Annotated in this window: 71 protein-coding genes and 1 other annotated feature (1 of these 72 only partly in view); of the genes, 69 read left to right on the top strand and 2 right to left on the bottom strand. The window is 52.4% G+C overall.

Annotated features, from left to right (window positions below):
* The 57 genes from cysS to AC4ED1_RS12220 all read left to right on the top strand — a co-directional run.
* Positions 1-1210, top strand: the 3' portion of a protein-coding gene (gene cysS, locus AC4ED1_RS12500; RefSeq protein ID WP_490939086.1) for a cysteine--tRNA ligase. The gene continues 185 nt to the left of window position 1, outside the view; only the last 1210 of its 1395 coding nucleotides appear in the window; its start codon lies off the left edge, out of view; it ends in the stop codon at positions 1208-1210.
* Positions 1211-1215: 5 nt separating this feature from the next.
* The gene (locus AC4ED1_RS12495; RefSeq protein ID WP_490939085.1) at positions 1216-1635 is read left to right on the top strand and encodes a Mini-ribonuclease 3; all 420 of its coding nucleotides are present in this window, start codon (positions 1216-1218) and stop codon (positions 1633-1635) included.
* 6 nt (positions 1636-1641) lie between these two features.
* Complete coding sequence (rlmB, locus tag AC4ED1_RS12490; protein ID WP_490939084.1) at positions 1642-2520, top strand: 23S rRNA (guanosine(2251)-2'-O)-methyltransferase RlmB; 879 nt, start codon at positions 1642-1644, stop codon at positions 2518-2520.
* Between the two features lie 21 nt (positions 2521-2541).
* Positions 2542-3057, top strand: a complete 516-nt coding sequence (locus tag AC4ED1_RS12485; RefSeq protein WP_490939083.1) for an NYN domain-containing protein — start codon at positions 2542-2544, stop codon at positions 3055-3057.
* Positions 3058-3132: 75 nt separating this feature from the next.
* A complete protein-coding gene (gene sigH, locus AC4ED1_RS12480; RefSeq protein ID WP_490939081.1) occupies positions 3133-3789 on the top strand; it encodes an RNA polymerase sporulation sigma factor SigH in 657 nt (218 codons plus the stop codon).
* A 159-nt stretch (positions 3790-3948) separates the two neighbouring features.
* A complete protein-coding gene (gene rpmG / locus AC4ED1_RS12475; protein ID WP_490939079.1) occupies positions 3949-4098 on the top strand; it encodes a 50S ribosomal protein L33 in 150 nt (49 codons plus the stop codon).
* A gap of 33 nt (positions 4099-4131) precedes the next feature.
* Positions 4132-4329 (top strand): preprotein translocase subunit SecE, encoded by a 198-nt coding sequence (secE, locus tag AC4ED1_RS12470; RefSeq protein WP_490939077.1) that lies wholly within the window; start codon positions 4132-4134, stop codon positions 4327-4329.
* Positions 4330-4381: 52 nt separating this feature from the next.
* Positions 4382-4915 carry a transcription termination/antitermination protein NusG gene (gene nusG / locus AC4ED1_RS12465; protein WP_490939075.1) on the top strand — a complete coding sequence of 178 codons (534 nt, stop codon included), beginning with the start codon at positions 4382-4384 and terminating at the stop codon, positions 4913-4915.
* A gap of 124 nt (positions 4916-5039) precedes the next feature.
* Entirely contained in the window at positions 5040-5465 is a 426-nt protein-coding gene (rplK, locus tag AC4ED1_RS12460) for a 50S ribosomal protein L11 (RefSeq protein ID WP_490939073.1), read from the top strand.
* A gap of 100 nt (positions 5466-5565) precedes the next feature.
* Complete coding sequence (rplA, locus tag AC4ED1_RS12455; protein ID WP_490939071.1) at positions 5566-6273, top strand: 50S ribosomal protein L1; 708 nt, start codon at positions 5566-5568, stop codon at positions 6271-6273.
* 65 nt (positions 6274-6338) lie between these two features.
* Positions 6339-6478 (top strand) — a sequence feature (ribosomal protein L10 leader region).
* A 28-nt stretch (positions 6479-6506) separates the two neighbouring features.
* Positions 6507-7001, top strand: a complete 495-nt coding sequence (rplJ, locus tag AC4ED1_RS12450) for a 50S ribosomal protein L10 (RefSeq protein ID WP_490939069.1) — start codon at positions 6507-6509, stop codon at positions 6999-7001.
* A gap of 39 nt (positions 7002-7040) precedes the next feature.
* Positions 7041-7409: a 50S ribosomal protein L7/L12 gene (gene rplL, locus AC4ED1_RS12445; protein WP_490939067.1), complete on the top strand. Its 369-nt coding sequence runs from the start codon at positions 7041-7043 to the stop codon at positions 7407-7409.
* Between the two features lie 144 nt (positions 7410-7553).
* Positions 7554-8156: a class I SAM-dependent methyltransferase gene (locus AC4ED1_RS12440; RefSeq protein ID WP_490939065.1), complete on the top strand. Its 603-nt coding sequence runs from the start codon at positions 7554-7556 to the stop codon at positions 8154-8156.
* A gap of 263 nt (positions 8157-8419) precedes the next feature.
* Positions 8420-11953 carry a DNA-directed RNA polymerase subunit beta gene (rpoB, locus tag AC4ED1_RS12435; RefSeq protein WP_490939063.1) on the top strand — a complete coding sequence of 1178 codons (3534 nt, stop codon included), beginning with the start codon at positions 8420-8422 and terminating at the stop codon, positions 11951-11953.
* A 15-nt stretch (positions 11954-11968) separates the two neighbouring features.
* Positions 11969-15610 carry a DNA-directed RNA polymerase subunit beta' gene (gene rpoC / locus AC4ED1_RS12430; protein ID WP_490939061.1) on the top strand — a complete coding sequence of 1214 codons (3642 nt, stop codon included), beginning with the start codon at positions 11969-11971 and terminating at the stop codon, positions 15608-15610.
* A 154-nt stretch (positions 15611-15764) separates the two neighbouring features.
* Positions 15765-16016 carry a ribosomal L7Ae/L30e/S12e/Gadd45 family protein gene (locus AC4ED1_RS12425; RefSeq protein WP_490939059.1) on the top strand — a complete coding sequence of 84 codons (252 nt, stop codon included), beginning with the start codon at positions 15765-15767 and terminating at the stop codon, positions 16014-16016.
* A gap of 116 nt (positions 16017-16132) precedes the next feature.
* Complete coding sequence (gene rpsL, locus AC4ED1_RS12420) at positions 16133-16552, top strand: 30S ribosomal protein S12 (RefSeq protein WP_490939057.1); 420 nt, start codon at positions 16133-16135, stop codon at positions 16550-16552.
* Between the two features lie 50 nt (positions 16553-16602).
* Entirely contained in the window at positions 16603-17073 is a 471-nt protein-coding gene (gene rpsG, locus AC4ED1_RS12415) for a 30S ribosomal protein S7 (protein WP_490939055.1), read from the top strand.
* 57 nt (positions 17074-17130) lie between these two features.
* The gene (fusA, locus tag AC4ED1_RS12410) at positions 17131-19203 is read left to right on the top strand and encodes an elongation factor G (protein ID WP_490939053.1); all 2073 of its coding nucleotides are present in this window, start codon (positions 17131-17133) and stop codon (positions 19201-19203) included.
* Between the two features lie 33 nt (positions 19204-19236).
* Complete coding sequence (tuf, locus tag AC4ED1_RS12405) at positions 19237-20427, top strand: elongation factor Tu (protein WP_490939051.1); 1191 nt, start codon at positions 19237-19239, stop codon at positions 20425-20427.
* A gap of 234 nt (positions 20428-20661) precedes the next feature.
* A complete protein-coding gene (rpsJ, locus tag AC4ED1_RS12400; RefSeq protein ID WP_490939049.1) occupies positions 20662-20970 on the top strand; it encodes a 30S ribosomal protein S10 in 309 nt (102 codons plus the stop codon).
* Positions 20971-21067: 97 nt separating this feature from the next.
* Positions 21068-21691 (top strand): 50S ribosomal protein L3, encoded by a 624-nt coding sequence (gene rplC, locus AC4ED1_RS12395; RefSeq protein WP_490939047.1) that lies wholly within the window; start codon positions 21068-21070, stop codon positions 21689-21691.
* Between the two features lie 26 nt (positions 21692-21717).
* A complete protein-coding gene (rplD, locus tag AC4ED1_RS12390; RefSeq protein ID WP_490939045.1) occupies positions 21718-22341 on the top strand; it encodes a 50S ribosomal protein L4 in 624 nt (207 codons plus the stop codon).
* Positions 22341-22622 (top strand): 50S ribosomal protein L23, encoded by a 282-nt coding sequence (gene rplW, locus AC4ED1_RS12385; RefSeq protein ID WP_490939043.1) that lies wholly within the window; start codon positions 22341-22343, stop codon positions 22620-22622. The genes rplD and rplW overlap by 1 nt, the downstream gene beginning before the upstream one ends.
* Before the next feature lie 162 nt (positions 22623-22784).
* Positions 22785-23615 (top strand): 50S ribosomal protein L2, encoded by an 831-nt coding sequence (gene rplB / locus AC4ED1_RS12380; protein ID WP_490939041.1) that lies wholly within the window; start codon positions 22785-22787, stop codon positions 23613-23615.
* Positions 23616-23639: 24 nt separating this feature from the next.
* On the top strand, positions 23640-23918 hold the full coding sequence (gene rpsS / locus AC4ED1_RS12375; RefSeq protein ID WP_490939039.1) for a 30S ribosomal protein S19: 279 nt from the start codon (positions 23640-23642) through the stop codon (positions 23916-23918).
* Positions 23919-23948: 30 nt separating this feature from the next.
* Positions 23949-24281 (top strand): 50S ribosomal protein L22, encoded by a 333-nt coding sequence (gene rplV, locus AC4ED1_RS12370; RefSeq protein WP_490939037.1) that lies wholly within the window; start codon positions 23949-23951, stop codon positions 24279-24281.
* Between the two features lie 13 nt (positions 24282-24294).
* Positions 24295-24966, top strand: a complete 672-nt coding sequence (rpsC, locus tag AC4ED1_RS12365) for a 30S ribosomal protein S3 (RefSeq protein ID WP_490939035.1) — start codon at positions 24295-24297, stop codon at positions 24964-24966.
* A gap of 3 nt (positions 24967-24969) precedes the next feature.
* Positions 24970-25404 (top strand): 50S ribosomal protein L16, encoded by a 435-nt coding sequence (rplP, locus tag AC4ED1_RS12360; RefSeq protein ID WP_490939033.1) that lies wholly within the window; start codon positions 24970-24972, stop codon positions 25402-25404.
* Positions 25394-25591 carry a 50S ribosomal protein L29 gene (rpmC, locus tag AC4ED1_RS12355; protein ID WP_490939031.1) on the top strand — a complete coding sequence of 66 codons (198 nt, stop codon included), beginning with the start codon at positions 25394-25396 and terminating at the stop codon, positions 25589-25591. Before rplP ends, rpmC begins: the two co-directional genes overlap by 11 nt.
* A 24-nt stretch (positions 25592-25615) precedes the next feature.
* Positions 25616-25882, top strand: coding sequence for a 30S ribosomal protein S17 (rpsQ, locus tag AC4ED1_RS12350; protein WP_490939029.1), 267 nt, complete (start codon positions 25616-25618; stop codon positions 25880-25882).
* A gap of 18 nt (positions 25883-25900) precedes the next feature.
* Positions 25901-26269: a 50S ribosomal protein L14 gene (gene rplN, locus AC4ED1_RS12345; protein ID WP_490939027.1), complete on the top strand. Its 369-nt coding sequence runs from the start codon at positions 25901-25903 to the stop codon at positions 26267-26269.
* A gap of 53 nt (positions 26270-26322) precedes the next feature.
* Entirely contained in the window at positions 26323-26637 is a 315-nt protein-coding gene (gene rplX, locus AC4ED1_RS12340) for a 50S ribosomal protein L24 (protein ID WP_490939108.1), read from the top strand.
* A 26-nt stretch (positions 26638-26663) separates the two neighbouring features.
* Positions 26664-27206, top strand: coding sequence for a 50S ribosomal protein L5 (gene rplE, locus AC4ED1_RS12335; RefSeq protein WP_490939025.1), 543 nt, complete (start codon positions 26664-26666; stop codon positions 27204-27206).
* Between the two features lie 57 nt (positions 27207-27263).
* Positions 27264-27449, top strand: coding sequence for a type Z 30S ribosomal protein S14 (locus tag AC4ED1_RS12330; RefSeq protein WP_490939023.1), 186 nt, complete (start codon positions 27264-27266; stop codon positions 27447-27449).
* Positions 27450-27477: 28 nt separating this feature from the next.
* A complete protein-coding gene (gene rpsH, locus AC4ED1_RS12325; protein ID WP_490939021.1) occupies positions 27478-27876 on the top strand; it encodes a 30S ribosomal protein S8 in 399 nt (132 codons plus the stop codon).
* A 27-nt stretch (positions 27877-27903) separates the two neighbouring features.
* The gene (gene rplF, locus AC4ED1_RS12320; protein ID WP_490939019.1) at positions 27904-28443 is read left to right on the top strand and encodes a 50S ribosomal protein L6; all 540 of its coding nucleotides are present in this window, start codon (positions 27904-27906) and stop codon (positions 28441-28443) included.
* Between the two features lie 31 nt (positions 28444-28474).
* Positions 28475-28843: a 50S ribosomal protein L18 gene (rplR, locus tag AC4ED1_RS12315; RefSeq protein ID WP_490939017.1), complete on the top strand. Its 369-nt coding sequence runs from the start codon at positions 28475-28477 to the stop codon at positions 28841-28843.
* 19 nt (positions 28844-28862) lie between these two features.
* Positions 28863-29360 carry a 30S ribosomal protein S5 gene (gene rpsE, locus AC4ED1_RS12310; RefSeq protein ID WP_490939015.1) on the top strand — a complete coding sequence of 166 codons (498 nt, stop codon included), beginning with the start codon at positions 28863-28865 and terminating at the stop codon, positions 29358-29360.
* Positions 29361-29373: 13 nt separating this feature from the next.
* On the top strand, positions 29374-29562 hold the full coding sequence (gene rpmD, locus AC4ED1_RS12305) for a 50S ribosomal protein L30 (RefSeq protein ID WP_490939013.1): 189 nt from the start codon (positions 29374-29376) through the stop codon (positions 29560-29562).
* Positions 29563-29592: 30 nt separating this feature from the next.
* Positions 29593-30036: a 50S ribosomal protein L15 gene (gene rplO / locus AC4ED1_RS12300; protein WP_490939011.1), complete on the top strand. Its 444-nt coding sequence runs from the start codon at positions 29593-29595 to the stop codon at positions 30034-30036.
* Entirely contained in the window at positions 30037-31326 is a 1290-nt protein-coding gene (secY, locus tag AC4ED1_RS12295; protein ID WP_490939009.1) for a preprotein translocase subunit SecY, read from the top strand. It begins immediately after the preceding gene.
* 56 nt (positions 31327-31382) lie between these two features.
* On the top strand, positions 31383-32033 hold the full coding sequence (locus AC4ED1_RS12290) for an adenylate kinase (RefSeq protein ID WP_490939007.1): 651 nt from the start codon (positions 31383-31385) through the stop codon (positions 32031-32033).
* Entirely contained in the window at positions 32030-32776 is a 747-nt protein-coding gene (map, locus tag AC4ED1_RS12285) for a type I methionyl aminopeptidase (RefSeq protein ID WP_490939005.1), read from the top strand. The genes AC4ED1_RS12290 and map overlap by 4 nt, the downstream gene beginning before the upstream one ends.
* 11 nt (positions 32777-32787) lie before the next feature.
* Entirely contained in the window at positions 32788-33120 is a 333-nt protein-coding gene (locus tag AC4ED1_RS12280) for a KOW motif-containing protein (RefSeq protein WP_490939003.1), read from the top strand.
* Positions 33107-33325: a translation initiation factor IF-1 gene (gene infA / locus AC4ED1_RS12275; RefSeq protein ID WP_018131304.1), complete on the top strand. Its 219-nt coding sequence runs from the start codon at positions 33107-33109 to the stop codon at positions 33323-33325. The genes AC4ED1_RS12280 and infA overlap by 14 nt, the downstream gene beginning before the upstream one ends.
* 31 nt (positions 33326-33356) lie before the next feature.
* Positions 33357-33470, top strand: a complete 114-nt coding sequence (gene rpmJ, locus AC4ED1_RS12270; protein ID WP_018131305.1) for a 50S ribosomal protein L36 — start codon at positions 33357-33359, stop codon at positions 33468-33470.
* A gap of 157 nt (positions 33471-33627) precedes the next feature.
* Positions 33628-33996, top strand: coding sequence for a 30S ribosomal protein S13 (rpsM, locus tag AC4ED1_RS12265; RefSeq protein WP_490939000.1), 369 nt, complete (start codon positions 33628-33630; stop codon positions 33994-33996).
* A 19-nt stretch (positions 33997-34015) separates the two neighbouring features.
* Positions 34016-34426: a 30S ribosomal protein S11 gene (gene rpsK / locus AC4ED1_RS12260; RefSeq protein ID WP_490938998.1), complete on the top strand. Its 411-nt coding sequence runs from the start codon at positions 34016-34018 to the stop codon at positions 34424-34426.
* Positions 34427-34523: 97 nt separating this feature from the next.
* Entirely contained in the window at positions 34524-35150 is a 627-nt protein-coding gene (rpsD, locus tag AC4ED1_RS12255) for a 30S ribosomal protein S4 (RefSeq protein ID WP_490938996.1), read from the top strand.
* A gap of 80 nt (positions 35151-35230) precedes the next feature.
* Complete coding sequence (locus AC4ED1_RS12250) at positions 35231-36175, top strand: DNA-directed RNA polymerase subunit alpha (RefSeq protein ID WP_490938994.1); 945 nt, start codon at positions 35231-35233, stop codon at positions 36173-36175.
* 120 nt (positions 36176-36295) lie between these two features.
* Positions 36296-36661 (top strand): 50S ribosomal protein L17, encoded by a 366-nt coding sequence (rplQ, locus tag AC4ED1_RS12245; protein WP_490938992.1) that lies wholly within the window; start codon positions 36296-36298, stop codon positions 36659-36661.
* Positions 36662-36728: 67 nt separating this feature from the next.
* Positions 36729-37472, top strand: coding sequence for a tRNA pseudouridine(38-40) synthase TruA (gene truA, locus AC4ED1_RS12240; RefSeq protein WP_490938990.1), 744 nt, complete (start codon positions 36729-36731; stop codon positions 37470-37472).
* 117 nt (positions 37473-37589) lie between these two features.
* A complete protein-coding gene (gene rplM, locus AC4ED1_RS12235; protein ID WP_490938988.1) occupies positions 37590-38027 on the top strand; it encodes a 50S ribosomal protein L13 in 438 nt (145 codons plus the stop codon).
* 20 nt (positions 38028-38047) lie between these two features.
* Positions 38048-38440 carry a 30S ribosomal protein S9 gene (gene rpsI / locus AC4ED1_RS12230; protein WP_490938986.1) on the top strand — a complete coding sequence of 131 codons (393 nt, stop codon included), beginning with the start codon at positions 38048-38050 and terminating at the stop codon, positions 38438-38440.
* 98 nt (positions 38441-38538) lie between these two features.
* Complete coding sequence (cwlD, locus tag AC4ED1_RS12225) at positions 38539-39261, top strand: N-acetylmuramoyl-L-alanine amidase CwlD (protein WP_490938984.1); 723 nt, start codon at positions 38539-38541, stop codon at positions 39259-39261.
* A gap of 65 nt (positions 39262-39326) precedes the next feature.
* Positions 39327-40418, top strand: coding sequence for an Mrp/NBP35 family ATP-binding protein (locus AC4ED1_RS12220; RefSeq protein WP_490938982.1), 1092 nt, complete (start codon positions 39327-39329; stop codon positions 40416-40418).
* An 85-nt stretch (positions 40419-40503) separates the two neighbouring features.
* Here the strand turns inward: AC4ED1_RS12220 and gerD are convergent, their stop codons facing one another.
* Positions 40504-41265, bottom strand: coding sequence for a spore germination lipoprotein GerD (gerD, locus tag AC4ED1_RS12215; RefSeq protein ID WP_490938980.1), 762 nt, complete (start codon positions 41263-41265; stop codon positions 40504-40506).
* Positions 41266-41421: 156 nt separating this feature from the next.
* Between gerD and AC4ED1_RS12210 the strand changes: the two genes are divergently transcribed.
* The gene (locus AC4ED1_RS12210; protein WP_490938978.1) at positions 41422-41973 is read left to right on the top strand and encodes a KinB-signaling pathway activation protein; all 552 of its coding nucleotides are present in this window, start codon (positions 41422-41424) and stop codon (positions 41971-41973) included.
* A gap of 46 nt (positions 41974-42019) precedes the next feature.
* On the opposite strand, the gene pdaB is transcribed toward AC4ED1_RS12210, so the two are convergent.
* Entirely contained in the window at positions 42020-42790 is a 771-nt protein-coding gene (pdaB, locus tag AC4ED1_RS12205) for a polysaccharide deacetylase family sporulation protein PdaB (protein ID WP_490938976.1), read from the bottom strand.
* Positions 42791-42886: 96 nt separating this feature from the next.
* Here pdaB and AC4ED1_RS12200 point away from each other — a divergent pair, with 96 nt between their 5' ends.
* The 11 genes from AC4ED1_RS12200 to merR all read left to right on the top strand — a co-directional run.
* Positions 42887-43480, top strand: a complete 594-nt coding sequence (locus tag AC4ED1_RS12200; RefSeq protein ID WP_490938974.1) for a stage II sporulation protein M — start codon at positions 42887-42889, stop codon at positions 43478-43480.
* Between the two features lie 36 nt (positions 43481-43516).
* Complete coding sequence (gene rmuC / locus AC4ED1_RS12195) at positions 43517-44860, top strand: DNA recombination protein RmuC (RefSeq protein WP_490938972.1); 1344 nt, start codon at positions 43517-43519, stop codon at positions 44858-44860.
* 42 nt (positions 44861-44902) lie between these two features.
* On the top strand, positions 44903-45802 hold the full coding sequence (rocF, locus tag AC4ED1_RS12190; protein ID WP_490938970.1) for an arginase: 900 nt from the start codon (positions 44903-44905) through the stop codon (positions 45800-45802).
* Between the two features lie 318 nt (positions 45803-46120).
* Complete coding sequence (locus AC4ED1_RS12185) at positions 46121-46825, top strand: phosphoadenylyl-sulfate reductase (protein ID WP_490938968.1); 705 nt, start codon at positions 46121-46123, stop codon at positions 46823-46825.
* 74 nt (positions 46826-46899) lie between these two features.
* Positions 46900-47670, top strand: a complete 771-nt coding sequence (locus AC4ED1_RS12180; protein WP_490938966.1) for a sulfite exporter TauE/SafE family protein — start codon at positions 46900-46902, stop codon at positions 47668-47670.
* A 12-nt stretch (positions 47671-47682) separates the two neighbouring features.
* Entirely contained in the window at positions 47683-48852 is a 1170-nt protein-coding gene (sat, locus tag AC4ED1_RS12175) for a sulfate adenylyltransferase (protein ID WP_490938964.1), read from the top strand.
* Positions 48853-49035: 183 nt separating this feature from the next.
* Complete coding sequence (gene cdaA / locus AC4ED1_RS12170; protein ID WP_490938962.1) at positions 49036-49869, top strand: diadenylate cyclase CdaA; 834 nt, start codon at positions 49036-49038, stop codon at positions 49867-49869.
* Positions 49869-50804, top strand: a complete 936-nt coding sequence (locus tag AC4ED1_RS12165) for a CdaR family protein (RefSeq protein ID WP_490938960.1) — start codon at positions 49869-49871, stop codon at positions 50802-50804. Before cdaA ends, AC4ED1_RS12165 begins: the two co-directional genes overlap by 1 nt.
* 77 nt (positions 50805-50881) lie before the next feature.
* A complete protein-coding gene (gene glmM, locus AC4ED1_RS12160) occupies positions 50882-52228 on the top strand; it encodes a phosphoglucosamine mutase (RefSeq protein ID WP_490938958.1) in 1347 nt (448 codons plus the stop codon).
* 447 nt (positions 52229-52675) lie between these two features.
* Entirely contained in the window at positions 52676-54508 is a 1833-nt protein-coding gene (gene glmS, locus AC4ED1_RS12155; protein WP_490938956.1) for a glutamine--fructose-6-phosphate transaminase (isomerizing), read from the top strand.
* A 673-nt stretch (positions 54509-55181) separates the two neighbouring features.
* On the top strand, positions 55182-55569 hold a 388-nt coding region (gene merR, locus AC4ED1_RS12150), incomplete at its 3' end, for a mercury resistance transcriptional regulator MerR (RefSeq protein ID WP_490938954.1).

The raw sequence follows: 55569 nt of genomic DNA, 5'->3' as shown, positions 1-55569 counted from the left end.
TACGTATGTGCAGAATTTCACCGACGTTGATGACAAAATCATCCGGGTTGCCAACGAAGAGAAGGTTCATCCGCAAACGGTGGCCGACCGGTTCGTGGAAGCCTATTTTCACGATGCGGAGTTATTGGGCATCCGCAGGGCGGATGTGCACCCCCGCGTCACGGAACATATACGGGATATTCTCGGGATGATTGAACAATTGATTGAAAAAGGGTATGCGTATGTGATGGATGGCGACGTGTATTACAGCACGGCTCAATTCCCGCCTTACGGAAAACTTTCGAAACAATCGATCGACGATCTGATGGCGGGGGCGCGTATCGAAATATCGGAGAAAAAGCGGAACCCGCTGGACTTCACATTGTGGAAAGCCGCCAAACCCGGCGAAGTGAGCTGGCCTTCCCCCTGGGGAGAGGGGCGGCCCGGGTGGCACATCGAATGCTCCGCGATGAGCAAAAAATATCTGGGGGAGACGCTGGACATTCACGCGGGCGGACATGACCTGATTTTTCCGCACCACGAAAACGAGATTGCGCAGTCGGAAGCGGCGAACGGAAAGCCTTTCGCGCGTTACTGGATGCATAACGGCTATGTCAACATCAATAACGAGAAGATGTCAAAGTCCCTCGGCAATTTTGTATTGGTGCACGACCTGCTGAAGCGGTACGAGCCGCGGGTGATCCGCTTTTTCCTGTTGTCGGCCCATTACCGGAATCCGATCGATTTTTCAAACGAATTGATGGAGCAATCCGCGTTGGGGCTGGAGCGGATCGACACGGCGCTGGCGAATTTGAATCATTGGTTGACAAACCCGGGAAAAGGGGATTCAGACAGCGGGAAGGTCGATGCGGACACCCTGCGTGCAAAATTCATCGCGGCGATGGATGACGACTTCAATACGGCGGATGCGATTAGCGCCATCTTTGAACTGGTGCGGGAAGCGAATTCGTATCTGCATGACGGCGGCGCGAACGCTGCTGGCGTTGCAACCTACCGTGACGTGCTTACCGAATTGGTCGGGCTTTTGGGGTTGTTGCCGGATCGGCGGCAGGACGAGCTGACGGAAGAAGTGCAAAGGCTAATTGAAGAACGTACGATGGCCCGGAAGAACCGGGATTTTCAGCGGGCGGACGAAATTCGCAACCGGTTGTTGGAGATGGGAATCATCCTGGAAGATACGCCGCAAGGCGTGCGTTGGAAACGGAAGTGAGCCGAATGGAAGAATTGAGGACGGAAGCCGTTGGCCGGCCGCGGGAAATGCCTGCGCTGGCGCTCGCTTATCTCGGGGACGCTGTCTGGGAACTGTTCGTTCGCCAGCATCTGCTCGCTTTGGGCGAAATGCGGCCGCACCGGTTGCAGCGAGCGTCGGTCAGATATGTGAAGGCAAAGGCTCAAGCCGAGATTTTGCATTTTTTGGCGAAGGGATTGTCGGAAGAAGAGGCGGATGTCGTTCGCAGGGGAAGAAACGCCAAGTCGGGCACGGTTCCCAAACATGCCGATGTGATTGATTATCGTTACAGCACGGGATTTGAGAGTCTGTTCGGATATTTGTACCTGCAAGGAAATTATGAAAGGCTGCGGGAACTGGCGGCTAAAGCGATCGAATATGTGGATTCGACTTTACGAAAGGGTTGATCGAACATGGCAAGAACAACACGTTCCAAGGCGAAAACGGCGGCGAAAATCCGGGGCGGTGGCCGTACCGTTCCAAACAAACCGGCTGTCGCGAAACCGGTTGGCAAGCGGGAAAGCCACGTTGAACCGCGGGCTTTTGCCGGCGACACGGAACAACTGGAAGGGCGCCGCCCGGTGCTGGAAGCTCTGAAAAGCGGTCGGGAACTGAACAAGATTCTGCTGGCGGAAGGCGTGGAGGGAGGTTCCGCGAACGAAATTCTGGCGCGGGCAAAAGCACGGGGAATCGTTGTGCAGCGAGTTCCGAAAGCAAAGATGGACGCGATCGCGGTGACCCGGAATCACCAGGGGATCATTGCGTATTTGGCAGCCAAAGAATACGCGGAACTCGATGGGATCTTGGAGGCGGCTGACCAGTCTCCGCGACCCGGCCTGATCGTGGTGCTTGACGAGATTGAGGACCCGCACAATCTGGGTTCCGTTTTGCGAACGGCAGACGGAGCGGGAGCGCACGGCGTCGTGATTCCGAAACGCCGCGCCGTTCCATTGACCGCTGCGGTGGCAAAAGCTTCGGCGGGTGCGATCGAACATATACCGGTGGCACGCGTGACAAACATCCCACAGGCTCTCGAAACGCTGAAAAAAGCGGGATACTGGGTGATCGGTACGGATGTCGACGCCAAACAGATGTATTACCAGGCGGACATGACCGGACCGATCGCTGTGGTGATCGGGAATGAAGGCAGGGGGCTCGGCGAAGTCGTGAAGAAAAGGTGCGATTATCTGGTGCGTCTTCCCATGATCGGCCAAGTGCAGTCTTTAAATGCGGGTGTTGCGGCGGGCATCTTGTTGTATGAAGCGGTTCGCCAGCGGGGCGCCAGATCGTAACTTGCCGAGCGGTTGCCTGACATGAAAGAGGTATTGATCGTTGACGGGTACAACATTATAGGGGCTTGGCCGTTGTTGGCCGAACTGAAGAAAGAGAGTCTTGAACTCGCAAGGGAACGGCTTTTGGGGATTCTCAGGGAATTTCAAGTTTTTACCGGCATGCGTGTGATTGTTGTGTTTGACGGTCACATGTCGCCGGGGAGCCGCAAAAAATACGAATCCGATCAGCTTCAGGTGCTTTTTTCCAAGGAAAATGAAACTGCCGACGAACTGATCGAGCGGATCGTGTATGAGATGGAAAAAGAGGCTTTGCATATCTATGTGGCAACTTCCGACCGGGTGGAGCAGCAAGTCACTTTTGGCGAAGGAGCGCTCCGCATTTCGGCGGGGGAGTTGGGAAAACGGGTCGGGGAAGCCCGCAAATCAATCCGCCGGCAGATCAAAAAGTTGGACAACAAAAGGAATACACTGGCGGATCAATTGGATGAGGAAATGGCGGAAATTTTCGAAAAATGGAGGAGAAAAGACATGGATTAACAATTGACCGTGGAAGATTACATAAAGTATAATTGGCTTATCTCTTGAGTTGCTGTCGGTCCGGAGGGATAAGCATTGCCGTCGAATGTCCATGTACGAGAGGCTGAAGAAGTCAAATCGTTTGAAGAATTATCGGATGAAGATCTGGTTGAAGCGGTTCGGGCAGGTGACGATGAAGCGCTTGAGCATCTGATTCACAGATACAAAAATTTTGTGAGGGCGAAGGCGCGTTCCTATTTTTTGATCGGTGCGGATCGGGAAGACATCGTGCAAGAGGGCATGATCGGCCTTTACAAATCGATCCGCGATTACCGGGACGACAAGCTCACTTCGTTTAAGGCTTTTGCCGAACTTTGCATCACCCGTCAAATCATTACCGCGATTAAAACAGCCACCAGACAGAAACATATCCCCCTGAATTCCTACGTTTCTTTGGACAAGCCCATTTACGACGAAGAATCCGACCGTACGTTGCTCGATGTGATTTGCGGTTCCCGTGTGTCAGACCCGGAGGAACTGATTATCAACCAGGAGGAATTTGTCGACATCGAGATCAAAATGGGGGAAATTCTCAGCGATCTGGAACGCAAAGTGCTGATGCTTTATTTGGACGGCCGTTCCTATCAGGAGATTGCGGTCGATTTAAAGCGGCATGTCAAGTCTATCGACAACGCGTTGCAGAGGGTCAAAAGAAAATTGGAACGGTATCTTGAAATCCGGGATGTCAATTGATCCCAGGTTTGTACCGCGGATTTGTACCGCGCATTTTATTGACATCGCATATCCCTTGTGCTAAATTTATTTAGGTATTCCTAAAAATCGGATGGTTGATTTCGCAAGAGATCGGGTCGTTACCATCAAAGAGTATAAAGCCTGCGGGAGGTGTCAAGAATGCGAGTAACGGTCACGCTGGCTTGCACGGATTGCAAACAGCGAAATTATATTACGAAGAAGAACAAAAAGACCCATCCGGATCGCATTGAACTGAAGAAATACTGCAAGTTCTGTAACCATCACACTCTCCATCGCGAAACTCGTTAAGGTTTTCGTGATCCGAAACGAGGGTAAACAAACATGAGGAAGATGACAGGAATCTTCTCCTTCTTTCGTGAAGGGTGGGGAGAACTGAAAAGAGTCCGCTGGCCAAACCGCAAAGAGCTGCTGTCTTACACGGTGGTTGTTTTGACAACCTGCTTTTTTATGGCCATCGTGATCTTCCTGTTCGATTTGGGTGTCAGCGAATTGTTGACACTCATCGGAGTGGGTCGATAGGCAATTACTCAAATAGGGGGGAAGGGCAACCGCCCTCAACTGGATGGAAAACATGGAAAAGCGCTGGTATGTGGTACATACCTATTCCGGCTATGAAAACAAAGTGAAAACCAACTTGGAACGGCGCGTCCAGTCGATGGAGATGCAAGACAAGATTTTCCGGGTCCTGGTTCCGGTGGAAGAGGACGTGGAAGTGAAAAACGGAAAGAAAAAAACGGTCATGCGGAAAGTCTTTCCGGGTTATGTGCTTGTCGAAATGATCATGACGGACGACTCCTGGTACGTCGTTCGGAACACGCCCGGTGTCACGGGTTTTGTCGGATCTTCCGGTTCCGGTTCCAAACCCACTCCGCTCATGCCACACGAAGTACGGGCGATTCTTCGTCAGATGGGGGTTGACGAAGCGAAGCCGAAGGTGGATTTTTCCCTCAAAGAGGCTGTACGCGTGGTCGAGGGGCCGTTTGCCAATTTTGTGGGCAGCGTGGAAGAAATTCATCCGGATAAACAAAAGCTGAAAGTCCTTGTTTCCATGTTTGGCAGAGAAACCCCGCTCGAACTTGATTTTTCACAAGTCGAGAAGTTATAATAGAGCCTGTTTGATTGACCAGGGCTGAATTGCGGTTAAATTTTATAGTGTGACTCGGTGTTGCAAGGTTGTTCAGTGGGAGGGCATTTGCCGTCTGCCACACTACGAGAAGGAGGTGGATGTTGTGGCTAAGAAAGTGATCAAAATCGTGAAGCTTCAAATTCCGGCCGGTAAAGCCACCCCTGCGCCGCCGGTTGGTCCCGCTCTCGGTCAAGCCGGGGTTAACATCATGGGGTTCTGTAAAGAATTCAACGCTCGTACCGCCGATCAGGGCGGCCTGATCATCCCGGTCGTGATCACCGTATACGAAGATCGTTCCTTCACCTTCGAAACCAAGACGCCTCCGGCGGCTGTCCTGCTGAAAAAGGCTGCGGGCATCGAAACCGCATCCGGTGAGCCGAACAAAAAGAAGGTTGCGACGATCAAGCGCGCGAAGGTTCGCGAAATCGCGGAGACCAAGATGCCTGACCTCAACGCGGCAAGTGTTGAAGCGGCCATGCGCATGGTTGAAGGAACCGCGCGTTCCATGGGGATTGTAATCGAAGACTGATTTGCGGCACGCTGGGTGCCGTTGTCGGAAGGTTGGATTGACGCCAACCTTTGTTCGTGGGAGGTCTTTGCCGTTATACCACAAAGGAGGAAGCATAAGGATGGCTGTATCAAAGAAATACGCGGAAGCTGCCAAGCTGATCGACAAAAACGCGGTTTACGATCCGGTTGAAGCGGTAGCTCTCGTGAAAAAGGTCGCAAGCGCAAAATTTGACGAGACGGTTGAAGTTGCAATCCGTCTGGGTGTTGACGTGAAAAAAGCGGACCAGCAAATCCGCGGAGCGGTTGTATTGCCGCACGGCACAGGTAAAGTGCCGCGCGTGCTCGTCTTCGCAAAGGGCGAAAAGGCGAAGGAGGCGGAAGCTGCCGGTGCCGATTATGTAGGAGACGAAGATCTCATCAACAAAATCAACCAGGGTTGGTTTGATTTTGACGTCGTCGTTGCGACGCCGGACATGATGGCGTCCGTGGGCAAACTTGGTCGGGTGCTTGGTCCGAAAGGGCTCATGCCGAATCCGAAAACCGGTACGGTTACCTTCGATGTGAAAAAAGCTGTCGAGGAAATCAAGTCCGGTAAGATTGAATACCGCACCGACAAGGCGGGGAATATCCATGCGCCGATCGGTAAGGTGTCGTTTGAGGATGGCAAGTTGCTGGACAACTTGTTCACGCTGATCGACGCTCTGCAAAAAGCCAAACCGGCTGCGGCAAAAGGCCAGTACATTCGGAACATCACCCTGAGTTCCACCATGGGCCCCGGTGTCAAGTTGAACTTGACCAAGCTTACATCGGAAGCTACCGCGAAGTAAGGATTTGCCGTTTTGACATTGCTGCCTGAACGTGGTACGATGTCAAGCGTGTGAAGCGTGTGATGACAATCGAATTTGGTGAACCGTAGACAGCAGGTGTGCTTTGCACTTAATCCGTGCCTGCCGAGGTTGTGAACGTTATAGATGTTTGGCTATGTATGTTCCGAGTCCTCGTATGTCTGCGGGGACTCATTGATTTTGAAATATAAATGTCCGTCGCAGGAGGTGGAATGATGGGAATTCGTGAAGAAAAAGCGCAATTGGTGCAAGAGATTACACAGAAATTGCGTGACAGCAAAAGCACGATCGTAACCGACTATCGCGGACTGACCGTGGCGGAGGTTACCGAGTTGCGAAAAAAACTTCGGGAAGCGGGTGTCGAATTCAAAGTTCTGAAAAACACTTTGACTCGCCGCGCGACTGCCGAAGCGGGTTTGACTGAACTTGATGCGCATCTGACCGGTCCGACTGCAATCGCGTTTTCTTACGACGATGTTGTGGCTCCGGCGAAAATCCTCAACGATTTTGCAAAGGAACATAAGGCGTTGGAAATCAAGGCGGGTGTGCTGGAAGGTCGCGTTGTCAGCCTCGACGAAGTAAAGGAACTCGCAACCCTGCCGTCCCGTGAAGGTCTTATTTCCATGTTGCTTAGCGTATTGCAAGCTCCGATGCGGAACTTTGCATATGCCGTCAAGCAAGTGGCTGAACAAAAAGAGCAACAGGCGTAACCTGATGATCATCTCAAATTCAATGGGGAGGTTCTATCCATGTCGAAAGAGCAAATTATTGAAGCGATTAAAGGCATGTCCGTTCTTGAGTTGAACGAACTTGTAAAAGCGATTGAAGAGGAATTCGGCGTAACCGCTGCCGCTCCGGTGGTCGTTGCTGGAGCTGCGGCTCCCGGTGCCGCTGCCGTGGAAGAGAAGACGGAGTTTGACGTGATCCTTGCCAGCGCGGGCGCTTCCAAAATCAACGTCATTAAAGTTATCCGTGAAATTACCGGCCTTGGTTTGAAAGAAGCGAAAGACATCGCCGACAACGCTCCGAAGCCGATCAAGGAAAAGACTTCCAAGGAAGACGCGGAAGCGATCAAGGCGAAGCTCGAGGAAGCCGGCGCTACTGTCGAAATCAAGTAAGCTTGTGGCTGTGCAAGCAAGGGGCTGTCCATCGACAGCCCTTTCAATTTTTAGCTGATTTGGTCCGCTTTGCGGGATTTCTTTCTTTTTTTCGGGTGTTTCGCTATAATAAGGCGAGTGAATTTGGTTCAGAGGATGATGCCTGTGGCGGACCATTATTTCTCGAATAAACCGGCGGCGGCGCATGACCTGCGGCTCATCCGGGAGAAGTTGCGCGGTTTTGATCTGGCGTTCTGGACGGATGCGGGGGTGTTTTCCAAAGGAGGCATCGATTTTGGCAGCCGTCTGTTGATTGGAACGATGGAGATTCCGCCTGCAGCACGCGTGCTGGATGTGGGGTGCGGATACGGACCGATTGGAATCACGGCCGCAAAATTGGCTGTCCGGGGCTCCGCGCTTTTGATTGATGTCAACGAACGTGCTGCTGAACTGGCGAGAAAAAATCTTTTGCAAAATTCGGTTTTCAACGCGGAAGTTCGCGTGAGCGACTTGTTTAAGCAAGTCGGTGACGAGACGTTTGACCGGATTTTGACAAACCCTCCGATTCGTGCGGGAAAAGCGGTGGTTCACCGGATTTTTGAGGAATCTGCCGCCAGATTGAATCCGGGTGGCGAATTGTGGTTGGTCATTCAAAAGAAGCAGGGAGCGCCGTCCGCCCGCAAGAAACTCGAAGAATTGTTCGAAGAAGTGGACGATAAGGCGAAAAAGGCAGGTTATCGAATTTTCTGCTGCAAAAAGCCAAAATGATACACTTGACTCCGTTGACAAGCGATTTTTCGTATGCTATCGTAATAAAATGCGTGAAGATATTATGCGGTTCGATGGTTACAAATGAATATTTCGCATAATTTTTGGGCAAACGTAAAAAGTAACCATTTCTGTGTTCTGAAAGCTCGAATCTTATATCGTCCCGATGCATTTTGTGTCGGGAGGTATGTTTTTTATTCGGGCTTTTTGCTGTCTAGGAGTGCAAAGACACTCAGGCGACCATATGGTGAGGGGTGACAGTTTTGCAGCAACAACTTGTTCAGTATGGTCGGCGGCAACGTCGCACGTACGCTCGGATCAAAGAAGTGATGGAGCTGCCAAACCTTATCGAGATTCAGCAAAAATCGTATCAATGGTTTCTCGACGAGGGTCTCAAGGAGATGTTTCAGGAGATCTCTCCCATCCAAGATTTTACCGGGAATCTGGTCTTGGAATTTATCGACTACAGCTTGGGTGAGCCGAAATACGACGTCGAAGAGTCGAAAGAACGGGATGTTACATATGCGGCGCCGTTGCGAGTTAAAGTTCGCCTGATTAACCGTGAGACGGGCGAAGTGAAAGAGCAGGAAGTGTTCATGGGGGATTTCCCGCTGATGACGGAAACGGGAACCTTCATCATCAACGGTGCGGAACGGGTTATTGTCAGCCAGTTGGTCCGCTCGCCGAGTGTATATTTTAACACGAAGACGGACAAAAACGGCAAAAAGGCCTACACTGCAACCGTTATACCGAATCGCGGCGCATGGCTTGAATTGGAAACGGACGCAAAAGACATTGTGTATGTAAGGATTGACCGGACAAGGAAGATACCGGTGACAGTGCTTTTGCGTGCGCTCGGGTTCTCGACCGATGCGGAGATCATCGATCTGCTGGGGGAGAGCGAATACCTTCGCAATACGTTGGACAAAGACAACACGGATTCGTCGGAAAAAGCGCTGCTGGAGATTTACGAACGGCTTCGTCCCGGTGAACCTCCGACATTGGAGAACGCCCGCAACCTGTTGATTTCGCGTTTTTTTGACCCTAAGCGTTACGATCTTGCCAATGTGGGACGTTATAAAATCAATAAAAAACTTCATATCAAAAACCGCCTGTTGAATCAACGCCTGGCGGAAAAATTGGTCGATCCCGATACGGGGGAAATTCTGGCGGAAGCGGGACAGATCGTTGACCGGCGTCTGCTCGATCGGATTCTTCCGACGCTTGAAAGCTCCGTCAACAAGGTCGAGTACAGAACCACGTCCGGAATTGTTGCGGAAGAGCAGATCGTTGTGCAGGAGATTAAAATCTACGCTCCGCATGATGAAGGAAAAGTCATCAAGGTGATCGGGAATGCGGGTGTTGACAAAAGTGTCAAACATATCACCGCTGCAGACATTATCGCCTCGATTTCGTATTTTCTAAACCTTTTGCACGGTGTGGGTTCAACGGATGATATCGACCATCTCGGCAACCGTCGCCTCCGATCGGTGGGTGAATTGCTGCAAAATCAGTTCCGGATCGGACTCTCCCGGATGGAACGGGTTGTCCGCGAGCGGATGTCGATTCAGGATGCCAACGCGATTACGCCGCAAGCCCTGATCAACATTCGTCCGGTCATTGCCGCCATTAAGGAATTCTTTGGTTCCAGCCAACTGTCGCAATTCATGGATCAAACGAATCCGCTGGCCGAATTGACTCACAAACGCCGTCTGTCCGCACTCGGACCCGGCGGTTTGACCCGTGAGCGGGCCGGCTTTGAAGTCCGGGACGTCCACCATTCTCACTATGGCAGAATGTGTCCGATCGAGACGCCGGAAGGGCCGAACATCGGTCTGATCAATTCGTTGTCGACTTACGCAAGGATCAACGAGTTTGGATTTATCGAAACTCCCTATCGCCGCGTCGATCCGGAAACCGGCAGGGTGACCGACACCATCCATTATCTGACGGCGGACGAAGAGGACGAATACGTGATCGGGCAAGCCAGCGTAAGGCTGGACGAGGAAGGGAACATTTTGGACGATGCCGTCATCGTTCGCTACAAAGAGGAGACTCTTATTTTGTCGCCTGATCGTCTCGATTATGTGGACGTGTCACCCAAGCAGATCGTTTCCGTTGCGACCGCGCTGATCCCGTTCCTTGAGAACGATGATGCCAATCGGGCGTTGATGGGATCGAACATGCAACGGCAAGCGGTGCCTTTGCTTGTTCCGGATGCGCCGTTCGTTGGCACCGGTTTGGAGCATAGGGCCGCCAAAGATTCGGGGGCGGTTGTCGTCAGCAAGCATGACGGGGTTGTCGAGCGGGTGGACGCAAGCGAAATCTGGATTCGCGAGCAGCAAGAAGTTGACGGAAAGACTGTCAAGGGCAATTTGCATAAATACAAGTTGCTGAAGTTTGCCCGTTCCAATCAGGGAACCTGCATCAATCAGCGTCCGATCGTAAAAGTCGGCGAGACGGTCAAGAAAGGCGACATCATTGCCGACGGGCCCGCCACCGACCAGGGGGAAATGGCGATCGGCAAGAATGTGCTTGTCGCTTTCATGACGTGGGAAGGGTACAATTACGAGGACGCGATTTTGCTTTCGGAGAAGCTTGTCAAGGAAGATGTGTACACATCCATCCATATCGAAGAATACGAAGCGGAAGCGCGGGATACGAAGCTTGGGCCGGAGGAAATCACGCGGGATATTCCAAACGTTGGCGAAGACGCTCTTAAAAATCTCGATGAGCGCGGGATTATCCGGATTGGTGCCGAAGTGAACGCAGGAGACATACTCGTCGGAAAGGTGACCCCGAAAGGAGTTACGGAACTGACGGCGGAAGAGCGGTTGCTGCATGCGATTTTTGGTGAAAAAGCCCGTGAAGTCCGTGACACCTCCGTTCGCGTTCCCAACGGCGGAGCCGGTATCGTCGTCGACGTGAAAGTGTTCACCCGTGAAAACGGCGATGAACTGCCGCCGGGCGTCAATCAACTCGTTCGGGTCTATATTGCCCAGAAGCGGAAGATTTCCGAAGGCGATAAAATGGCTGGCCGTCACGGCAACAAGGGTGTCGTTGCGCGGATCATGCCGGAGGAAGACATGCCGTTTTTGGAAGACGGAACGCCGGTTCAGGTCGTTTTGAACCCGCTTGGCGTCCCGTCCCGGATGAACATTGGCCAGGTGCTTGAAGTCCACTTGGGGATGGCTGCACGCACCCTCGGTATACACGTGGCTACCCCTGTATTTGACGGAGCGAGCGAAGATGATGTGTTTGACACGCTGGAAGAAGCGGGATTGGCGCGGGACGGCAAACATGTGCTGTATGACGGCAGAACGGGTGAACCGTTCGAGAATCGTGTTACCGTTGGTGTCATGTATATGTTGAAACTGCACCACCTGGTTGACGACAAAATCCATGCGCGTTCCACCGGTCCTTACTCGCTGGTCACCCAACAGCCGCTTGGCGGTAAAGCCCAGTTTGGCGGACAGCGCTTCGGTGAAATGGAAGTGTGGGCACTGGAAGCGTACGGGGCCGCTTACACGCTGCAAGAAATTCTTACGGTTAAATCAGACGACGTCATCGGTCGCGTGAAGACATACGAAGCGATCGTAAAAGGTGAAAACGTCCCGGAACCGGGTGTTCCTGAGTCGTTTAAAGTTCTGATCAAAGAACTTCAGTCTCTTGGCATGGATGTCAAGATTCTGTCGGAGGACGAGCAGGAAATCGTCATGCGGGAAATTGATGACGACGATGATTCGGGCGAAAAGCTGAATCTCAACCTGGAAGCGCGAGAAGCAAACGAAGAATAAGGGAGGTAAAGCCCTTTGCTGGACGTCAATCATTTTGAGTTTATGAAAATTGGGTTGGCATCTCCTGAGAAAATACGTTCCTGGTCTCATGGAGAAGTGAAAAAACCTGAGACGATCAACTACCGGACGTTGAAACCCGAAAAAGAAGGACTCTTCTGCGAAAAAATCTTTGGCCCGACGCGCGACTGGGAATGTCATTGCGGCAAATACAAGCGCGTGCGTTACAAAGGCGTTGTTTGCGACCGGTGCGGCGTGGAGGTAACGCGGGCCAAGGTGCGCCGCGAACGGATGGGGCATATCGAACTTGCCGCTCCCGTTTCTCATATCTGGTTTTTCAAAGGGATTCCGAGCCGGATGGGCCTGATTCTCGATATGTCGCCAAGGGCCTTGGAAGAAGTGATTTACTTCGCGTCGTACGTAGTGACGGATCCGGGCGACACTCCCTTGGAGAAGAAGCAGCTGCTCTCCGAAAAAGAATACCGTGCCCATCGCGAAAAATACGGCTATGCGTTCCAAGCGGGCATGGGAGCGGAAGCGATCAAAAAGCTGCTGCTCGATATCGATCTTGATAAAGAAGTGGAACAGCTTAAAGACGAACTGAAAACGGCGCAAGGCCAAAGACGCAACCGTGCGATCAAGCGGTTGGAGGTGCTGGAGGCGTTCCGTACATCCGGCAACCGTCCGGAGTGGATGATCCTCGACGTGTTGCCGGTGATTCCGCCGGAACTGCGGCCGATGGTGCAATTGGATGGCGGGCGGTTTGCGACCTCCGACCTGAACGATTTGTACCGCCGCGTCATCAACCGGAACAATCGTTTAAAGCGTCTGCTCGATCTTGGCGCGCCTGACATCATTGTGCAAAACGAGAAGCGCATGCTGCAGGAAGCGGTTGACGCGTTGATTGACAACGGCCGACGCGGCCGGCCGGTCACCGGACCGGGCAACCGGCCGCTGAAGTCACTGTCCCATATGCTGAAAGGAAAGCAAGGGCGGTTCCGCCAAAATCTGCTTGGGAAACGCGTGGACTATTCCGGCCGCTCCGTGATTGTGGTGGGGCCGCACCTGCGGATGTACCAATGCGGCCTCCCGAAAGAGATGGCGTTGGAATTGTTCAAGCCGTTTGTCATGAAGGAACTTGTCGCGAAGGGGCTGGCGCATAACATTAAATCGGCGAAACGCAAAGTGGAAAGAGTTTCGCCGGAAGTATGGGATGTCTTGGAAGAAGTGATCCGCGAGCATCCGGTGCTGCTTAACCGGGCCCCGACTCTCCATCGTCTGGGGATTCAGGCCTTTGAACCTGTTCTCGTGGAAGGCCGCGCCATCAAGCTACACCCGCTGGTTTGTACCGCGTACAACGCCGATTTTGACGGGGACCAAATGGCCGTTCACGTACCGCTGTCGGCGGAGGCACAGGCGGAAGCCCGCTTGCTGATGCTTGCGGCGCATAACATTTTGAACCCGAAAGACGGTAAGCCGGTTGTTACTCCGACACAGGACATGGTCTTGGGTTCTTACTACCTGACCATCGACAAACCGGGCGCGGAAGGGGAAGGGCGTGTGTTTGCAACTCCGCACGAGGCGATTCTCGCTTATCAGTCCGGGCAAGTGGGGCTTCACGCACGCGTCTGCATCCCGGTGAGATCCCTGGGGAAAACGACGTTCACCCCCGAACAGGAACGGGGACTGCTGATTACGACGGTTGGAAAGATCATTTTCAACGAGATCTTCCCGAAAGATTTTCCGTATATCAACATTGGAGACAAGAAGAATTTGTTGGAGGGCGTACCGGACGAATTCTTCATCCTTGAAAAAGGCGTTGACATCAAGAGCCGCGTGCGGGAACTTCCGGTACAAAACGCGGTAATCAAAGGGTTTCTCGGCACGATTATCTCCGAAGTGTTCAACCGTTACGGCACGACGCAAACGGCTGAAATTCTCGACAAGATCAAAGCGCTCGGGTTCTCGTATTCGACCAAAGCGGGGATTACGATTTCGGTTGCCGATATTACGATTCCCGAGCAGAAAAAAGAGATCTTGGCAGACGCGGAACAAAAGGTGCAAACGGTAACCAACCAATACCGGCGCGGCCTGATCACCGACGAAGAGCGGTATGACCGCGTAATCTCAATCTGGAGCAAAGCGAAAGACCAGATTACCGAGGTACTGATGAAATCGCTGGACCGGTTTAACCCGATCTATATGATGGCGAACTCCGGAGCACGTGGTAACGTGTCACAGATTACGCAGCTGGCGGGAATGCGCGGTTTGATGGCCAATCCGTCCGGGCGCATCATCGAGTTGCCGATCAAATCAAACTTCCGTGAAGGCTTGACGGTTTTGGAATACTTCCATTCGACGCATGGCGCCCGCAAAGGTCTTGCGGATACGGCTCTCCGTACAGCGGACTCGGGATACTTGACGCGCCGTCTGGTCGATGTCGCGCAAGACGTCATTGTCCGTCAGGTCGATTGCGGTACCGACAAAGGGATTGTGGTTGACGAGATCCGTGACGGCAAAGAAGTGATCGAGGATCTGTATGACCGGATCAACGGCCGGGTTGCGTTTGAGAACGTAAAACATCCGGAGACCGGAGAGTTGCTCGTCGCGAAAAACGAACTGATTACCGAAGAAAAAGCACGGCGCATTGTGGAGGCCGGTATCAAGCAGGTCCGCATTCGTTCGGTTCTTTCCTGCCGTACCAAGCATGGCGTTTGCATCAAATGCTACGGCCGCAACTTGGCAACCGGTAAAATGGTTGAAATCGGGGAAGCGGTGGGAATTATCGCCGCTCAGTCAATCGGTGAACCGGGTACCCAGCTGACGATGCGTACCTTCCACACGGGGGGTGTCGCAGGGGACGACATTACACAAGGTTTGCCGCGCATCCAAGAACTGTTTGAAGCACGCAACCCGAAGGGACAGGCGATTATTACCGAGATGGACGGTGAAGTGACCGATATTCGGGAGGGCAAAGACAAACGGGAGATCGAAATTACCAGCGAAGCGGAAACAAAAGTCTATCCGGTTTCTTACGGATCACGCATACGTGTTGTCGTAGGCCAGAAAGTGGAAGCGGGAGACGAGTTGACAGAGGGTTCCGTTGATCCGAAGGACATGTTGAAAGTGAAAGGCCTGCGTGGGGTTCAAAACTACCTTTTGCGCGAGGTTCAGCGGGTGTACCGTTTGCAAGGTGTGGATATCAACGACAAGCATATCGAAGTGATGGTGCGTCAAATGCTCCGCAAAATCCGTGTTATCGAAAGCGGTGATACGGATTTGCTGCCCGGTACGTATGTCGATTTGCACGAATTTGAAGAAGCGAATCTCCGGGCTTTAATGGAAGACAAGGAACCGGCTGTTGGCCGACCGGCACTTTTGGGGATTACAAAGGCGTCGTTGGAAACGGATTCCTTCCTGTCGGCTGCTTCTTTCCAAGAGACCACAAGGGTTCTTACCGAGGCTGCGATCAAAGGCAAGGTCGACCGTTTGTTGGGCCTGAAAGAAAATGTAATTATCGGAAAGTTGGTTCCCGCCGGTACCGGTATGTCGCGCTACCGCAACATTAAACTGGAAGGCGAAGAGGAAACGGCGGCAAAACAACCGGCAGCCGGGGAAGAAGTTCAAGTGGAGCGCGAAGTCGAAACCGTTGTAGAATGATAACGGATTTATTCTCGGCGGGCTTGGCCCGCCGGGTGTAAATTTCTTACGAACCGATTACCGTGAATTTGTTGACATGGAATCCTAAGGCTGATAGAATGTGTTAGTGTGCTCACGGTCCTGCAGTGTATCTTGTTGCGAAGGGGGTTGTCGAATGCCTTACGAGCGCATTCGAAGTGCCAAAAACGTTGCGATTGGCACGAATCAGACAACAAAGGCCCTAGAGCAATCTGCTGCAAAGGAAGTGTTTGTTGCGAAAGATGCGGACAAGAAGATCATAGATCGGATCTTGCATCTGTGTGAAGCCACGAAGACACCTGTTTTCTGGGTGAATTCCATGAAGCAACTGGGTAGGGCCTGTGGAATAGAAGTAGGCGCTGCTGCTGCGGCGATCCTGCGTGATTAACAGTTGGAATTGTAGAACGGTTTTTGTGACCGTATTGATTTCGGCTGTTATTTATTTGATTGTTGATGAACCACCAGGCTCTGTGGGCTTGAAGATGTGGAAGGGGGTGTAAATTGATGCCGACAATTAACCAATTGGTTCGAAAAGGCCGCAAGGCGGTGGAGAAGAAGTCGACCGCTCCGGCGCTGCAAAAAGGCTACAACAGCTTTGAGAAGGTGCAGACCAATCAGCCGTCTCCCCAAAAACGCGGTGTGTGCACCCGCGTGGGAACAATGACGCCGAAAAAACCGAATTCCGCGCTGCGGAAATATGCGCGTGTGCGTTTGACAAACGGGATTGAAGTAACGGCTTATATCCCGGGTATCGGGCACAACTTGCAGGAACACTCTGTCGTTCTTGTCCGTGGTGGTCGTGTAAAGGATCTTCCGGGAGTTCGCTACCATATTGTGCGGGGGGCGCTTGACACCGCCGGCGTGAAGGACCGCATGCAAGGGCGTTCCAAGTACGGCACGAAACGTCCGAAAGCCAAGTCTTAATCTGTCAATCAAACAAACTAGGATAAATTTTGGGAAGGGGGGGAATCTGTATGCCGCGTAAAGGTCCGGTGCCCCGTCGTGAAGTAATTGAGGATCCGGTATACAACAGCACGCTGGTTAGCCGTTTGATCAACAAGGTGATGAAGGACGGGAAAAAAGGCGTGGCTGAACGGATCGTGTACAAAGCTCTCGAAACCGTTCGCGAGAAATCCGGCAAAGACCCGATGGAAGTGTTCGAAGCTGCCTTGAAAAACATCATGCCGGTTCTCGAGGTAAAAGCTCGCCGCGTGGGCGGTGCGAACTATCAAGTTCCGGTCGAGGTGCGTCCTGAACGCCGAACCACTCTTGGGATTCGTTGGTTGGTTAACTATGCCCGCCTGCGTGGAGAAAAGACGATGCAAGAAAAGCTTGCAAACGAAATTCTCGATGCGGCCAACAATACGGGGGCTGCTGTCAAGAAGCGTGAAGATACCCATAAGATGGCTGAGGCGAACAAAGCGTTTGCTCACTATCGTTGGTAATATAAAAAGGGTCGCTCCGGCCCTCCTGCTACTTATGTGAAGAAAGGAGGCAATCGAATGGCTCGTGAGTTTCCGTTAGAAAAAACAAGAAACATAGGAATTATGGCACATATTGATGCGGGCAAAACCACCACCACGGAGCGGATTTTGTTTTACACCGGACGGGTTCACAAAATCGGTGAAGTGCACGAAGGCGCCGCTACAATGGACTGGATGGTTCAAGAACAGGAACGCGGAATTACGATTACCTCTGCGGCGACAACCTGTCAATGGAAAGGGCATCGCATTAATATTATCGATACGCCTGGACACGTGGACTTCACGGTTGAAGTGGAACGGTCCTTGCGTGTGCTTGACGGCGCCGTTGGCGTTTTCTGCGCGAAAGGCGGGGTAGAACCGCAATCCGAGACCGTTTGGCGTCAGGCGGACAAGTATGGGGTGCCCCGTATCGCTTACGTAAACAAGATGGATATTATCGGCGCCGATTTCTATCGTGCCGTCAAACAAATGCGCGAACGTCTGAAAAAGAACGCGGTGCCCATTCAATTGCCGATCGGTGCTGAAGACACCTTTGTTGGCATGGTCGACCTTGTGGAAATGAAGGCGATCATCTATACCGATGACCTTGGAAAAGTTTCCGAAGCGCGGGAAATTCCCGATGAGATGAAAGAACTGGCGGAAGAATATCGCCTGAAACTCGTGGAAGCGGTGGCAGAACTCGATGAAGAGCTGATGATGAAATACCTTGAGGGAGAAGAGTTGACCACGGAAGAAATCAAGGCGGCTCTTCGCAAAGGAACCATCAACGGTCAAATCGTTCCGGTTCTCTGCGGTTCTTCTTACAAAAATAAAGGCGTCCAGCCGATGCTTGACGCAGTGGTCGATTACCTGCCGGCTCCGATCGACATTCCGGACGTTAAGGGTGTAAGGGAAGACGGTACGGAAACGACCCGCAAGTCAAGCGACGATGAGCCGTTTGCCGCGCTTGCGTTCAAGATCATGACCGACCCGTACGTTGGAAAACTCGCATTTTTCCGCGTGTATTCCGGTGTGCTGAATTCCGGTTCCTATGTCTTGAATTCCACGAAAAACAAACGTGAACGGATCGGCCGGATTTTGCAAATGCACGCAAACCATCGGGAAGAGATTTCATCGGTTTATGCGGGTGACATTGCGGCGGCTGTCGGTCTGAAGGACACCACGACCGGGGATACGCTATGTGACGAAAAGAATGTGGTGATTCTGGAGTCCATGGAGTTCCCGGAACCGGTTATTTCAGTCGCGATCGAACCAAAGACCAAGGCGGATCAGGACAAAATGGGCTTGGCGCTGGCAAAACTTGCAGAGGAAGACCCGACATTCAAAACGCATACCGATCAGGAAACCGGGCAGACGATTATTTCCGGGATGGGTGAATTGCATCTGGAAATCATTGTTGACCGTTTGCAGCGCGAGTTTAAAGTGGAAGCCAACGTCGGTAAACCGCAGGTTGCCTATAAAGAGACCATTAAAGGCAAAACCAAAATTGAAGGCAAATTTGTTCGCCAGTCCGGCGGTAAAGGTCAATACGGTCACGTATGGCTGGAAATTGAGCCGCTTGAGCGCGGGCAGGGTTACATCTTCGAAAACAAGATTGTCGGCGGTGTGGTTCCGAAGGAATACATTCCGGCTGTTGACGAAGGTGTTCAAGAAGCGATGGAAAATGGTGTCCTTGCTGGTTACCCGTTGATCGACATCAAGGTTGCTCTGGTTGACGGTTCCTACCACGATGTCGACTCCTCGGAAATGGCGTTCAAAATCGCCGGCTCCATGGCGCTGAAAGCGGGTGCGGCCAAAGCGGATCCGGTGTTGCTTGAGCCGATCATGAAGGTGGAAGTGACTGTGCCGGAAGAATACATGGGAGACATCATGGGGGACATCAACTCCCGCCGCGGACGCATTGAAGGCATGGAAGCCGTCCCGGGTGCACAGATCATCCGAGGCTTTGTGCCGCTTGCCGAAATGTTCGGTTACGCAACCTCCCTGCGTTCCCGTACGCAGGGGCGTGGGACCTACTCGATGGAATTCCACAGCTACGAAGAAGTTCCGAAAAATATTGCGCAAGAGATTATTGCAAAAAACAAGGGGTAATTCCCTGAAATAAAAAATGAGGAGTGAAACAAAATGGCAAAAGCTAAATTTGAGCGTACCAAGCCGCACGTGAATATCGGCACCATCGGTCACGTTGACCACGGCAAGACCACCCTGACCGCCGCCATTACCACCGTTCTTGCGAAGCGCGGTCAAGCGCAGGCTATGGCGTACGACGCGATCGACAAAGCTCCGGAAGAGCGCGAACGCGGTATTACCATCAATACCGCCCACGTTGAATACGAAACCGCAAAGCGTCACTATGCCCACGTTGACTGTCCGGGCCATGCCGACTACGTGAAGAACATGATCACCGGTGCCGCTCAGATGGACGGCGCGATTCTGGTGGTGTCCGCCGCTGACGGTCCGATGCCGCAAACGCGCGAGCACATCCTGCTCTCCCGTCAGGTAGGCGTTCCGTACATCGTCGTATTCATGAACAAGTGTGACATGGTTGACGATGAAGAACTCCTGGATCTTGTTGAAATGGAGATTCGTGACCTTCTCTCCGAATACGAATTCCCGGGGGACGAAGTTCCGGTTATTCGCGGTTCCGCAAAAGAAGCCTTGGAAAATCCGGACGGCGAATGGGCTAAGAAAATCGACGAGTTGATGGACGCTGTCGATAACTACATTCCGGAACCTGCTCGTGAAATTGACAAGCCGTTCCTGATGCCGGTCGAAGACGTGTTCACCATTACCGGTCGCGGTACCGTTGCCACCGGACGCGTTGAGCGCGGTGAACTCAAAGTCGGTGACGAAGTGGAAATCGTTGGTCTTGCTGAAGAAACCAAAAAGACGGTTGCAACCGGCATCGAAATGTTCCGCAAGTTGCTCGATTCCGCACAAGCGGGTGACAACATTGGAGCCTTGCTCCGCGGTGTCGACCGTAAGGAAATCGAACGCGGTCAAGTGTTGGTCAAGCCGGGTTCCATCAAGCCGCATACTCAATTCAAAGCTGAAGTATACGTGTTGACCAAAGAAGAAGGCGGTCGTCATACTCCGTTCTTCAACGGCTATCGCCCGCAATTCTACGTTCGCACCACCGACGTAACGGGAGTAGTCAAGTTGCCGGAAGGCACGGAAATGGTTATGCCTGGCGACAATGTTACCATGGATGTAGAATTGATCTCTCCGATCGCGTTGGAAGAAGGTACCCGCTTTGCTATCCGTGAAGGCGGACGCACGGTCGGTGCGGGTGTCGTAGTATCCATCACGAAGTAACCAACAAATAGAACCGGGCCTCTTAGGCCCGGTTTTTTAAGACTTTTTATGCGATTTTTTAAAAAATACATTGTCTTTTGGGAAAGTTTTTTGTATAATTTCGTATTGTTGGTCTTAGGCTGCGATGATGCGAAAGGTTGCTGATGCACCGTCATAACTGCCATATGCGGGGCCGATCAGGTGAATTTTCGCGGAGTATGTCCAGATAATGGGGCGATAAAGGAGGGAATTCATATGGCAAAACAAAAAATCCGCATTCGCTTGAAAGCGTTCGATCACAAGGTGCTCGACACTTCCGCCGAGAAGATCGTTGAGACCGCCAAACGTTCCGGGGCTGCCGTATCGGGACCGATCCCGCTTCCGACCGAGAAGCAAGTGATCACGATTCTGCGTGCGCCGCACAAATACAAGGATTCGCGCGAACAGTTCGAAATGCGGACGCATAAGCGTTTGATCGATATTGTCAATCCTACGCCGCAGACTGTCGATGCACTTATGCGTCTCGATCTGCCGTCCGGTGTGGATATCGAGATCAAACTGTAAAACCAGTGCGATACACCCGAATGAGTTGATTTGCAAGAAGAATCCTCTGTCCCTTCGCCTTTGGGGAGAATGATTCGATTTTTTGGGAGGTGTAACAATGAAAGGCATCTTGGGACGCAAATTGGGTATGACCCAGGTTTTCACCGAAGAAGGAAACGTTGTGCCGGTAACGGTGATTGAAGCCGGTCCGTGTGTCGTTCTCCAAAAGAAGGATTTGCAAAATGACGGATATGAAGCCGTGCAACTCGGCTTTGCTGATAAAAAGCGTGCAAACAAACCGGAAAGCGGACACGCCGCAAAGGCCGGAACAACCCCGAAGCGGTATGTTCGCGAGCTTCGCGGCGTAGATCTCGCGCAATACGAAATCGGCCAAGTTTTGAAGGCTGACGTTTTTGCTGCCGGTGACGTGGTTGACGTGGTAGGGATCTCGAAGGGGAAAGGCTTTGCGGGTGCCATTAAACGCCACAACCAAGCTCGCGGTCCGATGGCACACGGCTCCCGTTATCATCGTGGGCCGGGTTCGCTGGGTTCCATCAATCCCAACCGCGTGTTCAAAGGTCAAACGCTGCCGGGACGTATGGGGGGCGAGCGCGTAACGGTTCAAAATCTTGAGGTTGTAAAAGTTGATCCGGAACGGAACCTGATTTTGGTAAAAGGTTCGGTTCCCGGTCCGAAAAACTCGTTCGTTACAATCAAGACGGCTGTCAAATCCGTGAAATAAACGCTTGAGGAAAGGGGGAAACATCCATGCCGAAAGTTCCTGTTTTGAATATGGAAGGCAAGCAAGTGGGAGAAATTGAGTTGGCGGATTCCGTTTTTGGAATTGAACCGAACAAGCACGTGCTGCATGAAGCGGTTGTTATGCAGTTGGCAAGCCTTCGCCGCGGCACCCACGATGTGAAAAACCGTTCGGAAGTCAGCGGTGGCGGTCGTAAGCCGTGGCGGCAAAAAGGTACCGGTCGTGCCCGGCACGGCTCAATCCGCGCTCCGCAATGGGTTGGTGGCGGTACGGTATTCGGGCCAACGCCGCGCTCGTACGCTTACAAGTTGCCAAAGAAAGTTCGCCGTCTGGCCTTGAAGTCCGCTCTTTCTTCGAAAGTGATCGACAACTCGATCATCGTCCTCGATTCATTAAATTTCGATGTTCCGAAAACGAAAGAAATGGCGCGTGTTCTACAAAATGTGAACGCCGCGAAAAAAGCGCTTGTTGTCGATATGGAGACCAATACAAACGCTGCGCTCTCCGCCCGCAACATTCCGGGCGTGAAGTTTGTCTCGGCTACGGGAATCAATGTATATGACTTGCTGAACCATGATTCTTTGGTCATCACCAAAGATGCGGTTGCAAAAGTGGAGGAGGTGTTCGCGTAATGAGAAATCCACGTGATATCATCAAGCGCCCAGTCATTACCGAGCGCTCCACGAATTTGATGGAAGAAAACAAATTCACCTTCGAGGTCGATTTGAAGGCGAACAAAACGGAGATCAAAAAAGCGGTCGAAGACATTTTTGGCGTCAAAGTCGCAAAGGTCAACACGATGCGTGTACCCGGCAAACGCAAACGCGTAGGCCGTTACGTCGGGATGACTTCCGAATGGAAAAAAGCGATCGTGACTTTGGCTCCCGATTCGAAGCCGATTTCGTTCGTTTAATCCCTATCTGCCAAAGTAACGGCAAGCGTTGCAGCATATTCAGGTATTTTCGCCCAACGCTACGAGTGGCGTTCAGGCACAGAAGCGCCTGATCGTTCGAATGGGCGAGACCAATCAAAGCAATGAGGTACGGAAACTTAACAAGTAAAGGAGGGTATTCAAGTGGGAATCAAAAAATACAAACCCACATCTCCCGGACGTCGTTTCATGTCCGTTTTGACGTTCGAAGAGATCACAACCGACAAACCCGAAAAATCTCTCCTTGAACCGCTGAAAAAAAATGCAGGTCGTAACAATCAAGGCAAGATTACGACCCGTCATCACGGCGGCGGTCACAAGCGGCAATATCGGGTCATTGACTTCAAGCGCAATAAAGACGGGATTCCGGGTCGCGTAGCGACGATTGAATATGACCCGAACCGTTCCGCAAACATTGCGTTAATCAACTATGCTGACGGTGAAAAACGGTATATTCTCGCCCCGCTGGGCCTGCAAGTGGGCGACACGATTTACTCCGGTCCTGATGCGGATATCAAAGTCGGAAACGCGCTTCCGCTGATCAATATTCCGGTGGGCACCATCATTCATAACATCGAATTGAAGCCCGGAAAAGGCGGTCAATTGGCGCGTGCTGCGGGCGCGGAAGCGCAGCTTCTTGCGAAGGAAGGCGAATACTGTCATGTGCGTCTTTCATCCGGTGAAGTTCGTTTGATCCGCGGGGAATGCCGCGCGACGATCGGCCAAGTGGGCAATCTTGACCACGAAAATGTCAATATCGGGAAGGCCGGACGTTCCCGTTGGCTCGGCAAACGCCCGACGGTTCGCGGTGTAGTCATGAACCCGAACGATCACCCGCACGGTGGTGGTGAAGGCCGTGCGCCGATCGGACGCAAATCTCCACTTTCGCCGTGGGGGAAGCCGACCTTGGGCAAGAAGACGCGCAAGAAGAACAAGCCGTCCAATAAATATATCGTTCGTCCTCGCAAAAAGTAGGCTGGTCTGAAGGGAGGTACCTTAATGGGTCGTTCGCTGAAAAAAGGACCGTTTGTTGACGATCATCTGATGAAAAAAGTCGAAGCGATGAATGCTTCCGGCGAAAAAAAAGTGATTAAGACTTGGTCCCGACGTTCCACAATTTTTCCGCAATTCGTAGGGCATACGTTTGCAGTGTACGATGGACGCAAACATGTACCTGTTTATGTAACGGAAGACATGGTCGGCCATAAACTCGGTGAGTTCGCGCCTACTCGTACGTTTAAGGGCCATGCGGGTGACGAAAAAGCGTCTCGCCGGTAAATGATGTCCGGGTAGAGAGGAGGTCTCATGATGGAAGCTAAAGCTGTAGCACGTTATGTGCGAATTGCGCCACGCAAGGTTCGTTTGGTTGTAGATTTGATCCGCGGCAAAAAAGTCGGTGAAGCGATTGCCATCTTAAAGCATACGCCCAAAGCGGCTTCTCCGGTTGTGGAAAAGGTTCTCAAGTCGGCAATTGCCAATGCGGACCATAACTATAACATGGATGTGGATGATCTGGTAATCAGCCAGATTTACGTGGACCAAGGACCGACTTTGAAGCGTTTCCGTCCCCGTGCGCAAGGACGCGCTTCTCGGATTCATAAGCGTACAAGCCACATTACTGTGGTGGTAAGCGACAAGTAAGGAGGGATAACGAATGGGACAGAAGGTTAACCCAGTAGGTCTCCGGATCGGAATTATTCGCGGCTGGGAATCCAAATGGTTCGCCGACAAAAAGGATTATACCGAGCTGTTGCACGAAGACATCAAGATTCGGGACACCATTTTCAATCGTCTGAAAGACGCGTCCGTTGCATCCGTTGAAATCGAACGGGCGGCAAATCGGGTAAACGTCAATATTCACACCGCGAAGCCGGGGATGGTAATCGGGAAAGGCGGCGCGGAAGTTGACGCCTTGCGGAACCTGCTGAACAAAATGACCGGCAAGCGGGTTCACATCAACATTACGGAGATCAAAACTCCCGAATTGAATGCGCAGCTTGTGGCGGACAGCATTGCGCAACAACTCGAACGGCGCGTCGCTTTTCGCCGGGCGATGAAACAAGCCATTCAACGGACGATGCGTGCAGGAGCAAAGGGGATTAAAGTTCAGGTGTCGGGCCGTCTGGCTGGTGCCGAAATCGCGCGTACGGAAGGTTATTCGGAAGGTACGGTACCGCTGCATACGCTGCGTGCAGACATTGATTATGCGACTGCGGAGGCGCACACCACATACGGACGTATCGGCGTAAAAGTGTGGATTTACCGAGGCCAGGTGCTTCCGACCAAAGGTGGCAACAAAGCTGCCGTCGAAGAAGGGGGTAAATAAGCCATGTTGATGCCAAAGCGCACAAAACACCGCAAAACGCACCGTCCCGACCTGAGAGGTAAATCGAAGGCGGGTAACGAGGTAACCTTTGGCGAATACGGTTTGCAAGCCCTCGAACCGGCGTGGATCACGAACCGCCAAATTGAAGCTGCCCGTATTGCGATGACCCGTTACATCCGCCGAGGCGGTAAAGTGTGGATCAAAATTTTCCCGTCCACCCCGATTACCGCAAAGCCTGCTGAAACCCGGATGGGTGCCGGTAAAGGTTCCCCGGAGAAGTGGGTCGCGGTTGTGAAACCGGGGCGCATCATGTTCGAACTGGCAGGCGTCAGCGAAGAAGTCGCTCGCGAAGCAATGCGCCTTGCCATGCATAAGCTGCCGATTAAATGCAAGTTTGTAAAACGTGAAGAAGTGGGTGGTGAGGCGGATGAAAGCTAAAGATCTTCGTGAGTTGTCCACTGCGGAAATTGAGCACAAAGTCAACTCTTTGAAAGAAGAGCTTTTCAATCTGCGTTTCCAATTGGCTACGGGCCAACTGGAGAATCCGCATCGGATTCGCGAGGTTCGGAAAGACATTGCCCGCGCTAAAACAATCCTTAGAGAACGTGAACTCGGGATCGGGTAATCCGCGTGCGGAAGGAGGATGGCGATGAGCGTAGAGCGTAATTATCGTAAAGTTCGCGTAGGAAAAGTCGTTTCTGACAAAATGGACAAAACGATCGTTGTGGCTGTGGAACAAGCGGTAAAGCATCCGTTGTACGGAAAGACCATCAAACGGACCAAGAAATTCAAGGCTCACGACGAAAACAATACGGCGAAAATCGGCGATATCGTAAAAATCATGGAAACCCGTCCCTTGTCCAAAGACAAGCGCTGGCGTTTGGTTGAAGTGGTTGAAAAGGCAGTTATCCTGTAATCGGGAGGAGGTACTTCCATGATTCAACCGCAAACTCGACTTGTTGTGGCTGACAACTCCGGTGCAAAAGAAATCATGTGTTTCCGGGTACTGGGGGGGTCCAACCGTCGTTCGGCAAACATCGGCGATATCATCGTTGCTTCCGTGAAGAGCGCAACACCCGGAGGCGTTGTCAAGAAGGGTGACGTAGTGAAGGCTGTAATCGTTCGCTCGAAACGCGGTGTGCGCCGTGAAGACGGATCCTACATCCGGTTTGACGAAAATGCGGCCGTTATCATCAAAGACGATAAGAGCCCGCGCGGCACCCGTATTTTCGGGCCGGTTGCCCGCGAGCTCCGTGACAAAGATTTTATGAAAATCATCTCCCTGGCTCCGGAAGTGTTGTAAGAGCCAAAGATGCGATCACATCCGAGGAGGTGTGTTGGATGTCCAAAGCAAAATTGCATGTGCGCAAAGGCGATGAGGTGATGGTCATCGCCGGCAAAGATAAAGGTAAGAAAGGCAAGATTCTTGAAGCTTATCCGTCCGAAGGCCGGGTTCTTGTCGAGGGCGTCAACATGATCAAGCGCCATACCCGTCCGAATCAGGCCTATCCGCAAGGCGGCATCATCGAAAAGGAAGCTCCGATTCACGCATCCAATGTGATGATCCTGGATCCCAAGACGGGGGAACCGACCCGTATCGGCAAAAAAATCTTGAAAGACGGCAAGAAAGTTCGGTACGCGAAAAAATCTGGTGAAGTGCTCGACAAGTAACCAGGTGAAGGAAGGAGGTTTTATCTTTGGCACGTTTGGAAGAACAGTTCAAAAAAGAAGTTGTGCCTACCTTGATGCAGAAATTTAACTATAAAAATATCATGCAAGTCCCCAAGGTGGAAAAAGTCGTCATCAACGTAGGTCTTGGCGAAGCGATTCAAAACCCGAAAGCGTTGGACGCAACCGTTGAAGACATCCAGCAGATTACCGGGCAAAAGCCGGTTGTCACCCGCGCCAAAAAGTCGATCGCCGGCTTTAAACTGCGCGAAGGTATGCCAATTGGAGTGAAAGTCACGCTGCGCGGCGAACGCATGTATCATTTCATGGATAAGCTGTTCAATGTCGCACTGCCGCGGGTACGCGACTTCCGCGGTGTTTCTCCGAAAGCTTTTGACGGACGCGGAAACTATACGCTCGGTTTGAGAGAACAGCTGATTTTCCCGGAAATCGATTACGATAAAATCGATAAGATCCGCGGAATGGACGTCGTATTCGTAACAACCGCAAAAACGGACGAAGAAGCTCGCGAGCTGCTGGCACAACTCGGAATGCCGTTCCGTCAGTCGTAATGTGCAAAACACGATCTCAGTTGGAATGCGCTTCAAACGAATGGGAGGTAAAAATCAATGGCTAAAAAGTCCATGATCGCCAAGTCCCAACGGAAGCCCAAGTTTAGCACACGCGCATACACGCGTTGCCGCCTCTGCGGACGTCCGCATTCCGTATTGCGGAAATTCGGCATGTGCCGGATTTGCTTCCGTGAGCTTGCATACAAGGGACAATTGCCTGGCGTGAAAAAAGCCAGTTGGTAATCGAAGCGTAGGAAGGAGGTAATCAGTTATGGTGATGACTGATCCGATTGCAGACATGCTTACCCGAATCCGCAACGCGAATATGGTTGGTCACGAGAAAGTTGAAATTCCGGGTTCCAACATCAAGCGTCAAATTGCGGAAATCCTCAAACGTGAAGGATTCATTCGGGATACGGAATTTATCCCCGACAACAAGCAGGGGATTATTCGTATATTCCTTAAGTACGGACCGAATAATGAACGGGTAATTACCGGCCTGAAGCGTATATCAAAGCCCGGCCTTCGCGTCTACGCGAAGCGTGAACAGATTCCGCGGGTGCTTGGCGGGTTGGGAATCGCAATTTTATCGACATCAAAAGGTGTCATGACCGATAAAGAAGCTCGTCGTTCCCAGGTTGGCGGCGAAGTGATCTGCTACGTTTGGTAATGTCGACGAGATTGGAGGTGTAGCGCAGTGTCTCGTATTGGAAAGAAACCGATCGTTATTCCAAGCGGCGTGGAAGTGAAATATGACAACGGGACGATCACGGTCAAAGGCCCCAAGGGAACGCTGACCCGTGAATTGAATAAAGAAATGATTGTTAAGATCGAAAACAACCAAATCGTAATCGATCGTCCGTCCGATGCAAAGCAGCATCGCAGCCTGCACGGCACAACCCGCTCCGTAGTGAACAACATGGTGGAAGGCGTAACCAAAGGTTTTGAGAAAACGCTGGAACTTGTCGGTGTGGGTTATCGTGCCGCAAAGTCCGGCAATAAAGTTACCTTGTCGCTCGGATTCTCCCACCCTGTGGAAGTCGTGCCGGAAGCGGGAATCGAAATCGATGTGCAAGGCACCAACAAGCTGGTGATCAAAGGCATCAACAAGGAACAAGTTGGGGCGGTAGCCGCAAAAATCCGTTCTCTGCGTGAGCCTGAGCCTTACAAAGGGAAAGGCATCAAGTACGAAAACGAAGTCATCCGCCGGAAAGTCGGTAAAACCGGCAAGAAATAATCGATTTACAGCTTGAAGGGAGTGAAACGGAATGATCACCAAGCCTGACAAAAACGTTGCGCGGAAACGCCGGCATATTCGCGTGCGCAAGAAAGTGTTTGGCACTGCTGAACGTCCTCGTTTGAACGTATTTCGTTCCAACCAGCACATTTACGCGCAATTGATCGATGACACCAAAGGCGTAACGCTTGTATCCGCATCAACGATCGATAAGGAACTTAAAGACAAGCTGGAGAACGGGGGCAACATTGAAGCCGCTCAGAAAGTCGGCGAACTGGTTGCGAAGCGTGCGCTTGAGAAAGGATACAAAGCTGTGGTGTTTGACCGCGGCGGTTATCTCTATCATGGACGGGTCCGCGCCTTGGCTGACGCTGCACGGGAAGCAGGACTGGAATTCTGAACGCGAAGGAGGGAACTACATGCGTATTGATCCGAATCAACTTGAACTTTCGGAAAAAGTGGTTGCCATCAACCGCGTGGCGAAAGTTGTAAAAGGCGGTCGCCGTTTCAGTTTTTCGGCGCTCGTTATTGTGGGGGATGGAAACGGTCATGTAGGCGCGGGTCTTGGAAAAGCGGCTGAAGTGCCGGATGCCATCCGGAAGGGTATTGAGGATGCAAAGAAAAACTTGATTTCGGTTCCGATCATGGGAACCACCGTTCCGCATGAAGTAATCGGCCACTTTGGAGCAGGCAAGGTATTGATCAAGCCGGCTTCGGAAGGTACCGGAGTGATTGCGGGAGGACCCGCCCGCGCCGTATTGGAGCTTGCGGGTGTGAAAGATATTGTGACCAAATCTCTCGGGTCTTCGAACGCCATGAACATGGTGCGTGCAACGCTGGACGGTCTGAAGCGGCTTAAGCGCCCGGAGGAAGTTGCAAAGCTTCGTGGCAAGACTGTGGAAGAGCTTCTGGGTTAAGGAGGGGAATATCGTGACTAAAAAATTGGAGATTACCCTCAAACGCAGTTTGATCGGTCGTCCGGAAGACCAGCGCCTAACCGTGAAAACCCTCGGTCTTCGCAAGATTCGCCAAACTGTCGTCCAACCTGACAATGCTGCCATTCGAGGTATGGTGAAAAAGGTCAGCCACCTCGTTGAAGTGAAAGAAATCTCGGAATAACGAGAAGCGTAAGTTCAAGGAGGTGTACGTATGAAACTGCATGAACTCAGCCCGGCTGCCGGTGCCAGAAAGCCCCGGAAGCGCGTGGGGCGTGGAATCGGTTCTGGCCTTGGCAAAACTTCGGGACGCGGGCACAAAGGTCAAAACGCCCGATCCGGCGGCGGAGTGCGACCCGGCTTTGAAGGCGGCCAAACTCCTTTGTACCGCCGTCTGCCAAAGCGCGGATTCACGAACGCTCCGTTTAAAAAGGAGATGGTGGAAGTCAACGTTTCCAAACTCAATGTTTTCGAGGCCGGAACCGTTGTAACTCCTGAAAAGCTCTTGGAAGCCAAGGTTATCAAAAAACTGAAAGACGGCGTTAAAATCTTGGGTCAAGGGGATGTCAAGGTTGCTCTTACCGTTCAAGCTCAAGGATTCTCCGCATCGGCAATTGAGAAGATTGAAGCTGCTGGCGGTAAGGCTGAGGTGATCTGAATGTTTTCCACCCTTGCGAATATCTGGAAGGTTTCCGATTTGCGCCGGCGTGTACTGTTCACGCTGGCCATGCTGGCAGTTTTCCGCATCGGGTCTTACATTCCGGTTCCCAACGTGAACGCGAAGCTGTTCGACCCGAGTCAGAACGCTTTCTTGGGGATCCTGAACACGTTCTCCGGCGGAGCACTGCAAAACTTCTCGATTTTCGCGATGTCGATCACACCTTATATCACCGCGTCCATCATTGTACAACTGCTGTCGATGGACGTGATTCCCAAGTTTGCGGAGTGGTCAAAGGAAGGGGAACACGGCCGCAAAAAATTGGCTCAGATTACCCGTTACCTGACGGTCATCCTCGGATTGGTCCAAGCGATCGGGTTTTCTGTGTCATTTGACCGGATGATACCGGGATTGATCATTGATAAAGGATTTGCCACTTTTGCACTCATCGCCATCACACTGACGGCGGGAACAGCATTTTTGATGTGGTTGGGCGAGCAAATTACCGAGAAAGGGATTGGCAACGGAATTTCGCTCATTATCTTTGCCGGGATCATTGCGCAGATTCCGAGAGGGGTTAACGCAATCTATACGACCTGGTTTTATGCGCATCCGGAACGGTTGTTTTTGAATCTGGTGTTTGTGGCGCTGTTGTTGGTCGCAATTGTTGTGGTAATCGTTGGAGTGATCTATGTTCAGCAAGGTGTACGCCGGATCCCCGTTCAATATGCGAAACGTGTCGGACACAGGATGTACGGCGGCCAATCCACCCATATTCCGCTTAAGGTGAACGCAGCGGGTGTGATTCCGGTGATTTTTGCAACTTCGCTGTTGATTTTTCCGTCGACCCTAGCGAGTTGGTTCCAGCCGAGGCCTTGGGCGAACTGGATTGTAGCGAATTTCAGCCCAAGTTTGAACAAGGTCAATTGGCTGTACATGATACTGGAAGTGTTATTGATTATCGGGTTTACGTATTTCTATACGGCGGTACAGATCAATCCGGAACAGTTGGCCGACCAGATGCGGAAGAATTCGGGATATATTCCCGGCGTCCGTCCTGGAAAGCCGACGGAGCTATTCATCACCCGGGTGATGAACCGGATCACCCTTGCGGGTGCGTTGTTCCTAGCGGCTGTGTCAGTTCTCCCAATTCTCTTCACGAACATTACAACTTTGAATTTGTATTTTGGCGGCACGTCGCTTTTGATTGTTGTCAGTGTGGCGCTTGAGACGATGAAGCAACTGGAGAGTCAATTGTTGCAACGTCATTACAGAGGGTTTATCCGTTGAAACATAAAAGCGGACCTTGCTTAAAAAGACAATGTTCATCAGGGAGGCGGGAGATCATGCAGGTCATCTTTATGGGTCTGCCTGGCGCAGGCAAAGGAACTCAAGCGGAAAGAATCGTACAGGAGTTTGGCATTCCTCACATTTCGACCGGCGATATTTTTCGTGCGGCAATGGCGGAAGGCACTCCGCTCGGCTTAAAGGCCAAAGAGTATGTTGACAAGGGGCAACTTGTCCCGGATGACGTAACGATTGGCATCGTTCGTGAACGTCTGAGCCGTCCGGATACGGAAAAAGGATTCCTGCTTGACGGTTTTCCGAGAACGGTTCCGCAAGCGGAGGCGTTGGACAAAGCGCTTGGCGAGATGGGACGAAAGATTGACGTTGTCATTCACCTTGACGTCGACCGGGAGTCTTTGCTGGAACGTCTGACGGGACGCAGAATCTGCCGTTCGTGCGGTTCCACTTACCATATACTGTTTAATCCTCCCCAAACGGAAGGAAAATGCGACAAATGCGGCGGCGAACTGTATCAGCGTGCAGACGATTCGGTTGAAACGGTTGCAACCCGTCTCGATGTAAACATCAAGCAACAGGAACCGTTGCTCAGCTTCTATGAAGCGAAAGGTCTGCTGCGCACCGTTGACGGAGAAGCTGAAATCGACGAAGTGTTTACGCAGATATCAAGCATCCTTCGAGGTGTGGAATGATTGTTGGCAAGTCGAAAACTGAGCTGGAGATGATGCGGGAAGCCGGTCGGATCGTGGCGCTTGCTCATCAAGAGCTGGCCAAAGCCATTCGGCCTGGAATCACGACGAAAGAACTGGATCGGATTGCGGAAGAATTCATTCGCAAACATGGGGCTATTCCTTCTTTTAAAGGGTATAACGGTTATCCGGCTTCGATCTGCACGTCTGTGAATGAGGAATTGGTCCATGGAATACCGGGTGACCGGGTATTAAAAGAAGGCGACATTATCTCGATCGACATCGGGGCTTGCATTCACGGTTTTCATGGTGACTCCGCGTGGACATATCCGGTTGGAACCATATCCGATGAGGCTACTCGCCTGCTTCGTGTTACCGAAGAATCTCTGTTCAAAGGAATTGAGCAGGCTCGGGAAGGCAACCGGCTCTCCGATATCGGCCATGCAGTGCAAAGGCATGTGGAAGCTGCCGGATTTTCCGTTGTCCGTGACTATGTCGGCCACGGAATCGGCAGACAAATGCATGAAGATCCACAGATTCCGAACTATGGACCGCCAGGCAGGGGGCCGCGGCTAAAAGTCGGAATGACGCTTGCGATTGAGCCGATGGTTAACGTTGGGACTTACCATTGCAAAACGTTGGCGGACAACTGGACGGTTGTAACGGCCGACGGATCGCTGGCTGCCCATTTTGAACACACGGTTGCGATAACGGAAGACGGTCCGGAAATTTTAACCCGTCTGTAAGGTGACCCAAGATGGCTGTCGAGTTACCTGAACCATTAGTCGGTCAGATCGTGCAAGTTTTAAAAGGGCGTGAAGCTGGCAAATACGCTATAATTATAAGCGTGTTGGACGATCGGTTTGTGCTGTTGGCCGATGGGGACAAACGAAAGTTTGACCAGGCCAAGAAGAAAAACATCCAGCACATCCGTTTCACAGGGGAGTTTGTAATGGAGGTTTTTGAAAGTATCCGGGAGTCGGGTCGTGTTACCAATTCGAAGCTGCGATACTGCCTCAATCGATTTAAGAATCGGATGAATCCGGATCATGCCTCGGTGAAGGAGGGATTCACGAATGGCGAAAGATGATGTGATTGAAGTTGAAGGCACTGTCATAGAACCTTTGCCAAACGCGATGTTTCGGGTTGAATTGGAGAATGGACATAAAGTGCTTGCCCATGTGTCAGGCAAGATTCGCATGAATTATATCCGCATTCTGCCCGGGGACCGAGTCACGGTGGAATTGTCGCCATACGATTTAACGCGTGGCCGCATCACATACCGGTTTAAGTAATGACTTGCCTAATGAAGGGAGGATCACCGCGATGAAGGTACGGCCGTCAGTGAAGCCCATTTGCGAAAAATGCAAGATCATCCGCCGCAAAGGGGCGGTCATGGTCATCTGTGAAAATCCGAAACACAAGCAAAAACAAGGGTAATGCGACTCCGCCTCGTGATGGGTCAGCGCGGAGAAATAGAGCGGCTGCCCCCTGATCGGTGTGAGGGGGTCCTATTTGGCTCCGAGCTGTTTGATATACATGTGATCCTTGGTATATAATTTTACTTTGATGTTGTTTTAGGAGGTGTAACAGTTACATGGCACGTATTGCAGGTGTTGACTTGCCGCGTGACAAGCGAGTGGAAATCGCTTTAACTTATATTTTCGGTATCGGTCGCGCAACTTCCAACAAAGTTTTGTCCGAGACCGGAATCAATCCTGATACACGCGTTCGTGACCTGACGGAGGAAGAAGTAAGCAAATTGCGTGAAACGATCGACAAGACCCTGAAAGTGGAAGGTGATCTTCGTCGTGAGATCGCTCTGAACATCAAGCGTCTGATCGAAATCGGCTCTTACCGCGGTGTGCGCCATCGCAAAGGTCTACCGGTTCGCGGTCAGCGCACAAAAACAAACGCTCGTACCCGCAAGGGGCCGCGCCGGACAGTTGCCGGCAAGAAGAAGTAACAAGGGGGGTAGTTAGCGAATGGCAAAAGCTGTAAAAGGTCGTGGCAAAGCTGCGACACGTACAAAACGCCGCGATCGTAAAAATGTCGAATCCGGTATTGCGCATATTAAATCGACGTTTAACAACACCATCGTCACCATTACGGACCCCGCCGGCAATGCAATCTCTTGGGCGAGCGCAGGTGGTCTCGGGTTTAAAGGGTCCCGCAAATCCACTCCGTTTGCTGCACAAATGGCAGCCGAAGCCGCAGCTCAATCTGCAATGGAACACGGCATGAAGACGGTGGAAGTATACGTGAAAGGGCCTGGGGCGGGACGTGAAGCGGCAATCCGTTCTCTGCAAGCTGCGGGCTTGGAAGTCGCGATGATTCGTGATGTCACTCCGATTCCTCACAACGGTTGCCGTCCGCCAAAGCGCCGTCGCGTATAACGGATACGTTTGAAACGGCTAACTTCTCAGTTTGTGTAAAAACGTTCGCAAATATGCGTCAAACCGTATAAACTCAACAGGAGGTGTCAACACTAGAATGGCAAGATACACAGGTGCCGTATGTCGGTTGTGCCGGCGTGAAGGCGTAAAATTGTATCTCAAAGGTGAACGCTGCTACAGCGACAAATGTGCCATCGACCGCCGTCCGTATGCTCCCGGCCAGCACGGACAAGGCCGCAAAAAAGTGTCCGAATACGGACTGCAACTTCGTGAGAAACAAAAAGCACGCCGGGTATACGGCGTTCTCGAAAAGCAATTCCGCAGTTACTATGAGGAAGCCGCTCGCCGTAAGGGGATTACGGGCGAAACATTGCTTCAGCTCCTGGAAAGCCGTTTGGACAATGTTGTGTACCGTTTGGGCTTTGCCGCTTCCCGTTCGGAAGCCCGCCAACTTGTGCGCCACGGGCATTTTACGGTAAACGGCAAGCGAGTCGATATCCCGTCGTATCTGACTAAGCCGGGAGACGTTATCGCGGTCAATGAGAACAGCCTGGAATCTCCGCGCATCAAAGAGCTTGTTGAAGCAGCTGAAGGCAAGGCGGTATTGGCATGGCTGGAGCGTGATCTGAATGCAAAATCCGGTCGTATCGTTCGCATGCCAGCCCGCGATGAAATCGACGTTCCGGTCGCGGAGCAAATGATCGTCGAATTGTACTCGCGTTAAAATTTTTTCCGGTATCGGCGGATCGACAGCCGGGCTCGTCGTACCAGCTTTGCATGAGTTGTCGAGAAGGAGGTTGCTGCATGATCGAAATTGAAAAGCCGAAGATTGAGGCGGTTGAAATCAGTCCCGATGGAACGTACGGAAAGTTTGTGGTGGAACCGTTAGAACGTGGGTATGGGACTACTTTGGGAAATTCGCTTCGGCGGATTTTGCTGTCGTCTTTGCCCGGGGCAGCGGCCACTTCGGTGAAGATTGAAGGGGTACTCCATGAATTCTCGACCATTCCGGGAGTAGTTGAAGATACAACCGAGATTATCCTCAATCTAAAACGGCTTTCTCTCAAAATTCACTCCGACGAAGAAAAAACGCTGGTAATTGATGCAGAAGGTCCAAAAACCGTAACCGCCGCCGATATACAGGCGGATTCCGATGTCGAGGTTTTGAACCAGGATCTGTATATTGCCACGCTGGCGGACGGAGCGAAATTCTACATGGAGATCCAGGCGAATCGCGGACGCGGATACGTTCCTGCCGATCGCAACAAGCGTGAGGATATGGAAATCGGCGTGATTCCCATCGATTCCATCTTCACCCCGATCTCCCGAGTGAATTACAGTGTGGAAAATACCCGTGTCGGACAAGTAACCAACTACGACAAACTGACGCTGGAGCTGTGGACCGACGGGAGCATTCGTCCTGATGAAGCGGTAAGCTTGGCTGCGAAGATTCTGACCGAACATTTGATGCTGTTCGTCGGATTGACCGATAAAGTGAAAGACACAGAAATTATGGTTGAAAAAGAAGACGACAAGAAAGAGAAGGTTCTGGAGATGACGATCGAAGAACTGGATCTTTCCGTTCGTTCGTACAACTGTCTCAAGCGTGCAGGCATCAACACCGTTCAGGAACTGTGCTCGAAGACCGAGGAAGAGATGATGAAAGTGCGGAATCTCGGTCGCAAATCGCTTGAGGAAGTGCAAGAAAAACTTGCGGAACTCGGCTTGTCTCTCCGGCAAGAAGAGTAGGAAGGCAACACGGCGGCGACAACGCAGGATTATACACAGCAGAGGTTACCCCGCTAAGGGCGGTCGCGTCCATGCGACCAACGCGGGATGAAACATCCTGTTTCAAAGGAGGGAATGAAAGTGGCATATCGCAAGCTGAATCGGCGGACGGGAGCGCGGAAAGCACTATTCCGGGATCTTGTGACAGACCTTTTCATTTATGAGCGAATTGAAACAACGGAAGCGAAAGCCAAAGAAATTCGCTCGATTGCCGAAAAAATGATCACGCTCGCAAAACGCGGCGATCTGCATGCCCGTCGCCAAGTGGCGTCGTTTGTTCGTCCGGAAACGGCGAATGAGAGCACAGGGCAGGACGCAATTCAAAAACTGTTTGCTGAGATCGCGCCCCGATTCTCGGAACGGCAAGGCGGTTATACGCGCATTTTGAAACTCGGTCCCCGGCGCGGAGACGGTGCACCGATGGCGATTCTGGAGCTCGTAAAGTAATCCGGAAAAGGGTATGACATACGGTCATGGCCCTTTCTTTTTTGCGTGTGGACCGGAGGTGAGTGGTGTGCGCAACATCAAGTTGACGATTGCCTATGACGGAACCGAATTCCACGGCTTTCAGGCGCAACCCCGATTGCGTACCGTACAAGGCGAATTGGAACAAGCCATTGCGAAGCTGACTGGCGAAACGGTGCAGGTGATCGGTTCGGGGAGAACCGATGCGGGCGTTCACGCATGGGGGCAGGTTGTCAATTTTCACACCGCTTCACGTATTCCGACCGAAAAATGGCCAATTGCAATGAACGCGAATCTGCCGCCCGATATCGTGGTTCGCTTTGCGGAGGAAGTTTCGCCGTCTTTTCATTCAAGGTACGATGCGATCGGCAAAGTGTACCGGTATCAGATTGATCGCGGCCCGCACCCGAACGTGTTTCTCCGGCGTTACGCGTGGCATGTTCCGCAACATCTGGAGTTGGCCGCGATGCAAGAAGCGGCCGGCCATATGGTTGGCGAACACGATTTTACCAGTTTTTGCAGTTCGGCGACGCCTGTCGGGGACAAGGTCAGACATGTGCAACAGGTGCTCGTCGAGGAAAGGGACCGCCTGCTTTGGATTACAGTGGAAGGTTCCGGATTTTTGTGGAACATGGTGCGGATTATGGTCGGTACGCTGGTCGATGTGGGAAAGGGCCGGATCGATCCCGCGCAAATTCCGGACATCCTGCAAGCGCTTGACCGGACCGCCGCGGGCGTGACGGCCCCGGCGCACGGATTGACATTGTTGAGAGTCCATTACTCCAAAGGATAAAATTGTATGACTGCAGCTTGACTTGGATAGTGGGAATCGATAAAATAGTAGTGTTGTTTAAACCCGCTATTCCCACTAGCCCCGGTTTAAACTGTGATAAAGTTAGGAGGAAATCCCATGCGTACGACATACATGGCGAAACCAAACGCTGTGGAACGGAAATGGTACATCATCGACGCGGAAGGCAAAACCGTTGGTCGTCTAGCCAGCGAGATCGCTTCCATTCTGCGCGGTAAACATAAACCGGAGTTCACGCCTCATGTGGACACCGGCGATTTTGTGATCGTAACCAACGCTGAAAAGGTCGTATTCACCGGCAAAAAGCTTCACTCCAAAATCTACCGCCGTCACTCCTTGTATCCGGGTGGTCTGAAGGAAACCACCGCTGCAGAAATGCTGAAAAACAAACCTGAGCGGGTTTTGTTCTCAGCGGTAAAAGGCATGCTTCCGAAGAACAGCCTGGGCGCAAAGATGCTCAAGAAGCTCCGCGTCTACGCGGGATCTGAGCATCCGCACAGCGCACAACAACCGATTCCATGGGAATCTAAGAACTAATTTAAGAGGAGGTTGGCCCTGTGGCTCAAGTACAATATTGGGGTACCGGTCGCCGCAAGCATTCGGTTGCTCGCGTTCGGCTCGTGCCGGGTGATGGCAAAATTATCGTGAATCGTCGTGATATCAACGATTATTTCGGTCTTGAAACCTTAAAGCTGATTGTAAAACAACCGCTGATTTTGACCGATATGCTGGGAAAATACGATGTGCTCTGCAATGTGCACGGTGGCGGAATCTCCGGCCAAGCCGGTGCAATTCGGCACGGGATTGCGCGGGCGCTGTTGAAGGCGGACGGCGAATTGCGGCCGGCTCTGAAAAAAGCCGGCTTCCTCACCCGCGATCCGCGCATGAAAGAGCGCAAAAAGTACGGTCTCAAAGCGGCCCGCCGCGCTCCGCAATTCTCGAAGCGCTAATCCGCTCCGCTTTCCAAGGGACATCCGAAAGGATGTCCTTTTTTTACGTTTGTTTCATATACATGAAAGGGGTGAGAAGAGATAAGGAGGAAAGCACGATGCTGTTGTCCGACAATTGGCGGAAAATATCGATTGCGGCAGGTTCGCTTGCTCTTGTGCTTTTTCTGGTAAATCTGGTGACGGCGGATGTTCCAATTGCAAAGTTATGGTCATGGAATGCGCCGCTGTCGGGATATACCGTTGTGATCGATCCGGGACACGGGGGGCCTGACGGCGGGGCGGTGGCAGCCGACGGAACCGTCGAAAAAACGATTGCGCTGACTGTCTCCCAATACCTGCGCGATTATCTGCAGCAAGCGGGGGCGTATGTGATCATGACGCGTGAGGACGACCGCGATCTTGCAAATCCGGAAACAAAAGGGTATAGCCGGCGCAAATGGGAGGACCTGAAAGCAAGGTTGATGCTGGTTCGTGACAACCATGCCGATTTGTTTTTTTCCATCCATTTGAACTCCAATCCGGGCGGTGGCCGGGGCGCACAAGTGTTTTACGATTCCGATTTGGAAGCCAGCAAACGGCTGGCGCAGGCGATTCAAACACGGTTTCAGCAGGAGTTGCACAGCAAGCGCGGCATCGAGCCGCAAGAAAACCTGTATCTGCTGCGGCACTCCCACATCCCTGCCGTGCTGGCGGAAGTAGGTTTTCTGTCGGATGCGGAAGAACTGAAACTTCTGAAACAAAAGTCGTATCAGAAAAAAATCGCCTACGCGATGTACCATGGGATCCTCGACTATCTCGCAGAATCGCAAAATGTGAGATAAATCATTTGTACGAATCCAAGTTCACGGGTAAAATGAAAATTGTTAACGATGGAGGTGAAGGCACAATGGTCACGGAACAAGCCGTTTTGGAAGCGTTGCGCAAAGTGGAAGACCCGGAAGTTCAGCGCAGCATTGTCGACTTGGAGATGGTCAAACGGATCGACATCAATGGCGATCATGTGACGGTAGAGATCCTGCTGACAGTGGCGGGATGCCCGCTTCGAAATAAAATCGACCAGGATGTGCGGACCGCTCTTGCATCGATACCCGGTGTCAAGTCTTGGGATGTGATTCTTGGCACAATGTCGGAACAAGAACGGAGCCGTTTTGCGGCCAAAGTTCGCGCCGGTCAGGCCGACCCGCTGCAAATCGCCGGACAACCGGAAATTCCGCCGCTTTTGCGGGAGGAGGCAAGAACGGTGTTTATTGCGGTTGCATCCGGCAAGGGAGGTGTCGGCAAATCTACCGCTACGGCGAATCTGGCGGCGGCCCTTTCCCGGCTCGGATACAGAGTGGGCGTGATTGACGCCGACATTTACGGTTTTAGTCTGCCAAACATTTTTCAATTGGGGGATCGCAGACCGACTTTGGTCGACAACCTGTTGATGCCGGTGCAGCAGGACGGTATCAAGATCATGTCCATGGGTTTTTTTGTGCATGAAAACAATCCGGTGGTCTGGCGGGGACCGATGCTTGGGAAGATGCTGCGCAATTTCTTTGCTGAAGTTTATTGGGGCGATTTGGACGTGATGCTGCTGGATTTGCCTCCCGGAACGGGAGATGTTGCGCTCGACGTTCATACGCTGCTGCCGAAAAGCAAAGAAATTATCGTGACGACGCCGCAACAAAACGCCGCTGAAGTGGCGGCAAGAGCGGGCACAATGGCGATCCGGACCAACCATGAGATTTTGGGCGTCATTGAGAACATGTCGTATTTTGAAGTCAACGGAGAAAAGCATTACATTTTCGGCAAGGGCGGCGGTGAAAAATTGGCCCGCGAGTTGGGCACCGATCTGTTGGGGCAGATTCCGCTGGGGGTCGCCACCGCTTCCGGTAGCGGAATTTTTCCGGCTGGCTCGGAACAAGCGGAGATTTTCGCTTCAATTGCAAAACAGGTCGCCCAAAAAGCGGGGCTTTCGGCTGCCGCAAAATTGTGACAACCCCGGATTCATCCAAGCGTGGTGGTGCCGGATCCATTCTGGGGAAGACAGAATAAGACCCCCTTTACAAAATAAGGGGGCTTCATTCTTCTTCCTTTTTCTCCTTTTCCTGATCGCCGCCGTCTTTTTGGCTGTTCTGCGGATCTTCGCCTTCCTTGCCGCCTTCTTTTCCGCCCCCCTCCTTGCCTTGTTGATCTCCGCCTTCTTTACCCTGTTGTTGCTTGTCTCCGCGCCCGCCGCCTGTCCCGCCCATTTTTGACACACCGGCGCCGGAACGGATCGCTTCCTTCACAATGTCCATGAATACGAGTTTGAATTCGGGGTTTTGCAAAGATTCCGTCAGAATCTTCATGACTTGCTGCCGATATTCCGGGGTCTGCATCAGGGTGAAGACCATTTTTTGGTAATCGGGACTTTTCATCAGGGTAAGCATGGACTGCTGGTAATCGGGGTCTTTCATCAACTGTTTCAGCATCGTCTCCTGCTCTTTTTTTGACGCTTTGACCATGGCGGCCGCAAATTTCGGGTCTTTCATCTGCGCTTCCAGGATCTGTTTTTGGTTTTTTTCGTCGTTTAATGTTTTGAGGATGGCGGAAGAGATGTCTTGCTCCGAGATGATCATGGAACGTTTAAAGGAAGGGTCCTTGACGATATCCATAAGCGTATCTTTTCCTTCTTTGGAATGAAGGATATCCAGCATCATCGCTTTGGTCTGGTTATATTCGGGGCGTTGTTGCCCGGGTGACGGGCTGCCTTGTTGGCTGCTTCCGGCAGAACACGATGTCAAGCCGCTCACGAGGAAAGCAAGGGCCAGGATGAGGGTGTAACGGCTTTGAAGTCGCATGATGAGCCCTCCTTTCTGTGCTTGGTCATAATATGTGTAGGAAGAAACTTGGACATGCGGCAAAGGGACAGCCAATCTATGGCTGAAATGTCAGACTGTCTTTTTTTTCGTTTTTTTTATATGATGGTTTTGTGAATCTGGAGGGGAGATTCTGCGATGACATTGCGCAAATTCGCTTTTATGGTGCTGACAACCGTGGGAATCGGCATCTTGGTCGGGGTGTTTCACGCATTGACGGATCTGTTTGCGAATATCCGGCTGTTTTTCGGGGTGGAAGTGGGAGGATTCGTGGCGGCCACCGCTTTAATGGGGTTTTGGGCCTATTTGACGCTGAATTTTATCGTAAAAGGGGTTATGCCGCCGGAGTTCTGGCGATGGGTACAAGCGTTGCTGGTCATCGTGGTGTATGCGGACATGATTTATCTCCGTTATGTGACGGAGGGCCAGGGACAAGGGTCGATCTGGCCCTACGTCGGATTTGCCAGCTGGCCGTTGCTGATCGCGCTGGCGGTCGCGTATGTCAAAGCGAGGGAATCCGGCAAAAACGCATTCATACCTGCACTTTTCTTCCTGTATGTGTTCACGGCTATCGAATGGTATGTCGCGCTTAAATCCGGCTTTACCGGCTTGACGGTTGTCATCGGCACGATTTTGCTCGCGTGCAACAGCTATTTGATTTTGCTGTTGGGGCGGATCCTTCGCGCTTAATGTATAGCTGCCGGTTGCGTCCGGCGGATTGCGTGCTTTTTTGCGCTTACTCCGTCTTTGATTTTGGATTTGTGCCGTGAATCAGTTCCGACACGGTGACGAATTCATAGCCTTTCGCCCGCAAGCCGTCAATGATGCGGGGAAGGGCCTCCGCAGTTTGTTTGCATGAATCGCTTGCGTGAAGCAATATAATATCGCCGGGATGGGCTTTCGAAAGCACGCGGTTGACGATGGCATCGACGCCGGGATTTTTCCAGTCGAGGGAATCGGTATCCCATTGAATGGTCGTGTAGCCCATGCTGTGCAGTTTCTCCAGCACGCGTTTGTTGAAGTCGCCGTTCGGAGTGCGGATTAAAGTGGTCTTGATGCCGGTGACGTCATAAATCGCCGCTTCCGCTTTTTTTACTTGCTGGTCGATCCAGTCGTTGCTGTATTCGGAAAAATTCTTGTGCATGTGGCCATGGGACCCGATTTCAAAGCCCATGTTTTTGATCCGCTTGGCGATTTCCGGATGCGTCGAGGTCCAGGGACCGGACAGGAAAAAGGTCGCTTTCTTGACCCCTTTTTGCTCCAGCACGTCAAGCACGGGGCCCGGCGTTTTCTCCCCCCATGAGATGTCAAACGTCAGGGCGACAACTTTTTGCTCGGTGGGCACACTGTAAATGGCTCCGGGGGAACCGATTTTTGCGACGGGCAGTGAACCGAAAGTGGCCGGACCGATTTCCAAATACAAGACCCCGGCAAAAAGCAGCACAGCGATTCCGAGTATGGCGATCCGTTTTCCCCGCTTCCAGTGAAACGACCAAATCATATTCATAAACAGACACCTCCGTCACTACGCTTTCCATATCGATACATGTCTATGCACAGGGGACGGGGTTATGCGAACAAGTTGGTCAAGCAAGGAGGAACCATGAGATCCGTTTCCGTTATTATTAAAGCAAACCGCGGTTATGTCGGATTTGCACTGAGCCTGTTTGCGTTGGGCGCCATGATCGGATTTGTGTTCTATAATCCGCTCAGCGAACTTTTGAAGGAAGGGGTTGAACGCATCGCAAAAATTGCGCACGAATCGCAGGGCAGCCATCTGGAACTCGCCTTGCTGCTGTTTCAGAACAATGTTGCGGTTTCGATGGTGATCCTGCTGTCGGGGGTTTTTCTTTCCGTAATTTCGATTTACTTGATCGTCATGAACGGAATGCTTGTCGGCTATGCCCTTGCCTTCATGGGAAAAATGGGCCAGGTGCCGTTATGGGCGCTCGCCCTGTTTGGCATCCTTCCGCATGGAATCCTGGAAATCCCGGCATTTCTGCTGGCGGGGGCGATGGGGATCAAATTGGGGTATATGTGGCTGCGGCCAATGGCCGGCAAAACCCGCTGGCAAAGCTTCCGTCACGCTTTTGGGGAAACGTTGCGGGTGGTCCCGACGATTGTCCTGCTCCTGCTGGCCGCCGCGATGATCGAAGGGTTTGTCACCCCACAGTTGTTGACATGGTACATACGGTAAGCGGATGGAATACACGGTTGGAAATGGGGGATACCAATGATTGAGACGCTGTTGGCCGTGTCTATAGCGGTGAACGTGGCGGTTTTGATTGTCTTGCTGACGAAAAAGAATTCCGTGCAACTTGCCGATCAACTGCAGAATCAACTTGTGTTGCTGGAAAAAACGCAGGAGCGAATGGAGAAAACCTTCCGGGACGAAATCGCAAAAAACCGGGAAGAAGCGAATTTGTCCGCCAAGCTGAGCCGGGAAGAGATCGTGAACTTGTTTAACAAGCTGACGCAAACGCTCAATCAAAACATCATGACTTCCATCGGGGAAATGGCAAACCAGCAGAAGAATCTGCTGGATGCCTTCTCCCGCAAACTGACGGAATTGACGCAGATGAACGAACAAAAGCTGGAAAAAGTAAGAGCCACGGTCGAACAGAAGCTGACGGTGCTGCAGGAGGACAACAATAAGAAGCTTGAACAAATGAGAGCGACGGTTGACGAAAAACTGAATGAGACGCTGGAAAAACGGTTGGGCGAGTCGTTTAAGCTGGTGAGCGAACGGCTTGAACAAGTTCACAAAGGACTCGGGGAAATGCAGACGCTCGCTTCCGGCGTGGGAGATTTGAAAAAGGTTCTCACCAACGTGAAGTCAAGAGGGACACTGGGCGAAATTCAATTGGAAAACATACTGGAACAAATTTTAAGCGCCGACCAGTACGAGAAAAACGTTTCCATGAAAAAAGGAAGCGCGGAGCGGGTGGAATTTGCGGTTAAGCTCCCGGGTAAAGAGGACAGCCAGAAACACGTCTGGCTGCCGATCGACTCCAAGTTCCCGCTGGAAGACTATCAACGGCTTGTGGACGCCCAGGAGGCGGGGGATTTGCAAGCGGCCAGCGATGCGGCGAAGCTGCTGGAAGCGAGAATCAAACAGGAAGCCAAAACCATTCAGGATAAATACATCAATCCGCCGGACACGACCGATTTTGCGATCATGTTCTTGCCGATTGAAGGATTGTTTGCGGAAGTGCTGCGGCGCTCGGGGCTGTGGGATACGCTGCAGCGGGAATATCGCGTCATCGTCACGGGACCGACGACCATTACGGCATTGTTGAACAGTTTGCAGATGGGATTCCGCACGCTGGCCATTCAAAAGCGTTCCAGTGAGGTATGGCAGCTTTTGGGAGCCGTCAAAACGGAGTTCTGGAAGTTTGGGGAAGTCCTTGCGAAAACCAAAAAGCAGCTTGAACAGGCTGCGAACACAATTGGCAGCGCCGAAGTGAGAACCCGCGCAATCGAAAGAAAATTAAGGTCTGTCGAAGAACTGCCGGCACCGGAAGCCCATCAGCTTTTGGGCGATTTGGAAGGGACGGTTATCGAAGAAATCGGCTGATGCGACACTAGGATAGCGAAACGAAGTGGGGGCAATCGCTTTATGAAAAAACCGGTTTCAATTCTCGGAGTACCGCTCGACCTCGGGCAGGGGCGGCGCGGCGTCGATATGGGGCCGTCGGCGATCCGCTACGCAAATTTGCAGGAACGGGTGGCCAAATTGGGGTATGAGGTGGCGGACAAAGGCAATGTCCATGTACCGACTCCCGAATCCCACCGTGTGGAAAACCCGAAATTAAAATATCTGCCCGAAATCGTGCGAGTGTCCAATGAACTGGCGGAAACGGTGGCCGGTGAAGTGCAGGCCGGCCGGCTGCCGATTATCCTGGGCGGGGATCATTCGATTTCGATCGGAAGCGTCGCCGGGGTGGCCAAGGCGATCCGGAACCTGGGTGTAATCTGGTTTGATGCGCACGGGGACATGAATACCGAAGACACGACGCCTTCCGGCAATATCCACGGCATGCCGCTGGCGGTGTCACTGGGGATCGGACATCCCGATTTGACAAAAGTCGCCGGATTCCAGCCGAAACTACGTGCGAAGAATGTGGTGCTGGTCGGCGCCCGTTCGATCGACTCGGACGAGCGGGTTTTGATCAAACAGGCCGGGATTGCCGTGTTTGACATGCACGAGATCGATAAAAAGGGGATGTCAGCCGTTATGGAAGAGGCGATCCGGATCGCTTCCAAAGATGTCGACGGCGTTCACTTGAGTCTCGATCTTGATGCTTTCGATCCGCGGGAAGCGCCTGGCGTGGGAACTCCCGTACTCGGAGGGGTTACTTACCGGGAAGGGCATTTGGCGATGGAAATGTTGGCGGATGCCAACGTGCTGGTGTCGGTGGACGTGGTGGAAGTGAATCCGATTCTCGACGTGGAGAATCGCACGGCGCGGGTTGCGGTGGATATGATTTGTTCCGTGTTGGGGGAAACGGTGATTTAAAACCTCAAGCGTTCTTCAAGCGCTTTACGTAATAAGAGGAGAATACGGAGAAAGACTGTCGGCCGGCAGTCTTTTTTCTATTGACGAATTGGAAAATGCGTAGTAAAGTGAAAACAACGAAATGCCATAAATTCATACTAAATTACTAGGAAATATTTTTCCGGAAATCTGTAACCCCTGACAAATGACTGCAATATGTTAGTAAAGGCAAGCGAATGGCACGCTCTCAGGGGGAAGCCGATCTTTTTTTCGGCTCTGGATAAGATTTTCTTATGTTGATCATTTGAACTACTTATACAAGAGGAGTGTAGAAAGCATATGAACAATGGAAAACAGTTGGTACTGTCTCCTGAGCAGGTGCAAAAATTGAACGAGGAGCTGGAGGACCGCACGCCCCAGGAAATTCTCCGTTACGCGTTTGCGACGATTGGGAATATCGCTTTTGCAAGCAGCTTCGGAGCGGAAGATGTGGCGCTGATCGACATGATTGTCAGGATCAAGCCGGACGCGAAGATTTTCTATCTGGACACGGACGTGCTGTTTCCGGAGACCTATGAGGTGAGAGACCGTATCATCGAAAAGTACAATCCGAATCTGGTTCGGTACAGCCCGCTGCTGACCCTCGAAGAGCAGGCCGAGCGGCACGGCGAGGCCCTGTGGGCGTCCGATCCGAACGCTTGCTGCAACATTCGGAAGGTGGAACCGCTGACACGGGCCCTTGCCGAACTGGACGCGTGGATTACCGGCATTCGCCGCGAACAGGCGCCGACACGCGCCAATGCGGGTGTGATCGAAGTGGATCGAAAATTCGGCCTGATCAAGTTTAATCCGCTGGCAAAATGGACTCACAAGCAAGTTTGGGATTACATTCTGGCAAACGACGTGCCCTACAACGTTCTGCACGACCGGGGATATCCAAGCATCGGATGCACGCACTGCACCCGCCCCGTAAAGCCGGGAGAAGATCCGCGGGCGGGACGTTGGGCGAACTTTGCAAAAACAGAGTGCGGCCTGCATCAATAAGAGGATTTCCACATCCTTGAGCATTGGCGGAACGCACGCGGTTGAATACCCAGGGAAAAGGGTGTGGAGAACATATGGGTTACGAAGTGTCGGTAGGAGGATTCGTCGTCGGTCTGCTCATCGGGATGACCGGAATGGGGGGCGGGTTGGTGATGACGCCGATGATGATCTTTTTGTTCGGGGTGTCGCCGACTGTGGCGATCGGAACCGACCTGATTTACGCATCGGTTACCAAAGTGTTTGGGGCGTATCAGCACTGGCGGCAGAAAACCATCGATTTCGCGGTGGTCAAGTGGCTGCTGGCAGGCAGCATCCCCGGCGCTTTGGCGGGTGTGCTGACCGTCATGCTGATGCAGAACCATTTTGACACGAAACAACTGAACAGTTCGATCGGAAAGATCCTTGGCGTCACGTATCTGCTGATTGCAGGAGTGATGCTCTGGCGGATTTTCCGGGCGAAAGGCAAACAGGTCAACTATAAAGAAGTGAAGCGGCCTCCGCGAACCAAGCTGGTTGTGTTGGGGCTCGTCGGCGGCGCAATTGTGGGAATGACGTCGGTCGGCAGCGGAACGCTTTTTATGGCGGTTCTGGCGATGATTTATCCGGTGGCGGGCGCGAAGCTGGTCGGAACGGATATTGTGCAGGCGGTGTTGGTGACCGGTGTGGCGGGATTGGCCCATATGTCGATCGGAAACGTCGATATGTCGCTTGTTTTCAAACTGTTGCTGGGATCGATTCCGGGAATTTTGATCGGCAGCAGGTTGACGACCCAAATACCCGATACGGCGGTTCGCGCGGCTCTCACGCTGATGCTGTTCCTGTCAGGAATGAAATTGCTGGGCTAGGAGGTTTGTTCGGTGAAAGATTTGATCGCACCACATGGGGGAACTTTGGTAAACCGGGTGTTACGGGGGGCCGAAAGGGAAGCGGAACTGGAGAAAGCGAAAACTTATAAAAAAATCCGGTTGGACAATTGGGGGGTTTCCGATCTGGAACTGATTGGAATCGGTGCCTTTTCGCCGCTGACCGGGTTTATCGGGCGGGAAGATTACGAATCGGTGCTCGAAACGATGCGGCTGACAAGCGGTCATGTATGGAGCCTTCCCATCACGCTGCCGGTCACGCGGGAGCAGGCGCAAACGATTGAAATCGGCGAAACCGTGGCGCTGGCCGGTGAAGACGGAGTGATCTACGGGGTACTGGAAGTCGCCGAAAAATTCGTGTACGACAAGGAGCGGGAAGCGGAAAAAGTGTATCGCACCAGGGACCCCGAACATCCGGGAGTCAGGAAGCTGTACGAACGGCCCGATGTGTATGTCGCCGGTCCCGTATGGGTGTTGAACCGTAAAGAGCCGGCGGAGTTTAAAGAATATTACCTTGATCCGGCGGAAACCCGCGCGTTGTTTCGGGAGAAAGGATGGAGATCGGTTGTCGGTTTCCAAACCCGGAATCCCGTTCACCGGGCGCATGAATATATTCAAAAATGTGCGCTTGAGATTGTTGACGGTCTGTTTCTGAACCCGTTAGTCGGGGAAACCAAGTCGGACGATATCCCGGCTGACGTGAGAATGCGCAGCTATCAGGTTCTGCTGAACAACTACTATCCCGAGCAGCGGGTTGCGTTGGCTGTGTTCCCGGCTGCCATGCGGTACGCGGGGCCGCGTGAAGCCGTGTTTCACGCGATGGTTCGCAAAAACTACGGATGCACTCATTTCATTGTCGGACGCGACCATGCGGGTGTCGGCAATTATTACGGCACCTATGACGCGCAGTTGATTTTCCGCGAGTTTACGCCGGAAGAACTGGGCATCACTCCGCTGTTTTTCGAGCACAGTTTTTATTGCACCGCATGCGGAAACATGGCGTCGCCAAAAACATGTCCGCACGACGAATCGAAGCGGCTGACCCTGTCGGGGACGAAGGTGCGGGAAAAGCTGCGGAACGGGGAGATGTTGCCGTCCGAATTCACCCGGCCGGAAGTGGCGAAAGTCCTGATCGAAGGACTTCGAGAAAAACAAGAGGTCTAAACTTTATGACAAAAACAGGCGCGTATGGGGGGATTTGAATGATTCACCCTGCGTGCTTTTTTGTTATACTATCAAAAAAGTGAAAGTTTCGGCGGCAGGAAAATCATAACAACTATCGAATCTTATGGGAGAGGTAGGGAAATCCTACGGTTAAGAGTTGCTAACGGACAGTAGGTGGCGAGATTGCAGACATTTTTAGACGTAATCGGCCAGTTTAAAATAACGGATGCGCTTGATATCTTGATTGTTGCCTTTGTTTTTTACCGGATGATCCTTTTGATTCGGGGAACCCGGGCGGTTCAGCTCCTGAAAGGGATCGTGGTGATCCTGATCATGACCGGGATTTCAAACTATCTGAACTTGCGGGCGTTAAACTGGATTCTGGACAAGACGTTAACCATCGGGTTGTTTGCAATTCCCGTCGTATTCCAGCCAGAGCTGCGCCGCGCCCTTGAACAATTGGGGCGTGGCGGCTTTTTTTCTCGTTCTTTCGCGCTGGCCAAAATTCACGAGAACGAAGAAGACGTGCGCAGGATGATCAATGAAGTTGCGAAGGCCGCATCCGTTTTGGCGAAAAACAAGATCGGGGGCCTGATTGTCATCGAGCGCGAAACGGGCATCGCCGATATTATGGAAACCGGGGTGCCGATTGAAGCGCTTGTTTCCTCCGAATTGTTGATCAACATTTTTATTCCGAATACGCCTTTGCATGACGGGGCGGTCGTGATCCGGGGGAACCGGATTGTCACGGCGAACACGTTTTTGCCTCTGTCGGACGATCCGAACCTTGCGCAGGAATTGGGTACCCGGCACCGGGCCGCGATCGGGATTACGGAGCATTCGGATGCGGTCTCGATCGTCGTCTCCGAGGAAAAAGGCTACATCTCGCTTGCGGTCAACGGCAAAATCACGCGCAACATCGATGATCAAACTTTGCGCCAAATGTTGAAAAGCCACTTGATGCCCGAGAAAACAAGCGCATTCTCGTTGTTTGGCAGAAAGACGGAGGAACAGTGATGGATTTTCTGCGAAGCAATAACTTGGTTCGGTTGATCGCGTTTGTATTGGCGGTCATGCTGTGGCTCGTCGTGCGTGCCGGTTCGGATGTTCCGGAGCCGCCCGCGCTGGCCGACAGAGTGACCGAGACGATCAGCGGGACGGCGGAAGTTTTATACGTCAAGGAACGTGTCTCCCTCGTCGGCGAGCCCCCCGAGGTGACGGTCAAGATTCACGGCGACCGGTTGGCGGTTTGGCAGACCAAGATGCAGGTCAACAAAATCAAATTTGTGGTCGACGCGAGAGCCGCAGGGGAAGGCGTACACCAATTGCCGGTGCAGGTGCAAGGACTCCCGCCGGGGGTGGTTGCCGAAAACCAGAGTGTGGCAATCCGTTTAGAACCGAATTTGCAGCAACGCTTCCAAGTCGAGCTTGTGGTGGAAGGCGTACACGATGCCGTCAAAATGGCCGCCGTTCGGGCGGAACCAAAGGAAGTCACCGTGACGGGAGCGGCGTCTTTGCTGCAGCAGGTACAAAAAGTACAGGCCCGCGTTCCGGCACAAACCTTGGAATCGCCCGGGATCGAACAGACGGTTCTGGTTTATGCCGTCAACGACAAAGGGAGAACGGTGAATGTCTCGATTCAGCCGAAAACGGTGGATGTCGTGTACGAGCCCGTAATTGAGAGCAAAGTGTTTTCGCAGTTGCGGGCCGAGGTGAAAGGTTTGACGAAAGGGAGAAAAGCGGTTCTTCCGCCGGAAGGAATCACGCTGACACTGGAAGGGGCTCCTGCGGACCTGGCGGCAGTCCGGCCCGAAGATATCAAAATCGCAATCGACGTGACGGGTCTTGCGCCCGGTGAATATGTGCGCGATGCCGCGCTGACTCTCCCCGCGACAGTCAAACTTGTGGACAAAGAGCCGCTGCGCGTGCCCGTGAAAATCGTCGCCGAATGAAACATGCGGGTTATTGCACGATTTTCCGTTCTGTGGGAGAATGGGCATAGTATTCTGTTAAAAAAGGAGCAAGCAAGTTGGGACGTTTGTTTGGGACGGACGGAGTTCGTGGAGTGGCAAATACGCAATTGACCGCCGAGCTCGCCTACCGGTTGGGGCGGGCGGGAGCGTACGTGCTGACGCGCGGCAAACAAAACGCAAAGATTGTGGTTGGAAAAGACACCCGGGTCTCAGGCGACATGCTGGAAGCGTCCCTGATAGCCGGGATTTTGTCGGTTGGCGGCAACGCCATCCGCGTAGGCGTGGTGTCTACGCCGGGAGTGGCTTATCTGACCCGGGCGTTGGGAGCCGACGCCGGGGTTATGATTTCCGCTTCGCACAATCCGGTGGCGGACAACGGCATCAAATTTTTCGGCGGAGACGGATTCAAACTGTTGGACCGGGTGGAAGACGAGATTGAATCCTTGCTTGACGGAGATGATCAGATGCCGCGTCCGGTCGGTGGAGACATCGGGCGTATGGAGGAGTGCTCCGACGCGGTTTCGCAGTATGTCGGGTATCTTCAATCCACGGTGACAAAGCGCTTCGACGGGTTGAAGGTGGTGCTCGATTGCGGCAACGGAGCGGCGTACCGGATCGCGCCGGAAGTGTTTCGGGGGCTTGGCGCGGAAGTCGTTGCGATCAATGCGGAGCCAAACGGTGTGAACATCAATGTCAAGTGTGGTTCTACATATCCGGAAGTCGTACGGGAAGCCGTATTGAAACATGGGGCTGCGGTCGGCTTGTCTTTTGACGGCGACGCGGACCGCTTGATCGCGGTGGACGAACGGGGCCAACTGGTGGACGGCGACTATGTGATGGCGATTCTCGGGCGTTCGCTGAAAGCGGCGGGAGAATTGGCTCATAACACGATCGTGACCACTGTCATGAGCAATGTCGGATTTGTGAAGGCGGCGAAAGAACTCGGCATCGAGCTGGTGCGGACGGCGGTCGGCGACCGTTACGTGATGGAAGCGATGCGGGAAGGCGGCTATACGTTGGGAGGCGAGCAGTCCGGCCACATTATCATGCTGAAGCACAACACGACGGGCGACGGAATTCTCACGGCGGTCCAGCTGACCCAGGTTATGGTGGCCGAAGGCAAACCGTTATCCGAACTGCGCAGCGTTATGCGGTCTTATCCGCAAGTGCTGGTGAATGTGCGGGTCGCAAGCAAAGAAGGTTGGGATCAAAACAAAGCGGTCCGGGAAGTGATCCGGCAGGTGGAAGAAGCATTGGGCGACGAGGGTCGCGTGCTGGTGCGTCCATCCGGGACCGAACCCCTGATCCGCGTGATGGCGGAGGGGCCCGATGCGAAGACGGTGCAGGAGTATGTTGAAAGAATCGCGAATGTAGTGCGTAAGGAGTTGGGGGCAACAAACTGATTGCGAAGATATATACGCAATTTTCTGCCGGATGGAATAAGATAGCAAAGGAGGTGATGCCGGAAGCGAGGTGCGTATCGGTGTTGCAGCCGATTTTTGGACAAATCGATGTTGTAGCCCATTTCCGGACGGAAAGGAGGATCGGGAAAAGAATATCGGGTAAGCGCCTGGACTGCGGAACGTGCTGCAGTTGACGCGGAGGAGGTCAGCGAAGATTCGGCGGGTGCCTCCCGGCAGCAATCCCTCTGCCGTAAGAGCCGCGTTTGAAAACCGGTGGGCGACCGCCGGGACAAAAACCGCTCAAGGGGAAACAAAAAAGATTTAACGAATCTCCGGCGATCGGACGGGATCGTAAAGATTGCGGGCCGTTTTTACATTGCCGATTTCGAGGCGTTCACCGGCGGTTGATCCGGCGAATGCCAGCTTTCTTCAGGAGGTTTTCATTCCATGTGTGGAATTGTCGGATATATAGGGCATCGGCAAGCCCGGGACATATTGATCAACGGGCTCAGCAAGCTGGAGTACCGGGGATATGACTCGGCGGGAATCGCCGTATACAACTCCGGATCGATTCAATTGCAAAAATCGGTGGGCCGCCTGGCGACACTGGAAGAGCGCCTAAAAGGCGACGCCGTGCTGGCGGGGTCGCAGGGAATCGGCCACACGCGTTGGGCGACCCACGGGCGCCCGTCAGATGACAATGCGCATCCACATACGGATGAAGCGGGCCGTTTTGTGGTCGTTCACAACGGGATTATTGAAAACTATCTCGAACTTCGCGAGGAATTGATCGCCAAAGGCCATAAGTTTCAATCGGAAACGGATACGGAAGTCGTTGTCCATCTGATCGAAGAACTGTACAACGGGGACCTGTTCCAAACGGTGGTGCAGGTGTTGAAGCGTATTCACGGCGCGTTTGCGCTGGGGATCATGGCACAGGATGAACCGGGCAAGCTGATTGCCGTCCGCAAGCAAAGCCCGCTGGTGATCGGACTGGGGGAAGGAGAAAACTTTATCGCTTCCGATATCCCGGCGATTCTCGAATACACGCGGAAAACATACATCATGGACGACGGCGAGATTGCGGTGCTGACGGCCGACGGGGTGGAGTGCTTTACGTTTGAAGGCAACCCGATCAGCAAAGAGGTGTTCAATGTCACCTGGGACGCCCTGGCGGCTGAAAAAGGCGGTTACGAGCACTTCATGCTGAAAGAAATCCACGAGCAGCCGCGTGCTCTCCGGGATACCCTGGCCGGCAGAATTGCGGACGACGGACGGCGTGTGGTCCTCAAAGAGCTGAATTGGACGCCTGAGCTGGCGGGGTCCATCGAGCGCATCCATATTGTGGCGTGCGGCACGTCCTGGCATGCCGGTCTGGTCGGCAAAGCCGCAATCGAAAAAATGACCCGGCTGCCGGTGGATGTCGAGATTGCCTCCGAATACCGGTACCGGGATCCGATCGTTTCGGAAAACACGTTGGTGATCGTAATCTCGCAATCGGGTGAGACGGCCGACACATTGGCCGCGCTCCGCGAGTCAAAACAGCGCGGGGCACGGGTGTTGGCGATTACGAACGTACTCGGTTCTTCGGTCAACCGGGAGGCGGACGATACCATCATCACGATGGCGGGACCCGAGATCGCCGTCGCTTCGACCAAAGCGTATACGACGCAGGTGGTCGCGCTCTATCTGTTCGCTTGTTATCTTGCGCAGGAACGCGGATCGGTGGGGGCGCATCAGGTTCCGGCGATTCTCGCCGCGTTGAAGGGGCTGCCGGAACTGGCCGAGGAGGTCCTCCAAACTGCGCCGGTAATTGAACAGTTTGCGCGGAAGTACGCCGAGAAGGAAGACGCATTTTTCATCGGTCGCGGCCTGGATTATGCCGTTGCTTTGGAAGGTGCGTTGAAGCTGAAGGAGATTTCTTACATTCACGCGGAAGCGTACGCGGCGGGCGAATTGAAGCACGGCACGCTGGCCCTGATCACGGAGGGGGTTCCGGTGATCGCGCTGGTTACACAAGACGATCTCTACGAAAAAACGGTCTCCAACATCGTCGAAGTCAAAGCGCGTGACGCGTATGTGCTGGCATTGGCGTGGCAGGGGGATCAGTCGATCTCAAAATATGCCGACGAAGTGATCACCATTCCGCGAACGATGCCGTTCCTTGCCCCGGTATTGTCCGTGATCCCGCTGCAGTTGCTCGCCTACTACGCCTCGGTGGCCCGCGGCAACGATGTGGATAAGCCGCGGAACTTGGCCAAAAGCGTGACGGTGGAGTAGGGAAGAACGTCCAAAGACGCTAATGTAAAAACCAATCAAAGTCATCTCACAGCCTAAAAATTCGTGTTAAAGCCTAAAAAGTCATGTTACGAGCCGAGCGAAATTCAGGTATTCACTCCTGTTTTTCCTTGGCTCTTTTCTAATCAGGGGAGAGGATTTATTGGGAGGGGAGAAGAAGAAAACCCTTGTGGTACAAGGGATTCAAACGTTTTTCTCTTGTTTTTTCTCGATCATTTCCTCCGATTATCTTTTGCCCTATCCCGAATCTGTTTCCCTGCCTTTCCCCCTGCTCTTAGTTCGACTTTAATTGCTTTTTTGACCCCGATTTTTCACGTCCTCATCCTTGTTTTTCTCTGAGTCCTATCACGACTATAATTGCTTTGGAATTTTTTGGTATATGGTGTGGAGAGGCGGAGAAGCCTTGTGGCTGTAAGAGCAAGCGGGGATGGGGAAAGACGACATGGGCGAGACGACTTTAATTGCAATGCACAGAAATGCTGCAAAATGGCTGAAAAGCCTTGTGGCAGTAAGACAAAGAGAGGGTGGGGAAAGGGGATGGATTGTTGAGTGATTTTATCATGAGCTTAGATTTTTTTGGTGGAAAGAATATAAGCTAACGATTGATCCTGTACCATAGTACAGGGTTTATAATGGTATGGGGTGATTGACAAAGATGTATCGTATCAGTCAATTGGCGAAAGCGTGCCATGTCAATAAGGAAACCATTCGTTATTACGAAAGGTTAGGATTGATTCCCGAACCGACTCGTACTGATTCCGGATATCGCATGTACCCGGAGGATATGGTGCAACGGATCGGTTTTATTAAACGGATGCAAGACTTGGGGTTTACACTTCATGAAATTGATAAATTGTTGGGAGTTGTTGATCGGGATGAAGTGAGATGCCGGGACATGTATGATTTTGTTGCTCTCAAACTTCAAGAGATTCAAAGCAAAATTCAAGATTTGCAAAAAATTGAAAGAATGCTCATGAGCTTAAAGAAAAAATGCCCGGAAAACAAAGAGATGTTTACATGTCCGATCATCGAAACGTTAATGG

This window comes from Effusibacillus sp. SKA8, from assembly GCF_058273125.1.
The sequence above is the reverse complement of the archived record's forward strand: the minus strand, read 5'-3'. Positions and strand labels throughout refer to the sequence as shown.

Coding starts and splice junctions, on each gene's coding strand:
- rocF (WP_490938970.1), top strand. CDS start 44,903: ATGAAAAAACCGGTTTCAATTCTCGGAGTACCGCTCGACCTCGGGCAG.
- rpsQ (WP_490939029.1), top strand. CDS start 25,616: ATGAGCGTAGAGCGTAATTATCGTAAAGTTCGCGTAGGAAAAGTCGTT.
- nusG (WP_490939075.1), top strand. CDS start 4,382: ATGGAAAAGCGCTGGTATGTGGTACATACCTATTCCGGCTATGAAAAC.
- AC4ED1_RS12180 (WP_490938966.1), top strand. CDS start 46,900: ATGGGTTACGAAGTGTCGGTAGGAGGATTCGTCGTCGGTCTGCTCATC.
- fusA (WP_490939053.1), top strand. CDS start 17,131: ATGGCTCGTGAGTTTCCGTTAGAAAAAACAAGAAACATAGGAATTATG.
- glmS (WP_490938956.1), top strand. CDS start 52,676: ATGTGTGGAATTGTCGGATATATAGGGCATCGGCAAGCCCGGGACATA.
- AC4ED1_RS12250 (WP_490938994.1), top strand. CDS start 35,231: ATGATCGAAATTGAAAAGCCGAAGATTGAGGCGGTTGAAATCAGTCCC.
- map (WP_490939005.1), top strand. CDS start 32,030: ATGATTGTTGGCAAGTCGAAAACTGAGCTGGAGATGATGCGGGAAGCC.
- tuf (WP_490939051.1), top strand. CDS start 19,237: ATGGCAAAAGCTAAATTTGAGCGTACCAAGCCGCACGTGAATATCGGC.
- secE (WP_490939077.1), top strand. CDS start 4,132: ATGAGGAAGATGACAGGAATCTTCTCCTTCTTTCGTGAAGGGTGGGGA.
- rplD (WP_490939045.1), top strand. CDS start 21,718: ATGCCGAAAGTTCCTGTTTTGAATATGGAAGGCAAGCAAGTGGGAGAA.
- rplR (WP_490939017.1), top strand. CDS start 28,475: ATGATCACCAAGCCTGACAAAAACGTTGCGCGGAAACGCCGGCATATT.
- rpsD (WP_490938996.1), top strand. CDS start 34,524: ATGGCAAGATACACAGGTGCCGTATGTCGGTTGTGCCGGCGTGAAGGC.
- AC4ED1_RS12485 (WP_490939083.1), top strand. CDS start 2,542: ATGAAAGAGGTATTGATCGTTGACGGGTACAACATTATAGGGGCTTGG.
- rplA (WP_490939071.1), top strand. CDS start 5,566: ATGGCTGTATCAAAGAAATACGCGGAAGCTGCCAAGCTGATCGACAAA.
- rmuC (WP_490938972.1), top strand. CDS start 43,517: ATGATTGAGACGCTGTTGGCCGTGTCTATAGCGGTGAACGTGGCGGTT.
- AC4ED1_RS12330 (WP_490939023.1), top strand. CDS start 27,264: ATGGCTAAAAAGTCCATGATCGCCAAGTCCCAACGGAAGCCCAAGTTT.
- rplJ (WP_490939069.1), top strand. CDS start 6,507: ATGGGAATTCGTGAAGAAAAAGCGCAATTGGTGCAAGAGATTACACAG.
- AC4ED1_RS12165 (WP_490938960.1), top strand. CDS start 49,869: ATGGATTTTCTGCGAAGCAATAACTTGGTTCGGTTGATCGCGTTTGTA.
- rpmJ (WP_018131305.1), top strand. CDS start 33,357: ATGAAGGTACGGCCGTCAGTGAAGCCCATTTGCGAAAAATGCAAGATC.
- infA (WP_018131304.1), top strand. CDS start 33,107: ATGGCGAAAGATGATGTGATTGAAGTTGAAGGCACTGTCATAGAACCT.
- AC4ED1_RS12280 (WP_490939003.1), top strand. CDS start 32,788: ATGGCTGTCGAGTTACCTGAACCATTAGTCGGTCAGATCGTGCAAGTT.
- rplO (WP_490939011.1), top strand. CDS start 29,593: ATGAAACTGCATGAACTCAGCCCGGCTGCCGGTGCCAGAAAGCCCCGG.
- AC4ED1_RS12425 (WP_490939059.1), top strand. CDS start 15,765: ATGCCTTACGAGCGCATTCGAAGTGCCAAAAACGTTGCGATTGGCACG.
- rplC (WP_490939047.1), top strand. CDS start 21,068: ATGAAAGGCATCTTGGGACGCAAATTGGGTATGACCCAGGTTTTCACC.
- secY (WP_490939009.1), top strand. CDS start 30,037: ATGTTTTCCACCCTTGCGAATATCTGGAAGGTTTCCGATTTGCGCCGG.
- cwlD (WP_490938984.1), top strand. CDS start 38,539: ATGCTGTTGTCCGACAATTGGCGGAAAATATCGATTGCGGCAGGTTCG.
- rpsK (WP_490938998.1), top strand. CDS start 34,016: ATGGCAAAAGCTGTAAAAGGTCGTGGCAAAGCTGCGACACGTACAAAA.
- rlmB (WP_490939084.1), top strand. CDS start 1,642: ATGGCAAGAACAACACGTTCCAAGGCGAAAACGGCGGCGAAAATCCGG.
- rpsS (WP_490939039.1), top strand. CDS start 23,640: ATGGGTCGTTCGCTGAAAAAAGGACCGTTTGTTGACGATCATCTGATG.
- rpsL (WP_490939057.1), top strand. CDS start 16,133: ATGCCGACAATTAACCAATTGGTTCGAAAAGGCCGCAAGGCGGTGGAG.
- AC4ED1_RS12290 (WP_490939007.1), top strand. CDS start 31,383: ATGCAGGTCATCTTTATGGGTCTGCCTGGCGCAGGCAAAGGAACTCAA.
- rplM (WP_490938988.1), top strand. CDS start 37,590: ATGCGTACGACATACATGGCGAAACCAAACGCTGTGGAACGGAAATGG.
- rpmC (WP_490939031.1), top strand. CDS start 25,394: ATGAAAGCTAAAGATCTTCGTGAGTTGTCCACTGCGGAAATTGAGCAC.
- AC4ED1_RS12495 (WP_490939085.1), top strand. CDS start 1,216: ATGGAAGAATTGAGGACGGAAGCCGTTGGCCGGCCGCGGGAAATGCCT.
- AC4ED1_RS12185 (WP_490938968.1), top strand. CDS start 46,121: ATGAACAATGGAAAACAGTTGGTACTGTCTCCTGAGCAGGTGCAAAAA.
- rplW (WP_490939043.1), top strand. CDS start 22,341: ATGAGAAATCCACGTGATATCATCAAGCGCCCAGTCATTACCGAGCGC.
- rplP (WP_490939033.1), top strand. CDS start 24,970: ATGTTGATGCCAAAGCGCACAAAACACCGCAAAACGCACCGTCCCGAC.
- rpsJ (WP_490939049.1), top strand. CDS start 20,662: ATGGCAAAACAAAAAATCCGCATTCGCTTGAAAGCGTTCGATCACAAG.
- pdaB (WP_490938976.1), bottom strand. CDS start 42,790: ATGAATATGATTTGGTCGTTTCACTGGAAGCGGGGAAAACGGATCGCC.
- rplV (WP_490939037.1), top strand. CDS start 23,949: ATGGAAGCTAAAGCTGTAGCACGTTATGTGCGAATTGCGCCACGCAAG.
- AC4ED1_RS12210 (WP_490938978.1), top strand. CDS start 41,422: ATGACATTGCGCAAATTCGCTTTTATGGTGCTGACAACCGTGGGAATC.
- rpsH (WP_490939021.1), top strand. CDS start 27,478: ATGGTGATGACTGATCCGATTGCAGACATGCTTACCCGAATCCGCAAC.
- rpsC (WP_490939035.1), top strand. CDS start 24,295: ATGGGACAGAAGGTTAACCCAGTAGGTCTCCGGATCGGAATTATTCGC.
- rpmG (WP_490939079.1), top strand. CDS start 3,949: ATGCGAGTAACGGTCACGCTGGCTTGCACGGATTGCAAACAGCGAAAT.
- AC4ED1_RS12220 (WP_490938982.1), top strand. CDS start 39,327: ATGGTCACGGAACAAGCCGTTTTGGAAGCGTTGCGCAAAGTGGAAGAC.
- rplL (WP_490939067.1), top strand. CDS start 7,041: ATGTCGAAAGAGCAAATTATTGAAGCGATTAAAGGCATGTCCGTTCTT.
- gerD (WP_490938980.1), bottom strand. CDS start 41,265: ATGCGACTTCAAAGCCGTTACACCCTCATCCTGGCCCTTGCTTTCCTC.
- rpsG (WP_490939055.1), top strand. CDS start 16,603: ATGCCGCGTAAAGGTCCGGTGCCCCGTCGTGAAGTAATTGAGGATCCG.
- AC4ED1_RS12200 (WP_490938974.1), top strand. CDS start 42,887: ATGAGATCCGTTTCCGTTATTATTAAAGCAAACCGCGGTTATGTCGGA.
- rpsM (WP_490939000.1), top strand. CDS start 33,628: ATGGCACGTATTGCAGGTGTTGACTTGCCGCGTGACAAGCGAGTGGAA.
- rpsE (WP_490939015.1), top strand. CDS start 28,863: ATGCGTATTGATCCGAATCAACTTGAACTTTCGGAAAAAGTGGTTGCC.
- rplN (WP_490939027.1), top strand. CDS start 25,901: ATGATTCAACCGCAAACTCGACTTGTTGTGGCTGACAACTCCGGTGCA.